This is a genomic window from Sanguibacter sp. Z1732, assembly GCF_051020515.1.
GTDB lineage: Bacteria > Actinomycetota > Actinomycetes > Actinomycetales > Beutenbergiaceae > CALKWS01.
In genome coordinates, this window is sequence record NZ_CP194857.1 from 3039012 (window position 1) to 3094851 (window position 55840).

General features: G+C 69.2%; 53 protein-coding genes and 3 pseudogenes (1 of these 56 running past the window's edge). 33 read left to right on the plus strand and 23 right to left on the minus strand.

Annotated elements, in window-relative coordinates:
• The 4 genes from ACRRRO_RS15965 to ACRRRO_RS15980 all read left to right on the plus strand — a co-directional run.
• Positions 1-123, plus strand: the final stretch of a protein-coding gene (locus tag ACRRRO_RS15965) for a LuxR family transcriptional regulator (protein ID WP_424795921.1). It extends 258 nt beyond the left edge of the window; 123 of the gene's 381 nt are visible here — the last part of the coding sequence; its start codon lies beyond the left edge, outside the window; its stop codon occupies positions 121-123.
• Positions 123-1016, plus strand: a complete 894-nt coding sequence (locus ACRRRO_RS15970; RefSeq protein WP_424795922.1) for an NAD-dependent epimerase/dehydratase family protein — start codon at positions 123-125, stop codon at positions 1014-1016. The genes ACRRRO_RS15965 and ACRRRO_RS15970 overlap by 1 nt, the downstream gene beginning before the upstream one ends.
• Positions 1017-1126: 110 nt before the next feature.
• Positions 1127-1813 (plus strand): universal stress protein, encoded by a 687-nt coding sequence (locus tag ACRRRO_RS15975; RefSeq protein WP_434080566.1) that lies wholly within the window; start codon positions 1127-1129, stop codon positions 1811-1813.
• Positions 1813-1974 (plus strand): universal stress protein, encoded by a 162-nt coding sequence (locus ACRRRO_RS15980; protein ID WP_434080567.1) that lies wholly within the window; start codon positions 1813-1815, stop codon positions 1972-1974. Before ACRRRO_RS15975 ends, ACRRRO_RS15980 begins: the two co-directional genes overlap by 1 nt.
• A gap of 291 nt (positions 1975-2265) precedes the next feature.
• Here ACRRRO_RS15980 and trxA read toward each other — a convergent pair whose 3' ends face one another.
• The 6 genes from trxA to ACRRRO_RS16010 all read right to left on the minus strand — a co-directional run bounded on the left by trxA (position 2266) and on the right by ACRRRO_RS16010 (position 7341).
• On the minus strand, positions 2266-2640 hold the full coding sequence (trxA, locus tag ACRRRO_RS15985) for a thioredoxin (protein WP_424795924.1): 375 nt from the start codon (positions 2638-2640) through the stop codon (positions 2266-2268).
• Between the two features lie 96 nt (positions 2641-2736).
• Positions 2737-3783 (minus strand): Rv2578c family radical SAM protein, encoded by a 1047-nt coding sequence (locus tag ACRRRO_RS15990; protein ID WP_424795925.1) that lies wholly within the window; start codon positions 3781-3783, stop codon positions 2737-2739.
• Positions 3784-3842: 59 nt separating this feature from the next.
• Entirely contained in the window at positions 3843-4628 is a 786-nt protein-coding gene (locus tag ACRRRO_RS15995) for a DUF5701 family protein (RefSeq protein ID WP_424795926.1), read from the minus strand.
• A gap of 100 nt (positions 4629-4728) precedes the next feature.
• On the minus strand, positions 4729-5520 hold the full coding sequence (locus ACRRRO_RS16000) for a GNAT family N-acetyltransferase (RefSeq protein WP_424795927.1): 792 nt from the start codon (positions 5518-5520) through the stop codon (positions 4729-4731).
• Positions 5521-5540: 20 nt separating this feature from the next.
• Positions 5541-6248 carry a TetR family transcriptional regulator gene (locus tag ACRRRO_RS16005; protein ID WP_424795928.1) on the minus strand — a complete coding sequence of 236 codons (708 nt, stop codon included), beginning with the start codon at positions 6246-6248 and terminating at the stop codon, positions 5541-5543.
• A gap of 85 nt (positions 6249-6333) precedes the next feature.
• A complete protein-coding gene (locus tag ACRRRO_RS16010) occupies positions 6334-7341 on the minus strand; it encodes a lysostaphin resistance A-like protein (RefSeq protein WP_424795929.1) in 1008 nt (335 codons plus the stop codon).
• A gap of 166 nt (positions 7342-7507) precedes the next feature.
• On the opposite strand from ACRRRO_RS16010, the gene ACRRRO_RS16015 reads away from it, so the two are divergent.
• The 9 genes from ACRRRO_RS16015 to ACRRRO_RS16055 all read left to right on the plus strand — a co-directional run bounded on the left by ACRRRO_RS16015 (position 7508) and on the right by ACRRRO_RS16055 (position 15268).
• Positions 7508-8479, plus strand: a complete 972-nt coding sequence (locus tag ACRRRO_RS16015) for a metal ABC transporter solute-binding protein, Zn/Mn family (protein ID WP_434080568.1) — start codon at positions 7508-7510, stop codon at positions 8477-8479.
• A 10-nt stretch (positions 8480-8489) separates the two neighbouring features.
• Positions 8490-9248: a metal ABC transporter ATP-binding protein gene (locus ACRRRO_RS16020; RefSeq protein ID WP_424795931.1), complete on the plus strand. Its 759-nt coding sequence runs from the start codon at positions 8490-8492 to the stop codon at positions 9246-9248.
• A 47-nt stretch (positions 9249-9295) separates the two neighbouring features.
• Positions 9296-10105, plus strand: a complete 810-nt coding sequence (locus ACRRRO_RS16025) for a metal ABC transporter permease (RefSeq protein WP_424796330.1) — start codon at positions 9296-9298, stop codon at positions 10103-10105.
• A 90-nt stretch (positions 10106-10195) separates the two neighbouring features.
• The gene (locus ACRRRO_RS16030) at positions 10196-10708 is read left to right on the plus strand and encodes a hypothetical protein (protein WP_424795932.1); all 513 of its coding nucleotides are present in this window, start codon (positions 10196-10198) and stop codon (positions 10706-10708) included.
• Positions 10709-10754: 46 nt separating this feature from the next.
• Complete coding sequence (locus tag ACRRRO_RS16035; RefSeq protein ID WP_434080569.1) at positions 10755-11348, plus strand: Gfo/Idh/MocA family protein; 594 nt, start codon at positions 10755-10757, stop codon at positions 11346-11348.
• Complete coding sequence (locus ACRRRO_RS16040; protein WP_434081595.1) at positions 11281-11988, plus strand: Gfo/Idh/MocA family protein; 708 nt, start codon at positions 11281-11283, stop codon at positions 11986-11988. Before ACRRRO_RS16035 ends, ACRRRO_RS16040 begins: the two co-directional genes overlap by 68 nt.
• A 35-nt stretch (positions 11989-12023) precedes the next feature.
• A complete protein-coding gene (locus ACRRRO_RS16045; RefSeq protein WP_424795934.1) occupies positions 12024-12434 on the plus strand; it encodes a ubiquinol-cytochrome c reductase iron-sulfur subunit in 411 nt (136 codons plus the stop codon).
• Between the two features lie 131 nt (positions 12435-12565).
• Positions 12566-13459 carry a DUF4282 domain-containing protein gene (locus ACRRRO_RS16050; RefSeq protein WP_424795935.1) on the plus strand — a complete coding sequence of 298 codons (894 nt, stop codon included), beginning with the start codon at positions 12566-12568 and terminating at the stop codon, positions 13457-13459.
• Positions 13460-13666: 207 nt separating this feature from the next.
• On the plus strand, positions 13667-15268 hold the full coding sequence (locus tag ACRRRO_RS16055) for a DUF222 domain-containing protein (protein ID WP_424795936.1): 1602 nt from the start codon (positions 13667-13669) through the stop codon (positions 15266-15268).
• Between the two features lie 4 nt (positions 15269-15272).
• On the opposite strand, the gene ACRRRO_RS16060 is transcribed toward ACRRRO_RS16055, so the two are convergent.
• The gene (locus tag ACRRRO_RS16060) at positions 15273-17945 is read right to left on the minus strand and encodes an ATP-dependent DNA ligase (protein ID WP_424795937.1); all 2673 of its coding nucleotides are present in this window, start codon (positions 17943-17945) and stop codon (positions 15273-15275) included.
• Positions 17946-18197: 252 nt separating this feature from the next.
• Here ACRRRO_RS16060 and ACRRRO_RS16065 point away from each other — a divergent pair.
• The 4 genes and pseudogenes from ACRRRO_RS16065 to ACRRRO_RS16080 all read left to right on the plus strand — a co-directional run bounded on the left by ACRRRO_RS16065 (position 18198) and on the right by ACRRRO_RS16080 (position 23663).
• Positions 18198-19005, plus strand: a pseudogene (locus ACRRRO_RS16065) (Ku protein).
• A gap of 93 nt (positions 19006-19098) precedes the next feature.
• Positions 19099-21107: pseudogene (locus ACRRRO_RS16070) on the plus strand (ABC transporter ATP-binding protein).
• Positions 21104-22968 (plus strand): annotated as a pseudogene (locus tag ACRRRO_RS16075) (ABC transporter ATP-binding protein). Before ACRRRO_RS16070 ends, ACRRRO_RS16075 begins: the two co-directional pseudogenes overlap by 4 nt.
• A 230-nt stretch (positions 22969-23198) precedes the next feature.
• Positions 23199-23663 carry a hypothetical protein gene (locus ACRRRO_RS16080; RefSeq protein ID WP_434080570.1) on the plus strand — a complete coding sequence of 155 codons (465 nt, stop codon included), beginning with the start codon at positions 23199-23201 and terminating at the stop codon, positions 23661-23663.
• A gap of 343 nt (positions 23664-24006) precedes the next feature.
• Here the strand turns inward: ACRRRO_RS16080 and ACRRRO_RS16085 are convergent, their stop codons facing one another.
• Positions 24007-24180 (minus strand): hypothetical protein, encoded by a 174-nt coding sequence (locus ACRRRO_RS16085; protein WP_434080571.1) that lies wholly within the window; start codon positions 24178-24180, stop codon positions 24007-24009.
• Between the two features lie 68 nt (positions 24181-24248).
• Between ACRRRO_RS16085 and ACRRRO_RS16090 the strand changes: the two genes are divergently transcribed.
• The 5 genes from ACRRRO_RS16090 to ACRRRO_RS16110 are packed head-to-tail and all read left to right on the plus strand — an operon-like array spanning position 24249 to position 28722.
• A complete protein-coding gene (locus ACRRRO_RS16090) occupies positions 24249-25307 on the plus strand; it encodes a hypothetical protein (RefSeq protein ID WP_434080572.1) in 1059 nt (352 codons plus the stop codon).
• Positions 25285-25878 carry a hypothetical protein gene (locus ACRRRO_RS16095; RefSeq protein ID WP_434080573.1) on the plus strand — a complete coding sequence of 198 codons (594 nt, stop codon included), beginning with the start codon at positions 25285-25287 and terminating at the stop codon, positions 25876-25878. Before ACRRRO_RS16090 ends, ACRRRO_RS16095 begins: the two co-directional genes overlap by 23 nt.
• 3 nt (positions 25879-25881) lie before the next feature.
• Positions 25882-26772: a hypothetical protein gene (locus ACRRRO_RS16100; RefSeq protein WP_434080574.1), complete on the plus strand. Its 891-nt coding sequence runs from the start codon at positions 25882-25884 to the stop codon at positions 26770-26772.
• Positions 26687-28009, plus strand: a complete 1323-nt coding sequence (locus tag ACRRRO_RS16105; RefSeq protein WP_434080575.1) for a metallophosphoesterase family protein — start codon at positions 26687-26689, stop codon at positions 28007-28009. The genes ACRRRO_RS16100 and ACRRRO_RS16105 overlap by 86 nt, the downstream gene beginning before the upstream one ends.
• Positions 28010-28068: 59 nt before the next feature.
• Positions 28069-28722 carry a vitamin K epoxide reductase family protein gene (locus ACRRRO_RS16110; RefSeq protein ID WP_424795943.1) on the plus strand — a complete coding sequence of 218 codons (654 nt, stop codon included), beginning with the start codon at positions 28069-28071 and terminating at the stop codon, positions 28720-28722.
• Positions 28723-28725: 3 nt separating this feature from the next.
• On the opposite strand, the gene ACRRRO_RS16115 is transcribed toward ACRRRO_RS16110, so the two are convergent.
• From ACRRRO_RS16115 to ACRRRO_RS16130, 4 genes are all read right to left on the minus strand, one after another.
• Positions 28726-29787 (minus strand): hemolysin family protein, encoded by a 1062-nt coding sequence (locus ACRRRO_RS16115; protein ID WP_424795944.1) that lies wholly within the window; start codon positions 29785-29787, stop codon positions 28726-28728.
• A complete protein-coding gene (locus ACRRRO_RS16120; protein ID WP_424795945.1) occupies positions 29784-31193 on the minus strand; it encodes a hemolysin family protein in 1410 nt (469 codons plus the stop codon). The genes ACRRRO_RS16115 and ACRRRO_RS16120 overlap by 4 nt, the downstream gene beginning before the upstream one ends.
• A gap of 455 nt (positions 31194-31648) precedes the next feature.
• Positions 31649-33091 carry an NADP-dependent phosphogluconate dehydrogenase gene (gndA, locus tag ACRRRO_RS16125; protein WP_424795946.1) on the minus strand — a complete coding sequence of 481 codons (1443 nt, stop codon included), beginning with the start codon at positions 33089-33091 and terminating at the stop codon, positions 31649-31651.
• Between the two features lie 36 nt (positions 33092-33127).
• A complete protein-coding gene (locus ACRRRO_RS16130) occupies positions 33128-33955 on the minus strand; it encodes a sugar phosphate isomerase/epimerase family protein (protein ID WP_424795947.1) in 828 nt (275 codons plus the stop codon).
• Positions 33956-34055: 100 nt separating this feature from the next.
• Between ACRRRO_RS16130 and ACRRRO_RS16135 the strand changes: the two genes are divergently transcribed.
• From ACRRRO_RS16135 to ACRRRO_RS16145, 3 genes are all read left to right on the plus strand, one after another.
• Positions 34056-35108: a LacI family DNA-binding transcriptional regulator gene (locus ACRRRO_RS16135; protein ID WP_424795948.1), complete on the plus strand. Its 1053-nt coding sequence runs from the start codon at positions 34056-34058 to the stop codon at positions 35106-35108.
• A gap of 241 nt (positions 35109-35349) precedes the next feature.
• Positions 35350-35955 carry a DUF6318 family protein gene (locus ACRRRO_RS16140; RefSeq protein WP_424795949.1) on the plus strand — a complete coding sequence of 202 codons (606 nt, stop codon included), beginning with the start codon at positions 35350-35352 and terminating at the stop codon, positions 35953-35955.
• A gap of 248 nt (positions 35956-36203) precedes the next feature.
• A complete protein-coding gene (locus ACRRRO_RS16145; RefSeq protein ID WP_424795950.1) occupies positions 36204-36824 on the plus strand; it encodes a PKD domain-containing protein in 621 nt (206 codons plus the stop codon).
• A gap of 144 nt (positions 36825-36968) precedes the next feature.
• On the opposite strand, the gene ACRRRO_RS16150 is transcribed toward ACRRRO_RS16145, so the two are convergent.
• From ACRRRO_RS16150 to ACRRRO_RS16165, 4 genes are read right to left on the minus strand one after another with little or no spacing between them, the layout of a single operon-like run.
• Positions 36969-37259 (minus strand): FIMAH domain-containing protein, encoded by a 291-nt coding sequence (locus tag ACRRRO_RS16150; RefSeq protein ID WP_434080576.1) that lies wholly within the window; start codon positions 37257-37259, stop codon positions 36969-36971.
• Positions 37148-38251: a right-handed parallel beta-helix repeat-containing protein gene (locus tag ACRRRO_RS16155; protein WP_434080577.1), complete on the minus strand. Its 1104-nt coding sequence runs from the start codon at positions 38249-38251 to the stop codon at positions 37148-37150. The genes ACRRRO_RS16150 and ACRRRO_RS16155 overlap by 112 nt, the downstream gene beginning before the upstream one ends.
• Complete coding sequence (locus ACRRRO_RS16160) at positions 38140-39759, minus strand: hypothetical protein (RefSeq protein WP_434080578.1); 1620 nt, start codon at positions 39757-39759, stop codon at positions 38140-38142. Before ACRRRO_RS16160 ends, ACRRRO_RS16155 begins: the two co-directional genes overlap by 112 nt.
• A complete protein-coding gene (locus ACRRRO_RS16165; protein WP_434080579.1) occupies positions 39713-40732 on the minus strand; it encodes a hypothetical protein in 1020 nt (339 codons plus the stop codon). The genes ACRRRO_RS16160 and ACRRRO_RS16165 overlap by 47 nt, the downstream gene beginning before the upstream one ends.
• A 309-nt stretch (positions 40733-41041) precedes the next feature.
• On the opposite strand from ACRRRO_RS16165, the gene uxaC reads away from it, so the two are divergent.
• Positions 41042-42457, plus strand: a complete 1416-nt coding sequence (uxaC, locus tag ACRRRO_RS16170; RefSeq protein WP_424795952.1) for a glucuronate isomerase — start codon at positions 41042-41044, stop codon at positions 42455-42457.
• Positions 42454-43839, plus strand: coding sequence for a mannitol dehydrogenase family protein (locus ACRRRO_RS16175; RefSeq protein WP_424795953.1), 1386 nt, complete (start codon positions 42454-42456; stop codon positions 43837-43839). Before uxaC ends, ACRRRO_RS16175 begins: the two co-directional genes overlap by 4 nt.
• Before the next feature lie 28 nt (positions 43840-43867).
• Here ACRRRO_RS16175 and ACRRRO_RS16180 read toward each other — a convergent pair whose 3' ends face one another.
• Positions 43868-44905, minus strand: a complete 1038-nt coding sequence (locus tag ACRRRO_RS16180) for a ketopantoate reductase family protein (protein WP_424795954.1) — start codon at positions 44903-44905, stop codon at positions 43868-43870.
• Between the two features lie 212 nt (positions 44906-45117).
• On the opposite strand from ACRRRO_RS16180, the gene ACRRRO_RS16185 reads away from it, so the two are divergent.
• The 3 genes from ACRRRO_RS16185 (at position 45118) to leuS (ending at position 48693) form a co-directional block, all read left to right on the plus strand.
• Positions 45118-45300 (plus strand): hypothetical protein, encoded by a 183-nt coding sequence (locus ACRRRO_RS16185; RefSeq protein WP_434080580.1) that lies wholly within the window; start codon positions 45118-45120, stop codon positions 45298-45300.
• Positions 45297-45575 (plus strand): MarR family winged helix-turn-helix transcriptional regulator, encoded by a 279-nt coding sequence (locus tag ACRRRO_RS16190; RefSeq protein ID WP_434080581.1) that lies wholly within the window; start codon positions 45297-45299, stop codon positions 45573-45575. Before ACRRRO_RS16185 ends, ACRRRO_RS16190 begins: the two co-directional genes overlap by 4 nt.
• Before the next feature lie 223 nt (positions 45576-45798).
• The gene (leuS, locus tag ACRRRO_RS16195; RefSeq protein ID WP_424795956.1) at positions 45799-48693 is read left to right on the plus strand and encodes a leucine--tRNA ligase; all 2895 of its coding nucleotides are present in this window, start codon (positions 45799-45801) and stop codon (positions 48691-48693) included.
• Here the strand turns inward: leuS and ACRRRO_RS16200 are convergent.
• Positions 48674-49009, minus strand: coding sequence for a hypothetical protein (locus tag ACRRRO_RS16200; protein ID WP_424795957.1), 336 nt, complete (start codon positions 49007-49009; stop codon positions 48674-48676). The two genes, leuS and ACRRRO_RS16200, sit on opposite strands and share 20 nt — an antisense overlap.
• Entirely contained in the window at positions 49006-49158 is a 153-nt protein-coding gene (locus ACRRRO_RS16205) for a CopG family transcriptional regulator (protein WP_424786221.1), read from the minus strand. The genes ACRRRO_RS16200 and ACRRRO_RS16205 overlap by 4 nt, the downstream gene beginning before the upstream one ends.
• A 218-nt stretch (positions 49159-49376) precedes the next feature.
• Here ACRRRO_RS16205 and ACRRRO_RS16210 point away from each other — a divergent pair, with 218 nt between their 5' ends.
• Positions 49377-50348, plus strand: a complete 972-nt coding sequence (locus ACRRRO_RS16210; protein ID WP_434080582.1) for a helix-hairpin-helix domain-containing protein — start codon at positions 49377-49379, stop codon at positions 50346-50348.
• Complete coding sequence (locus ACRRRO_RS16215) at positions 50345-51790, plus strand: ComEC/Rec2 family competence protein (RefSeq protein ID WP_434080583.1); 1446 nt, start codon at positions 50345-50347, stop codon at positions 51788-51790. Before ACRRRO_RS16210 ends, ACRRRO_RS16215 begins: the two co-directional genes overlap by 4 nt.
• Positions 51791-51895: 105 nt before the next feature.
• On the opposite strand, the gene holA is transcribed toward ACRRRO_RS16215, so the two are convergent.
• Positions 51896-52915: a DNA polymerase III subunit delta gene (gene holA / locus ACRRRO_RS16220; protein WP_424786218.1), complete on the minus strand. Its 1020-nt coding sequence runs from the start codon at positions 52913-52915 to the stop codon at positions 51896-51898.
• Between the two features lie 83 nt (positions 52916-52998).
• On the opposite strand from holA, the gene ACRRRO_RS16225 reads away from it, so the two are divergent.
• Positions 52999-53400 (plus strand): DUF952 domain-containing protein, encoded by a 402-nt coding sequence (locus ACRRRO_RS16225; protein WP_424795960.1) that lies wholly within the window; start codon positions 52999-53001, stop codon positions 53398-53400.
• Positions 53401-53471: 71 nt separating this feature from the next.
• On the opposite strand, the gene rpsT is transcribed toward ACRRRO_RS16225, so the two are convergent.
• From rpsT to ACRRRO_RS16240, 3 genes are all read right to left on the minus strand, one after another.
• Positions 53472-53732, minus strand: coding sequence for a 30S ribosomal protein S20 (rpsT, locus tag ACRRRO_RS16230; protein WP_424786216.1), 261 nt, complete (start codon positions 53730-53732; stop codon positions 53472-53474).
• A 265-nt stretch (positions 53733-53997) separates the two neighbouring features.
• Positions 53998-54624: a PepSY domain-containing protein gene (locus tag ACRRRO_RS16235; RefSeq protein WP_424795961.1), complete on the minus strand. Its 627-nt coding sequence runs from the start codon at positions 54622-54624 to the stop codon at positions 53998-54000.
• 105 nt (positions 54625-54729) lie between these two features.
• Positions 54730-55719 carry an ROK family protein gene (locus ACRRRO_RS16240; RefSeq protein WP_434080584.1) on the minus strand — a complete coding sequence of 330 codons (990 nt, stop codon included), beginning with the start codon at positions 55717-55719 and terminating at the stop codon, positions 54730-54732.
• Positions 55720-55840: the final 121 nt, after the last annotated feature.

The following is a 55840-nucleotide window of genomic DNA, read 5'->3' on the forward strand; positions in this document are numbered from 1 at the left end:
GTGATCCCGCCGGTGCGGCATGACCTGGGCGCGCTGGAGGAAGCGGTGGTGCTGCTGACTTCCACGGTCACCCCGCACCGGGCGACCTCCCAGGACCCTAGTGAGCAGGAAGGTGAATCTTGATGGGCACACGACACCCCGAACCGCGTCATGTCCTGGTGACCGGGTCCTCCGGGCTGATCGGCACCGGGGTACTGGCGGAACTGCGACGGCGGGGGATCGGCTCCACGTCCCTGAATCGACGCGAGCACCCGGATCTGGACACCGACCGAGCGGTGGTCGGCTCGGCGGCGGACCCGGAGGCTGTCGCCGAGGCGATCGAGGGCGCCGACGCGGTGATCCACCTGGCGGCCGCGCCCACTCCGGACGTGGACGAGGACCACGTGGTCTTCTCCGGCAACGTCTCGGGCACCTACGTGACCCTGGAGGCGGCAGCGGCGGCTGGCATCTCCCGGGTCGTGATCGCCTCCAGCATCAACGCCCTGGGGGTGCGGTTCAGCCCACACCCGGTGCAGCCGCCGTATGTTCCGGTGGACCACCTGGCGCCCACCCAGGCAGCCGACCCGTACTCGCTGTCGAAGTGGGTCGATGAGGAGACCGCACGGGCGGCTCACCGGCGTCACGGTCTGGACATCGTGGCACTGCGGTACCCGCTCACCGGGGGGTTCGGCGATCGACTGCCCGACGCCTTTGCCGGGCAGTGGGACGATCCGGCCGAGGGCGCAGCGGACCTGTGGGCCTACCTGACCACCGAGGACGGTGCTCGCGCCGCCGTCGATGCCCTGCAACCCCGCGAACCCGGGGTGCACGTGGCCTATGTGGCGGCACCGACCACGTGCATGCCGCAGGACACCATCGAACTGCTCGACGCGTATCTACCGGACGTGCCGCGCACGCGTGAGTTCACCGGTCGGCAGGTCCCGATGGATCTGGAGCCGGCCCGGCGAGTGTTCGGCTTCAGCGCCCCGGACCTGAGCGTGGCGGAGTTGAAGGAGCGCTGCCGGGCGGGGGAGTAACCGGGCTGCCCGATCACCGACCGGGACCTTCGACACTGGCGCCGCCGTTGCCGCCACGATGCAATGGAAGCATCTGAACTTCTCGAGGACCTTGGGAGAGGGAGGCCATCATGAGTGCTGGCAAACAGATCGTCGTCGGGACCGACGGATCACCCCACGCGGCGAGTGCGGTGACGTGGGCGGCAGGTGAGGCACACAGGCTGGGTATGCCGTTGCGGATCGTGACGGTGTTCGAGCAGTGGGCGGACGTGCGCCCGCACGACGCCGAGGTGCACACCGAGCAGGAGGAGCGCGCCATGGGTGTCCTGGCCGACGCCAAGAAGGCGGCGCAGGCACAGCATCCGGACCTGGAGGTGGAGGCGGTGCTCCGGGTGGGCGATGCGGTCGAGGAACTGACCCATCAGTCCATCGGCGCCCACCTGGTGGTCACCGGCTCGCGGGGCCGGGGCGGTTTCGCCGGTATGGTGCTCGGGTCGACGAGCCGGAGCCTGACCATCGCCTCCGGTGCGCCACTGGTGATCGTGCCCGAGCAGGGTGCGGGTTCGGGTCCGGTCGTCGTGGGAGTCGACGGCTCGGAGCAGTCGGATCGCGCGCTGGCTTTCGCGGCGGCGCAGGCCCACTCCCGGGGGGTCGCGCTCAAGCCGGTGCGGGTGGTGACCGAGCCGCCGTGGTTCGGACCGGTCGAGACCTACGGCTCCTGGTTGGAGGGGATTGTGGTCGAGGCCGAGAACGACCTGGAGAAGCAGGTGGGCCGATCCGTACCCAGTACCCCGACCTGCAGGTCCATCGCACGGTGATGCGGGGCCATCCGGCCGATGCGCTGCGCGAGGCCGGCAAGGACGCCTCGATGCTGGTGGTGGGCTCGCGGGGACGGTCGACCGCCCGATCGATGCTGCTCGGTTCCATCAGTCACGGGGTGTTGCACCACGCCCCGTGCCCGGTGGCAGTACTTGCCTGAACCAACCCAGCGGCCTTGATTGGTCGGGCCGGCGTACTGTGCCGGAGATCACGAATCTGTAACTCTACGTCGCTAAGGGTGGAATCCGGGGCCGAAACGTGGCTGCATGGGTATGCGCCCTCGGGCGCACCGGGGATTCACCCCCCGGGACGCGAGGCCGCAACCCGGCAATGGCGCCGAGTTGCGGCAACGCCCTGGGGGTCGGTCCGCGATCACGCCGCCTAAACTGCGGCTACTCGCATGGTGCTAGTGCGGCCACGCGGCACGGACCGCGCCCAGCACCACCCCGGATCAGGACTGCTGGCTGCCCTGCTGTTCGGCGACCTTGGCTTTGACCTCATCCATGTCCAGGTCCTTGACGGCGCCGACCAGTTCGGTCAGCGACTTCTCCGGTAGCGCGCCGGCCTGGTTGAACACCAGGATGCCCTCGCGGAAGGCCATCAGGGTGGGGATGGAGGTGATCTGCGCCTGTGCCGCCAGGGCTTGCTCAGCCTCGGTGTCGACCTTGGCGAACGTCACGTCCGGGTTCGCCTCGGACACCTTGTCGTAGATGGGAGCGAACTGTTTGCACGGTCCGCACCAGTCCGCCCAGAAGTCCACGAGCACGATGTCGTTGGATTCGATGGTCTCGCTGAAGTTCTCGGTGGTGATGTCGATGGTGGACAAGAAGTGCTCCTCGATCGGGATAACGGTCGCACGTTCTACAACAGTCGGACATCCCGTGTATTCCCCGGGCGGCGCCGGGCAGGGGTGATCGCCGGATCAGAACAGAGCCGGCTGGGCCGGCTCTGTCCCGGGCGGGGTGCCCGGGACTTGTCCCACCCGCTCGGGTGAGCGCTGCCACCGGTCCGGTGCGCCGTCGTCGTCGCCTGATCGCTGTGGTCTGATGAAGCCGAGCCGACGGCGTAACCGGTCCACCCGGGTGGAGAGCCAGCGCGCGTAGTCGTTGGGTACGTAGGAAGATCCGGAGTACAGGCGCCGGTAGCGGCCCACCAGGCCCGGTCGCTCGGTGGCGAGCCAGCGCATGAACCACTCCCGAGCACCCGGTCTGAGGTGCAACGGACCGGCGCTGATCCATTGCGCCCCCGAGGAGCGCACCGCGGTGAACAGTTCCTCCAGGTGCTCATCGCCGTCGGTCAGCCACGGCAGGATCGGCATGGCCAGCACGTGGCAATCCAGTCCGGCTTCGCGCACCGCCCGGATCAGGCCCAGGCGTGCTTTCGGCGGGGGAGTGCCCGGTTCGACGAGTTGCTGCAGGTGTGGATCGATGAACGCCAGCGAGACCCCGATCTGGGTCTCGGGAGCCGTCGTCGCCAGCAGTGGTAGATCGCGGCGCAGGAGCGGGCCCTTGGTCAGGATCGACATCGGGGTGCCTGACTGCGCCAGCGCTTCGATGATGCCGGGCATCAGTTCATAACGACCCTCGGCGCGCATGTACGGGTCGGAGTTCGTGCCCAGGGCCACGTGTTCGCGCTGCCAGGACGGCCGCGCCAGTTCGGCCCGCAGCACCTGCACGATGTTGGTCTTCACCACGATCTGGGTGTCGAAGTCCCGGCCGGCATCCAGGTCCAGGTACTCGTGGGTCTTGCGAGCGAAGCAGTAGGTGCAGCGGTGCAAGCAGCCCCGCGTGGGGTTGATTGTCCACCCGAACGGCATCTGGGAGTTGCCCGGCACCTTGTTCAGCGCCGACTTGCAGGCGACCTCGTGGAACGTGACACCGTCGAACTCGGGCGTGCGGACGCTGCGGATCAGGCCACGCAGCGGGAGGAGTGCCTGGGGGTCGTCGAGTTGCTGTGCTGACCATCGCATGACTCCAGTCGAACAGAAGTTCGAGGCGATGTCACGTCATGACACTCCGGTGGTGCGGCTCAATGCAGCGCCACCCGGCTCGCAACTGAGGCGATGCCGAGCCAGGTGTGCCGATTGCGCCACCAGCACCAGCCGACCTTCGGCGCGTTCTTGCGTTCCGTCCCGTCGCGCCCGGTGCCACCGGAAATCCACAGGGCGGGGGTGCGGGCGTCGAGGCGACCATGGGGTTTGCGCAACCGGGAGGCGATCGTCATGAAGCAGTAGTTCGGCTCCAGCGCCTCGGGCTGGGCGAGCACCCAGAAGATGCCCTCGGTCAGGGTCAGGGGAGTGCGCGCCTCGGCGGTCAGTCGCTCCAGAGCCTCCGCCGGGCTGGCGTTGCGCAGGTGGTCGCCGCGGTCGGGGTCGGTGAGCAGGTACGGGGTCTCGGGCACCTCGATACCGGTGGGGGTGAAGTCATCCACGTCGGTCATATCCTGTACCACGAAACCGGGTTTGGTGCCGCGACGCATCAGGGCTGCCAGATCCGCGACCGGCGCGCCGGGCAGAACCAGCAGCGGCGGGCCGGCCGCCGCCCCGGGAAGGGCATCGGCAGCAAATCCGCGCACCTGCTCGGCCTCGAGGTGGAGGAGTTCGGGGACCCCCAGCGCGATCAGGTTCTCGGCCTGCTGAATCGTGCTCGGCAGCGGCGGCAGGGCGCGGTCGTTCACAGCCCGGGCGGCGCCGCCATCGTGGCGGGCGGGGACGTCATCGTGGAGGTCGGGGACGGTCTCGGTGTCGGCGTGGCCGGGGGCGGTCCCGGCGGTGCTGTGGGGAACGGACTCAGTGGAGGCGCGGGAAGGCGTCATCGAACCTCACGGGGCATCGGGCCGGACAGCCGCTGGGCGGCCGCCGGAGGCAGAGGCGGATGGCATCGGGGTAACGCCCCCGATCGTGGGAATGTTCCGGTCAGACCGCGCCGGCAGCCAGCGAACGGGAGGCCCATGCCCACGCAGTGCGGTAGCCCAGGCGGTGGTAGGCGCGCCGTGCAACCGGGTTGTCGGAGTACATGCTCAGTGTGCACACGCCGGCATCAGTCAGACCAACCCGGGTCAACGCGGCCGTCACCGCGGCCCCCAGTCCTCGACCGCGATACGCGGTGTGCACCACGATCCCGGCCAGGTAGGGCACGCCGGAGGGCAGGCGCTGCATCGCGCCGGCGGCGATCAGGGCACCTTCCGGGGCCCGGGCGCCGATCCACACCTCGCTGAGGCCGGTACCCGGCTCGCCCTCGGCAGTCGGGGAGTGATCGGTGGAGAGTTGGAGGATCTCGGCCGCGTCGTCCGTGTCGTCCAGGTGCAGCAGGTCTGCCTCGGCGGCCAGCGGTGCGGGTGCGGTCAGGGTCCACATCCACTCCCAGTCCCCGCCGCCATCCACCCGAACCTGTCGCTCGAGCGCCCCGATGTAGGCCTGGGGCACGGAGATGCCCAGCACTCCGAGTTCGCCGACGAGGCCGGAGCGCACCGCCTGGGCGATGGCCGCCTCGACCGCGGCTTCCGGGTCCGGAGCGCCCGGGAGCGGGATCACGGTCAGACTGTGACGGCGCCCGCCCTCGCGCTCCACCGCGAGGGCGAACTCACTACGCCACATCCGTGGCGCCGGATCGGAGGGTAGCGACCAGCGAACCCACGGGTCGCCACCGGAGACCGCCAGTGCGTGGGCGTGGGAGCCGACCGGTTCAAGCACAGCGCTATCGAGCACGCCACCATTCTGCCCCGGGATCACGAGTGGGACTGGGCCGCCCGGGTCTGGGCCAGGTGGTCCAGATACGTCTGGAGCACCGAGTCGTCGGTGAAGAAGCCGTGGCTGTACAACTCCAGCGCGGGGACCATGAACTCGGCGCTCCAGCGCTGTAGCAGTGCCGCGTAATCGGCGTCCGGGCCGGGCTGATCCAGCCGCATCATCAGCAGCAGCGAACCTACTCCGGTGCTGACCAGGAACTTGGCGCGAGCAGCCGGATCCACGCTCTCCCGCACGGTCCCCAGGCGCACCGCCTCGGCGATGTACGCCTGGGCATCGGCGACCATGAGGTCGAACAGGTGGCTGGCGAGTGCGCCGCCGCCGGCGAAGGACTGCATGATGTAGCCCACCAGCCACGCGTAGGAGTCCATCGTCGCGAGCTGGTTGAGCAGGGTGCCGCTCGGGTCCGTGCCGACCGAGTCCTGCTTGGCCTCTGCCACCAGGGCGGCGACGTGCTCATCGCACACGGTGCGCAACTTCTCCTTGGACCCGAAGTGGTGGATCACCAGCGCCGCCGAGACCCCGGCGCGGGCGGCGATCGCACGCACCGAGGCGTCGAAGCCGACGTCGCCGAACACTTCGACCGCCGCGTCGCGCAGCCGTGCCCGGGCGGTCAGGTCGGCGGCGGCGCGCTCGGATCGGGAACCAGTGGACGCCGAGTGCAGGGACGAGGGCGGAACTGAACGCATGTTTACCAGGCTATGTGAGCGTTTAGCCAGGGACAAGGCGAACCGGGACCGTCAGGTGCGCGGAGCCTGCGGGTCGCCGTCACGGTCATGCGCCGTCGGAGCGTGTCCGGGTGGGCTGCCCGGCTGTCCGGGCCGCGCCGGCACGACGGTCCGTGCCTCGTCGGAGGAGCCCACCCGTCCCGATGGCGTCGGCTGCCACCACGGCCGGGTTGGCCCGCAGCCGGAACTTGCCGGTGGCCACGATCAGTGCCAGCAACAGCGCCGGCACGATCCACCCCGACCAGCCCAGGACGCTCGCGTGAACGGTGTCCACGGTCTCGCCGGCCATGGCGAAGATGACGAAGGAACCCGCGGCGGCATTGAAAGCGCCGTGGGCCAGCGCGGCCGGCCAGACCGAGTCGCTGCGCAATCGGAGCCAGCCGAACACCCCACCGATGAGGATGCACATGCCGGTCATCATCAGCAGACCGAGCCACCCCGGTGCGAGCGGGTAGTTGTAGCCGAGCAGAATGATCGGAGCGTGCCACACTCCCCAGATCACACCGGAGACCGCGATCGCTCCGAGCGGGCCGAGCGGCATCAACTTGGGAAGCAGCCAACCCCGCCAGCCGATCTCCTCGCCCAGGGCGGGGATCAGGTTGAGGAAGGCGGCGACGAAGACATTGATCAGTTGCAGGGCCGCCAGCACCTGGATCGGTACCCCCATATCCGGCACGCCCTGCTGCTCGAGAAGTTGCGCGAAGGCGGACAGGTTCGCGAAGTCGGCCGGGTACACGCCGAGCCAAGCGCCGACCGGCAGTGCCACCAGGCACAGCGCCGTCGGCACCACGATGGCGAGGGTGAGGTAGCCGATGAACCGGCCCGGTCTGCCCAACGGCCAGAGGCCCAGGGCGTACAGGATCCGGGTGGGTCGGCTGATCAGCAGCACGACCACCAGTGCGGCCACGGTGGGGGTGAACATCATGGCCGTCGCGAGCAGCCCGAACCGGCGATCTGCCAGACCGTCACCGAGCCACAGCGGCAGAGCCACCGCCCAGGCGAGCGCGATGGACACCACCACGAACAGGGCGATCTGAGCGCTGGGTCGACGCATGGATCTCCTCCGGGCCATCTCCGGGCCACGGCTGTGCCCCGTACGCCCAGCATCGTAGTGCGATGGCCCGGCGCCGACGTGGCGATACCGGCTACCGGCGTCGGCTGCACGGCCGGCTCCCATGGTAGTAAAGTTCGGCATCCCGAACTTTTATGTGAGCCCTCTCATGACACCTCTTCCTCGACGGCGACTCCGTGCCCGCATCGGCGCCGGCAGTGCTGTGGCACTGCTGACGGCGGGGTGCCTGGGCGGGCCGAACGCCGGTAGCGGGCAGGAGGACGACGACCGCCCGGTGGTCCTCACCACCTTCACGATCATCGCGGACATCGCCCAGAACGTGGCCGGGGAGCATCTACAGGTGCGCTCCCTGATACCGGTCGGCGCCGAGGTGCACTCCTATGAGCCCACGCCCGGTGACCTGCGTCAGGCCGCTGATGCCGACCTGATCCTGGACAACGGGTTGGGCCTGGAAGCGTGGTTCGACCAGTTCATCGCCGACGTGCAGGCCCCGCACGTCGTGGTCAGCGAGGGGGTGGAGCCCTTGGAGATCGGCGCCCAGGCCGGCGCCACTGAGGCCGGGAGCAGCGTAGCCGGCTCCCGCCCCAACCCGCACGCCTGGATGTCCCCCCGGCAGACCCAGGTGTACGTCGACAACATGGTGGCGGCCTTCGGCGAACTGGACCCGGACCGCGCGCAGGATTACCTCGCGAACGGCCGGGCGTATGCCGAGGAGCTCGAGGCGGTGCACACCGAACTCGTGGATGATCTCGCGGCGCTGCCACAGGACCAGAAGGCGCTGGTGACCTGCGAGGGCGCCTTCTCCTACCTGGCGCGCGATGCGGGCCTGAGCGAGCACTACCTGTGGCCGGTGAACGCCGAGGGCGAGGCAACGCCCCGCCGCATCGCCGAGACGATCGCGTTCGTTCGTGACGCTCAGCAGGTGCCGGCGGTGTTTTGTGAGTCCACGGTGTCCGACGCCGCGATGCAGCAGGTGGTCGAGGCCACCGACGCCACTTTCGGCGGGGTGCTGTACGTGGACTCCTTGTCCGAGCCGGACGGACCGGTACCGACCTACCTGGACCTGATCCGGCACGACGTGAATCTCATCCGCGCCGGCCTCACCGGTGCGGAAGGGTAGGCGGCTCCTGATGGCGGGCACCGATCGCGACGAAGCCGGCGGCACCGGAGACCCGGTCATCGAGGTGCGCGACGCCTCGGTACGTTACGGACAGGTACGCGCGCTGACGGCGGCTACGCTCAGCGTGGGGCAGGGGAGGATCTGCGCCCTGGTGGGGATGAACGGGTCGGGCAAGTCCACGTTGATGAAGGTGATGCTCGGCCTGGTGCGCACCCACCCGGGTCGGGTGCTGATCAACGGCGCTCCGCCGTCGTCGGCCCGTCGTCGCGGACTGATCGCCTACGTGCCCCAGCGCGAGGACGTCGACTGGTCCTTCCCCACCACGGTGCGTGAGGTGGTGATGACCGGCCGGTACGCCCACCTGGGCCCCACCCGCAGGGCGCGAGCACGCGATCACCGGATCGTCGATGAGGCCCTGGGCCGAGTGGACCTGACCGAACTGGCCGGCCGGCAGATCGGGCGCCTGTCCGGGGGACAACGGAAACGGGCGTTCGTGGCCCGGGCGATCGCGCAGCAGGCCGAGGTGCTGCTGCTCGATGAGCCCTTCGCCGGGGTGGACGACCTCTCCCAGCGCACGGTGAGCGGGCTGCTGCGCAGCCTCGCCGATGACGGCGCCACGATCGTCATCGCCACCCATGACCTGCCGGCCCTGCCCAGTCTGGCCGATGAGGCCGCACTGCTGGCCGGCACCGTGGTGATGCACGACTCGGTGCACCAGGTGATCCGCCCGGAGAACCTGGCCCGGGCCTTCGGGCTGGGGGAGTCGTGACCGAGGCGCTCACGGAGTTGCTCATCGAACCGCTGCGGTACCCGTTCATGGTCAGGGCGATGCTGACCGCCCTGATCGCTGGGGTGGTGTGCGCCATGTTGTCCTGCTGGTTGGTGCTGGTGGGATGGTCGCTGATGGGCGATGCCGTCTCCCACGCGGTGCTGCCGGGCGTGGTGCTGGCCTACATCGCCGGCGCACCCTTCGCCCTGGGTGCCCTGATCTTCGGCTTCACCGCCGTGGCCCTGATCGGGTTCATCCGCGATACCTCCCAGATCAAGGAGGACGCCGCGATCGGGATCGTCTTCACCACCCTGTTCGCCTTCGGTCTGGTGCTCATCTCGGTCACACCGAGCCAGGTGGATCTGCACCACATCGTCTTCGGCAATCTACTGGGAGTCTCGTGGGTGGACCTGGTTCAGATCGCGGGTCTGGGGCTGATGGTGTTCGCGGTGCTGCTGTTCAAGCGCCGGGACCTGACCCTGTACGCCTTCGATGCCACCCACGCCTTCGCCATCGGTTTGAACCCGCGCCTCCTGGGCGCGCTGCTATTGGGGATGATGGCGGTCACCACCGTGGTGGCGCTGCAGGCGGTGGGGGTCATCCTGGTGGTGGCGATGCTGATCATTCCCGGCGCCACCGCCTACCTGCTCACCGACAGGATGGGCGTGATGCTGCTGATCGCCCCGGCCCTGGCGGTGGCGTGCGCGGTGGGTGGGGTCTACGCGAGTTTCCACGCGGACGTAGCCACCGGTGGGGCGATCGTGCTCGCCCAGGGTGGGATGTTCGTGCTGGCCTACCTGTTCGGGCCGCGGCAGGGTCTGCTTCTCGCCCGGGCCCGGCGACGCGTGGCTGCGTAGGCGGGCCGTGCGCCCGCGCCAATGGTCGCCGGTAGGTTACGACCGAGACGTGGCCAGAACGTGACGAGTGAGCCAGGAGTAGCGACGCTGATGACGACGGCACTGCCCATCCCGATCGAGTTCGAGTTGCCCACGGGCTGGTCCGCGGTATCGCCGGAGGATGTCGGTGCCACACCGCTGGCGTACGTCGCCCTGCACGACCGCACGCACGGCCGGTTCCGGGCAAACATCACCATCGCCGGGGCCCTCCGGGCTGATAGCCAGACGAGACCGGCAAGGCCGGCGGGACCGGCCGAGTTGGAGGAGTTGGGCGAGGCGGTCTTCGCCCGCCTCGCCCAGGGAGCCGGCGTCACCATGGTCCAGCGCCGGGCGATCAGTTCCCACGGTGCGCCGGGCCTGGCGCAGGTGGTGCAGGTCTCGACGTCGATCGAGGACGGACCGATCGACCTGACCCAGGGCCAGGCCTACCTGCATCTCACCGATCCACAGGAGCCGGGGAGGCAGATGATGGTCGAGATCGTCCTGACCTGCCTCGCGGAGGACTCCGGGCAACTGGTGCCTCAGTTCGAGGAGTTCGTGGCATCGGTGCGTCCCACCCGGTAGCTCCACGAGTAGGGTCGTGGGGACGGTGACGACCAGGACAGGAGCGATGGTGGGCGACGAGGCGAGGACGACCGTGGATTCGATGGCGCAGGGGCGCTTCGGGGCCGTGCCGGGCAAGGTGCGGTTGGGCATCATCGGGCTGGGGGTGCAGGGCACCGCCTACGCGCGGATGATCGCCGAGGGGATGGCCGGGGATCTGGTTGTCGGCGCGGTCGCCGACATCGACGAGGCCGTGCGGACTCACGCGCAGGAGGTGTGCCCGGGGGCCCCCTTCTACACCGACTACCGCGAGATGATCGCCGGCGGAGACGTGGACGCGGTGGTCACCACGGTGCCGCACTACCTGCACCCGCAGATGGGTATCGACGCGATCAAGGCAGGGGTGCACGTGCTGGTGGACAAACCCGCCGGGGTCTACACCGCCCAGGTTCGCGAACTCAACGAGGTGGCCGCGGCCCACCCGGACGTGACCTTCGCGATCATGTTCAACCAGCGCAACAACCCGCTGTACCAGCGGATCAAGGAGATCGTCGACGGGGGCGAGATCGGCGCGCGGCGGGTCCAACTGGATCATCACCACCTGGTGGCGTCCCGACGCCTACTACGGCGCCAGCGAGTGGCGGGCGACCTGGGGCGGTGAGGGCGGGGGAGTCCTGGTGAACCAGGCCCCGCACCAACTCGACCTATGGCAGTGGATCTGCGGGATGCCCACCTCCCTGGTAGCCAAGGCTGCGTTCGGGTTCCGGCGTGACATCGTGGTGGAGGACGAGGTGACGGTGCTGGCCGATTACGGCGACGGCGTCACCGGGGTGTTCGTGACCGCGACCCATGACCCGGCCGGCACCGACCGGCTGGAGCTCCTGGGGGATCGGGGCAAGATCGTGGTGGAGGGGTCCAAGACGGCGACCCTGACCCGGTTCGCGGCCGACGAGCGGGAGTTGTCGGCCCGTCTCAGCGTCGCCGAAGGGTTCAAACTCGCCGGCGGGGGCGATACCGAGGGCTTCTACACCACCGAGCAGATCGAGACCGAGTCGGCCTGGGGATCCCAGCACGCCGGCGTCCTGGCCAACTTCGCCTCCGCCGTCCTGCACGGCACCGAACTGCTCGCCCCGGGCGCCGATGGTATCAACGGTGTGCGGCTGGCCAACGCCGTGCACCTGTCGGCCTGGCTCGGCCAGGAGGTAGCCCTGGACTTCGACGAAGCCGCCTACCTGCGCGAACTCAACGCCCGGATCCGCGAGGAGGGGCTGTTCCCGGAACGGCCCGATCCCGGCGCATGAGGCCGCTCGGTGCGTCCGGCGGGGGGGGTGGAGAGATGAGCCTGTGTCCGAGCCGACGCCAGGTACTCGCAACAGTTGGCCTGGGTGCCGGTGGCGCGATGTTGTTGAGCGCGTGCGGTGCCGAGGAGCAGGACGAAAGCACGGTGTCGGTGGGGGAGACCCTGATCGGACTGGAGGAGATCGGGGTCGGCGATTCGGTCTCGGTGCAGACTCCCGCCGGCGCCACGGTGCTCCTGACTCGCACGGATGAGGCCGACGTCGTCGCCCTCTCCGCGGTCTGTACTCACCAGGGCTGCACCGTCGACGTCGAGGAGGAGGAGGGGCGCTGCCCCTGCCACGGCTCCCGGTTCGACCTGCGTTCGGGAGAGGTCACTGCGGGCCCGGCGAAGGAGCCGCTGGAACGAATCGCCGTCGAGGTCATCGACGGGCGGATCGTCACGGCCTGACCTGACCGGGCGTCCCGGGTTGCCCATGTCCCTCCATGATGCGCCGTTCCTCCAGGGTTCTAAGGTGGTGCTGACGTGATTGACACACCGGTCACCGACATCAGCGTGACTGCACCAGGAGGGGGCAGACCATGAATCCACCCGAACCGCAGGAACCATCCGGCGCCGGTAGCGACGACGACGGCCGCAGCCAGGCCCCGGCGCACCCCGGCGACACCCCTCAGTACACTGAAGGTGGGACTGCCCCGCAGGGGGCAGAGGCCGGCGGGGAGGGGGTTGCGTACGCACAAGGCCCCTCCGGCCCGGTGCCCCAGGCAGGGCCGCCGACCGAGCCGCCCTCCCAGTCCGGGAGCGCCGCAGCGCCGGACGTTCCAGGTCGCGCCGACGTTCAGGACGCCCGGGCCCAAAGCAGCCAGGGGGGTTATGCCGCCCCGCCGGGTGGCTACGCCCAGGGTGGTGACGCCACGCTTCACGGTGGCCAGGGCGGGTACGGCCAGCCACAGGGCGGTTATGGCGCGCCCCAGGGTGGCTATGCCGGACAGCAGGGTGGTCACGAGCACGGTGGCTACGGTGCACCGCAGGGTGGCGACGGAACACCTCAGCGTGGATACGGCGCACCCCAGGGTGGTCCGCCGCAACCCGGATCAGGCGCCCCCCACGGGGCCCCGGGCTACCCGCAGCCCGGCACCCCGCTGACGGGTTCAGCATCCGGTCCGGGCCTGTTCGATCTCACTTTCGCAACCCCGCTCGCACCGCGCATCGCCCGACTCGGATTCATCTCGTTGTGCATCCTCGGCGGCCTGATCGCCCTGTCGGGTCTGGTCGAGTTCATCCAGGTAGCGGTGGCCACGAGCATGTACGGAGGCGGCTGGACCGTGGCCGTCTACTTCGTGAACCTGCTGGTCACGATCGCCATCGCGCTGGCGCTGGTCGTGCTCGGCCGGATGGGTATCGAACTGGTCCTCGCGGTGGTCGCAGGCCGTGAACGGGACAAGGGGTCGCAGGGCGGTCCGTCCCCGTCCTAGCCGTACTCGGCCGCGCCTGACCCACTGACCCGACGGGTCTCGTTGCGCGTACCTGTCTGAGTGATGGTCTCGACCGAGTCCGGGCTCCACAGGTACCCATCGAACGGGCCCGTATCCACAGCGCCGAAGCGAACCGTCTGCCCTGTCAGTGGTCGGCCCTACTATGGGAACAGATGTACGAACTGCGGATTCCCATGGAGGTGCCCGATGGCGACGGACGGGTCCCACACGCCGCGCCGTGGGTCCGGCGAATCCCTGATACGGGACCTCGCCGAACTGGAGGCGATCGTGGACCGGATCGCCACCGCCGACATCGCCGCTGAACGACTTGCCCATGCCGGACCGGTGCTGGGCTCGGCGGCGCTGCGCGTTCACGGCGCCGTCCAGCGCCTGGCGGGAAAGCGGCTGCAATGGTTGATGGCTGAGGAGGCTGACGGTCGATGGGCCCTGACCGGGGCACGAACCTACGCCACCCACGTGGCCCAGACGCACCGGATCACGCAGTCGGCGGCGAAAGCGGACGTGCGTCTGGCCAGGCAGTTTCGAGATGAGATCCAGCACTTCGATCGCGCGCTGCGTGCGGGTGAGGTCGGCTTGGAGCAGGCTCGCATCGTGGCCGCTGGTGCCCTGACGTCGCAGGAGAGGATCGCTGCGCTGGGCGAGCGCGTCTCCCTCGGGTCGGATCCCGAGGCCAGCGACAGCCGTGAGCACGAGCCAGCCAAGGATGGTGCTCACGATCCTGATGGCTCCGACGACGGCGGTGACCCCGGGCAGGATGATCAGCGCAACGTGCAGGACGATGCCGGAACCGCCACGGTCGAGGAGTTCCTGCTGGCTGAGGCGATGGTGCTGCGGCCCGCGCAACTACGGCACCTGGTCCATCACTTCGCGCGGGTAGCGGACCCGGAGGCGGACGAGCGTGGCTATCGAAAGTCCCAGGAACGCGAATACGTCGACATCGCGCGCACGCTCGGTGGCTTCCATCTCGCGGGCTTCCTGACCGAGGAGCACGGGCAGCAGGTGCGGCTGGCACTCGATGCGGTGATGGGCAAACCCGTGCGGGGCGACGCCCGCAATTCCGGTCAGCGCCGCGCACAGGGTTTGGCCGACATGGCGAGGGTGGTGCTCGATCAAGGGTTGGGCGGCACCTCGGCATCGGTGCGCCCGCACGTGGGTGTCCACATCGGCGCAGCAGAGTTCGCTCGGTTGTTCCGTGAGGCAGTCAGCGAGCAGGAATCACCGAAAGCACCCCCACCGGGCGCTGACCCACCAGTGGATAAGCCATCGGCCGGTCTGGCCTCATCACGGATCGCCACCGACAAACCGGCCCCGGATGAACAGCCCCGCTGGGACTGGAATGCGATCCTGCGCAGCGAGCCGGGCATGTGGACCGACGCCACCGGTCCGGTCCCAACGCCGGTGTTACGTCGGATGGCCAGGTGCGGGGACGTGTACCGGGTGCTGTTCTCCGCCAAGAACGAGGTGCTCAACCAGGGGCGGGCGCATCGGACCTTCACCGCAGCCCAGCGCCGGGCGATCGTCGCTCGAGACCGGCACTGTGTCTATCCGGGCTGTACGGCGCCGCCGGTCCTGTGCGAGACCCACCATGCCCTCGTGAAATGGTCCCGGGGCGGGACCACCGATGTGGCGAACGGGGCGCTGCTCTGCTTCCACCACCACGACCTGGTCGAGGCCCGACGACTCACCATGGCCCGACCCGATGGTGCCTGGCGGTTCTACCGACCCGATGGCACCGGGCTGAATGACCGCGCTGGCGGACGACTCACGCCGTGGAAAAAGCGCGAATAGGTCGTCAACTGGAGGGTTCCTCGAAATCGCTCTGCGCAGGATCGATGTCGCTCGGATCCTTGTCGACCCGCCAGCCGCGCCAGACCGGATGACGCAGCCTGCCCTCCGTGGTCCAGTTCGAAAAGGACACCTCAGCCACGCGTACCGGTTCGACCCAGTGTGCATCCCGGGCATCGATGGCAGGAATGCCGATGAGTGCCGGCGTCGGCCTGGCATCCTCGCGCAGGTGCGCAACCCATGCGCGCGCCTCCCGCTCCGTGAAGCCGGTGCCGACCCGGCCGACGTAACGCCAGCGACCCTCTCGCGTCGGGAGCCCCAGCAGCAGTGATCCCACCGCCCCCGAGCGCCCGCCCCGACCGGGCCGCCATCCGCCGACCACAACCTCCTGGGTGCGGCTGTGCCGGATCTTGATCCACGCCGAGCTCCGTTGGCCGGCCCGGTAGATGCTGTCCACCCGTTTGGCCACGATCCCCTCCAAGCCCTGATCGGCACTGGTGGACAGGGCCCCGGGGATGTCGCCCTCGAACGCGGGAGGGACCTGCACGGTGCGGGAAGGGGAGATGACCTCCTCCAGCAGGCTGCGGCGCTGGTGGTAGGTGAAGCCGGTGAGTTCGTGCCCGTCCATGGCCAGCAGATCGAAGAGCATCAGGTGCACACCCTGGCGCCGTGCCGCCGCTGCCACCTGATGACCCGTGGCCTGCATCCGCGGCTGCAACAACCCGAAGTTCGGCCGTCCTTGCCCATCCAGGGCCACCACCTCCCCATCGAGTACCACCGAGCTCGCATGCACCGCGTCCAGTACCTCAGCGACCTCGGGATACTGCGCGGTGGTCTCCAGACCCGAACGACCGAACACCCGGACCCCTCCGGGGCCCACATGCACCAGCGCACGGACGCCGTCCCACTTCATCTCCGCGGCCCAGCCCTCGGCGCCGATGTCCGCGAGGGTGCCCGCGGTGGCCAACATCGGCGGGATCGGGGTCACTGGCGCAGGATCGGTGGCTGGTGCGCCGGCGTTCGCTGGTGCGTCCGGCGCTGCTTGCGCGACTGCGGTGAGCGGGGCGTCCGGTGGGCTCGGCGCGGCCGGCGGGTTCGGGACGTCTGCGGGTTCCCGAGCCGCGAGTTCCTGCCCTCCTGCCTCGGTTGATCGGTCAGGTGCGCTACGGGAATCCGATGGCTCACCGGCGCTGGACGAGTCGTGGACCTCGGGCTGCTTCTTCATCAGGTGGATCAGCCACTGCTCGCGCTCCCCGCCGGTGCGGATCAATGCGAAACTACTGATCCGTCCGGGCCCGGACTGCTCCAGGCCGCCGCCTTCGGCGCCGGTGAGCGTGGCAATGACCTCGGCACCCTCGCGCCACTTCTGGATCTCGTACGTACCGTGATCCCAGATCGTGACCTCACCGGCGCCGTACTCGCCCTTGGGGATGGTACCGGCGAACGTGGCGTACTCCAGTGGGTGGTCCTCGGTCGGGACAGCCAGGTGATTGCGGTCCGGTGAGGTGGGAACGCCGCGCGGCAGCGCCCAACTGACCAGCACGCCGTCGCGCTCCAGCCGGAAGTCCCAGTGCAACCGGGAGGCATGATGCTCCTGGATCACGAAGCGGGGCAGCGCAAGGCCTTCGCCGTCGGCACCTCCATCACCCGGGTCGTCTCCGGGCACCGCCGGGGCGGGGGGCGAGAACGGTGGTGATGACGGCACCGGCGCCGGAACAGGCTCGGGTGTGCGTGCCCCATCGCGCTTGGCGCGATAGCGCGCGAGCCGGTCCGGCACCGGCGTCGTGCCGGGGGAGGCCCCCAGCGGCGCCATCGGATCCCCGCGCGCGGCCAGCAGGTCCAGCACCTCCTCGGGTGAGAGCTGACGCAGGTCCGGATCGGCCAGTTCCTCCCACGTGCGCGGCGCGGCGACGCGGGGCAGAGCGGTGCCGCGCAGGGAGTAGGGCGCCACAGTGGTCTTCTTGGCGTTGTTCTGCGACCAGTCCAGGAACACCTTGCCCGCTCGGGCCGCCCGGGCCATCCGGGACAGCACCAGATCCGGATGATCGGCCTCCAGGCTCCGGGCCAGTTCCCGCGCGAGCGCACTGGCCTGTTCCGAGGTCACCGTGCCCGGTAGCGGGGCGTACAGGTGGATGCCCTTGGAGCCGCTCGTGACCGGGTACGACTCCATGCCCATCCCGGCCAGGATCTCCCGCACCAGTCCGGCCACGTGGGCCACGGTGGTCAACTCCACCCCCGGACCGGGATCCAGGTCCAGGACCAGCCGGTCCGGGTTGGCGGCGGCGCCATCGGCATCGAGTCGCCACTGCGGCACATGCACCTCCAGGGCCGCGATCTGGGCGAACCAGGTCAGCGTGGCGCGGGAGTCCACCACTGGATAGGTCGAGACGTGATCAGAGTGCTGCACATCGGCTCGGACCACCCACGAGGGGGTCCCGGCGTCCAGGTCCTTGCTGAAGAAGGAGTCCAGTGGGCGGCGTGCCGTGCCGACCCCCTCCACCCAGCGTTTGCGAGTGGCCGGGCGGCCCAGGCAGTGCGGCACCATGACGTCGGCGACCTGGGCGTAGTAGTGCGCCACCTCGGCCTTGGTGGTGCCGGTCTGGGGATAGAGCACCTTGTCCAGGTTGGTCATGCGCAGCCGGCGTCCATCGACGTTCACGATCGTCTCCGCGCGAGCCATGCTGCCTATCGTGCTGGCTGCGCGCCCTCGTCGCTAGCCGTGCCGACCTGCGGCGCGCCCCCGGACCACGGCGCCGACCCGGGCCCCCGGTCCGCAGGCGTGCGCTGGTGACCCTCCGCCGGCGGACGCCACGCGCTCGGGTGCCTCCCGGCGTCGTCCATCCCGGGCCCGCGCTGCCCTTGGCGCGTGGTGAACCCTCGCCTGCGGGCACCGAGTGGTGTTGACTGGCTGGCGGGAGAAGGGAGCAGCATCATGCGGTCCATCTGGAAAGGGTCCCTGACGTTCGGGCTGGTGAACGTACCGGTCTCGGTCTACAGCGCTACGGAGTCCCACGATGTTCGTCTGCGCCAGGTGCATGACGCCGACGGCGGGCGCATCCGGTATCAGCGCAAGTGCGAGGTATGCGAGCAGGTGGTCCCGTTCGAGAACATCGATAAGGCCTACACCGACGGTGAGAGCATGGTGGTCCTCACCGACGAGGACTTCGCCTCGCTCCCGGCGGAACGCTCGAAGGAGATCACCATCCTGGAGTTCGTGCCCAGTGATCAGGTCGACCCGATCATGTTCTCCAGTGCCTACTACCTGGCCCCGCCGGGGGAGATGAGTAAGGCGTACGCGCTGCTGCGGCGCACGCTCGCCGAGACCGACCGCACCGCAATCGTGTCCTTCACGTTGAGGCAGAAGACCCGGCTCGCCGCCCTGCGGGTGCGCGACAACGTGCTGATGCTGCAGACCCTGCTGTGGGCCGACGAGATCCGCCAGGCCGACTTCGCCGCCACCACCGAGGAGGTCAAGATCACGAAGAAGGAACTCGACATGGCCGCCAAATTTGGTGGGGTCCTATGAGTCCGACTTCGATCCGGAGTCCTTCACCGACGATTATCAGAAGGAATTGCGCACCCTGATCGAGGCGAAACTTGAACGCGGCGAGGGCTTCGAAACCACTGAAATTGCACAGGAAGAGGGTGCTGAGGTGGTCGACCTGATGGAGGCCTTGCGCCGGAGCGTGGCCCAGTCCAAGGAGCGCAAGGGCAAGGCTGAACGCGGCAAGTCCGCTTGAAACGGCTAGACTGCTGCGGCAGCCCAACCAGTCCGCCCTGGAGGTCGACTCCTTTCCCATGCTGTCCGTGCCAACGCATGTGCGCGTTAACAAATGAGTGGTAAACCCGCCCTGAGCCCAGCTTCCACCACTCGCGATCCCGGATCACGCAGTAATCCCGCGAACACCGATTCCCCGGTGTTGGCCACGCTTGCGCGCCTGTTCCCCTACCTCAAGCCTGCCCTCCCGCGCCTGATCGCCGGGATGGTCTGTGCCCTCGGTGCCATCTCGCCGCCCTCGCGGTGCCGCAGGTGCTGGAGTGGGCGGTGAACGAGCCGCTGCTCGGTTCGGTCTCCAGCGGGGAGACCTCCGGCCTGTGGATCGCGGTCGCGATGGTGGCCGGCCTGGGTCTGCTGGAGGCGGTGCTGATCGCGTTGCGACGCTGGTTCATCCTGGTGCCCGGCACCCGGGTCGAGGCGAATCTGCGGATGTCGATGTTCACCCACCTGCAAGACCTCCAGGTCGCCTTCCACGACCAGTGGCCCGGGGGGCAGTTGCTGTCCCGGTCCATGTCCGACCTGAGCACGCTGCGCCGGTTCCTGAGTTTCGGGATCGTGATGCTGGTGGTCAACGCCTCCACGATCGCGGTGGGCACCTACCTGATGATCCAGCTCGGTGGCGTGCTCGGTGTGGTGTTCCTGGTGGGTGCGCTCCCGGTGATCTACCTGTCCTTCCGGTTCTCCTCCCGGTTCCGCCACATCGCCCGGCTCTCCCAGGACCAGGCCGGGGACCTGGCCACCACGGTGGAGGAGTCGGTACACGGCATCCGGGTGCTCAAGGCGTTCGGTCGGGGCCGGGAGGCTTACTACTCCTTCTCCGCCCAGGCCGATGAACTGCGTGGCACCGAGATCCGCAAGGCGCGGGCGATGTCGGCGTTCTCCTTCGCGATCACGACGATTCCGGAGGTGGTGCTGGGCATTACTGTGCTGGCCGGGATCTACCTGTACACCCAGGGGGATGTCACCGTGGGTGCGCTGGTGGCCTTCTTCGCCACCGCCGCGGTGATGGCCGGGCCGGTGGAGCAGATTGGTGAGCTGATGGCGATGAGCCTGACCGCCAAGACCGCCGTGGATCGCTACTTCGAGGTGCTGGACAGCCCGAACCTGGTGACCGATCCGGCTGACCCCAAGGAGGTCACCGACCCGCGGGGGGAGATCACCTTCGACGGCGTCCGCTTCCACTTCGCCGACGCCCCCTTGGTGGAACCGGTACCGCAGGGCCGGCCGGACCAGCCGGTGGAGCCGGCCCGGGCCGAGGTGCTCGCCGGGGTGGACCTGGCGGTCCGCCCGGGCGAGACGATGGCCCTGGTGGGCCTGACCGGCTCGGGCAAGACCACGATGGCCTCCCTGGTCCCGCGCTTGTACGACGTGACCGGGGGCTCGGTACGCATCGACGGGTTGGACGTGCGGGAGATGGCGCGGCGCCACCTGCGCACCATGGTTTCGATCGCCTTCGAGGACGCGACGCTGTTCTCGGCCTCGGTGCGCGAGAACGTGCTGCTCGGCGCCCCGGCCGGACAGGACGGCGAGGAGGACCTGCAGCGTGCGCTGACCATCGCCCAGGCCCACTTCGTGCACGAGCTGCCCGAGGGTGTGGACACCGTGATCGGGGAGGAGGGGTTGAGTCTGTCCGGTGGGCAGCGCCAGCGCCTCGCGCTCGCCCGGGCGGTGGCCGCACGGCCCACCGTGCTGGTGCTTGACGATCCGCTCTCCGCACTGGACGTGACAACGGAGGAAGCGGTCACCGACCACCTGCGCAAGGAACTGGCGCAGACCACCACCTTGATCGTGGCGCACCGCCCCTCCACGGTGGCGCTCGCCGACCGGGTCGCGGTGCTGCAGGAAGGCAGGATCGTCGGCATCGGAACCCACTCCGAGTTGCTGGCCGGCAACGATCACTACCGGTTCGTCATCTCCTCCCTGGTCGCCGACGAGCAGTACCAGCGCGAGCAGGAGGAGTACGACAGCCAGCAGTTGAGGTTCGACCGCAGAGCCGATGACGAGGTCGACGACGGTTTCGAGGACGAGGGCGCCTACCGCGCCACCCAGGAGCACAACCGATGAGCCGCGCGACGCCGGCGCCCGCCCGTGAGAACAACGCCCCCCGTGGCCCCGAGGAACCGCCCCAGGGCACCGCGGGGGAAGAGGACTACAACCTCGACAGACGCCGGTCCAAGGCGGTTCGGTCCCGGTCCCTACGCCTCCTCGCCGACCTCCTCCGCCCGATGTGGGGACTGTTTGCGCTCACCGTCGTCGTGGTCGTGATCTCTCAGGCCGCACGGGTGGCCGGCCCGGCGCTGGTGGCGATGGCGATCGACTACGGGCTCCCGGCTGCGGCCGAGGGGGACTGGCTGATCCCCTCGGTGATCGGAGCGACCTACATCCTCACCGCGATCGTGGCAGGAGTGTGTACGGCAGCCTTCATCAGGTTGGCGGCGAAGGTCTCCCAGGCGGTGCTGCTGGACCTGCGTCAGCGGGTCTTCCGCCACACACAGCGGCTCAGCCTGGAGTTCCACGAGAACTACACCTCCGGCCGGATCATCGCCCGGCAGACCTCGGACCTGGATGCGTTGAAACAACTGCTGGACTCCGGGATCGTCTCCCTGGCCCAGTCCATCCTGTTCATGACCTTCACCGCCCTGTCGCTGTTCCTGCTGGACTGGCGCTCGGGGCTGGTGCTGGCTGTGGCGATCCTGCCGGTGTGGGCGGTGACCCGTTGGTTCCAGTTGCGCTCCCAGGTGCTCTACCGCCATCAACGGGTGGCCTCGGCGCGCCTCATCATCAGCTTCGTGGAGAACATGACCGGTATCCGGGCGGTCCAGGCCTTTCGCCGGGAACGCACGAACAACGACGCCTACGGCGACCTGACCGAGGTCTACCGGGACAACACCGCCCGCACGATGGGCTTGAACGGGATCTACGACCCGGCGCTGAAACTCATCGGGAACCTCACCGTCGCCACCGCCCTGGCCGTCGGTGGCTTCCGCGTGCTGGACGGCTCGATGGAGGTGGGAGTGCTGGTGGCCACGCTGCTGTACACCAACCGCTTCTTCCAGCCGATCACCCGGATGGCGATGTTCTACAACTCCTTCCAGTCCGCGGCAGCGGCCCTGGAGAAGATCTCCGGGCTGTTGGAGGAGGTCCCCACCGTGCGTCAGGCGGCACACCCCGTGCCGCTTCCGCGAGCCCGTGGTGAACTGCGGTTCAACAAGGTCACCTTCGGCTACGGCGACGGACCGATGGTGTTGCCGGAGTTCGATCTGCACTTCCCACCGGGGCAGACGGTGGCCCTGGTCGGGGCCACCGGTGCGGGCAAGTCCACCGTGGCCAAACTCATCGCTCGCTTCTACGACGTGACCTCCGGTTCGCTCACCCTTGACGGCGTCGACCTCCGCGAGATCTCCACCCGGGACCTGCGCCGCGCGGTGGTGATGGTGACGCAGGAGGCCTACCTCTTCTCCGGGTCGGTCCGTGACAACATCGCCCTGGCCCGCCCGGACGCCACCGACGAGGAGGTGGAGGCCGCGGCCCGGGCTGTGGGGGCACACGAGTTCATCACCGCGATGCCCGACGGCTACGACACCGACGTGAACAAGCGCGGTGGGCGGGTCAGCGCCGGGCAGCGCCAACTGATCTCCTTCGCCCGGGCCTTCCTGGCCGACCCGGCGGTGCTCATCCTCGATGAGGCCACCAGTTCCCTCGATATCCCGGGGGAGCGGCAGGTGCAGCGCGCGGACTGCAGACGCTGCTGGCCGACCGCACCTCGCTGATCATCGCCCACCGTCTCTCCACCGTGGAGATCGCCGACCGGGTCCTGGTCATGGAGGGCGGGCGCGTGATCGAGGACGGGTCCCCGGCGGACCTGACGTCCGGGACCGGGCAGTTCGCGGCGCTGCACACGGCGTGGCGTGATTCGCTGGTGTGAGTGACGCGCGAGGCGGGTGCTGCCAGGATGGGCACATGACATCGCACACCGGCCCTGACAACGGCGACCGGGACGCTGGCGGGCCGGCAAGCCCGGACGCGCAGGCCCCGGGAGCGCACGATCGGGGCCCGGGGGGTGCCGGTCGAGCGGGTTCCGAACGCCACAGAGACCCTGCCGCGCGCAAGGACCGTTCCGATGTTCCGCCGGCCTGGTTGCGCACGTCGGCGCTGGTGACCGGCAGTGCCGTGCTCATCATCCTGCTGGTGCTGGTGGCTGCTGCCACCCTGCCGTCCTGGTGGGCCTCGACGGTAGGTCGCCAGGTCGATGGTGTCTCCGCAGCCGGCATCCTGTGGGGCCTGTTCTACGGCGTGGTGTTCACCTTGGTGCCGATGGTGCTGATCCTGGTGGCGATCCGGGTGCACTGGCACTGGAAGGTTCGCCTCGGGGTGGGTGCGGGCGCGCTGCTGCTCCTGCTGCCGAACCTGCTCACCCTGGCCGTTGCGCTCGCACTCTCCGAGAGCACCCGGGAGGCACGGACCGTGCTGACCGTACAGGCCCCCAACTTCGGTGTCGCCACACTGATCGGGGTGCTGACGACGCTGCTGCTGGGCGGTGGGGCGGCACTGCTGATCTACCGCATGGGAGCCTCCCGGCGGGAGTTGCGCGACCTGCGCGGGCAGGCCGGCCAGAACTGACCTCGCGTACGCATCCTGCGCCGATCCCGTGCAGGTGAGGACAATCCCGTCCGTGCCGACGGTGCCGCTGCCCGAGGGTGCGTACAGTGGACCCCGGTACGACTCGGTGGCAGATCGGCGATCCAAGGAGTAGGTGCGTGCATAGGGCTGTCCGGAGTCTCTCGGTAGCGATGGCCGCCGCCCTGGTGCTGGCCGGCTGTACCGGTGGGCGGGAACTCGAACCCGAGCCCACCGGTCCGGTACCGCCGCCACCCCCGATCGCCGCGACTCACGCTCCGGACGAGGTTCCGGCGTTGCTCGCCTCGCACGAACCCGAGGAGATGGCCCTGGCCGTGAGCGAGCGCTACTTCGCCTCCGCGCACGTGGTGGTGATGGCCCCTGCGGACGACGAGGCCGCAATCGCGCGGGCCGCGTCGATCTCGATGGCGGCGGGAACTCCGTTGCTGCTCACCGGAGGCCCTGGTAACGGCTTGGCGGTGGAGTCCGAACTGGTTCGGTTGAGCACCCACTCAGTCATCACCGTCGGGGCTGTGGACGTGGCGGATATCGATGTGACTGCCCTGGACATCGTGCCCGCGCCGGCCGATGCCGGTGACCTGGGTGCTCGGCCTGGACCTGACCGCCGTGGACGGGTCGCACCTGGGGCCCGAGCGCGCCGAGGCGCCGGAGGGGCCTGCTCAGGACCCGGAGGACACCGACGGCGACGGCGCGGGCGAGGACGGGGCGGAAACAGAGGGCTCCGTATCCGGAGACGACGCCGCGGGCTCTGCCAGCACCGACGGCACCGACGGCACCGACGGCACCGACGGCACCGACGGCACCGACGGCACCGACGGCACCGACGGCACCGACGGCACTGCCGACGACGACAGCGACGCCGGTGGCGAAGGTTCCGGCACGGGCGACTCCTCGGCCACGGACGAGGATTCGGCCACCGGTGCTGACGAGGCGTCCGGGGATCAGACCTCCGGGGACGAAGCACGTGAGGGGCAGGACGGCGAGGACGAGGACGCCGACGGCGAGGACGGTCAGGACGGCGACGGTGCGGAGGGTGCCGATGCGAACGGTGGTGCCGCCGGTGCGGACAGTTACGTCGAGGCGCTGACCAACATGGATGTGGGTGAGGTGCTCGACGTCGAACTGGCCGATGACACCACGCCGGAGCCGGTCGGCGAACTCAGCCCCACCGAACCGACCGAGCGCCTGGACGGGCCGATGGTGCTGGCCGATGGTGAACCCGGACAGGCTGCCGCGATCGGGATCGCCCGCGCCGCCGGTGCCACGGTCATCCTCACCGAGCAGATCAACTCCGAGCCCGAGGTGATGGGGCAGATCTCCGGCGCTGACTCCATCCTGGGCCTGGGCACCAGTTTCGGGGACGATGCCGAGTTCAACTGGCGGGTCCTGACGGCCGCCACCGGGACCGAACTGCCTGGCGGAGGTCAGGAGGTCTTCGGCGGCAAGCGGTACATCGCGTTGTACGGCCACCCCGTGACGCCGCTCCTGGGCATCCTGGGGGAGCAGGGCACCGAGGAGACGATCGACCTGGCCGCCGAGTACGCCGAGCGCTACACCGGACTGACCGAGGATCAGGTGATCCCGGCTGGAGATCATCGTGACCGTGGCCAGCACGGGCGCCGGTGAGGACGGCATGTACTCCAACGCCTGGCCATCGGAGACGTTCATCCCCTTGATCGAGGCTGCTGAGGAAGCCGACCAGTACGTGGTGCTGGACTTCCAGCCCGGGCGCAACCACTTCGTGGACCAGATCGAGAGGTATGAGGACCTGCTGGCCTACCCGCACGTGGGCGTGGCGCTGGACCCGGAGTGGCGCCTGCTCCCGGACCAGGTGCATCTATCGCAGATCGGGCACGTAGAGGCCGAGGAGGTCAACGAGGTGGTCGACTACCTCGCCGAGTTCGTCATCGAACACGACCTACCGCCGAAGATGCTCATCCTGCACCAGTTCCAGATCCAGATGATCCGGGACCGGGACCAGGTGGACACTTCGCGCCCCCAGGTGGCGGTGCTCATCCACGCCGATGGTCAGGGCCCGGTGCCCAGTAAGTTCGATACGTGGAACGCGCTGCACCGGGACGCGCCGGAAGGAATCGCCTGGGGATGGAAGAATTTCATCGATGAGGACTCTCCGATGATGACCCCGGAGGAGACCTACGACGTCGAGCCCGTCCCGGAGTTCGTGAGTTACCAGTAGCCGATGACCGATCAGACCAACGAGCCGCGACACGACGGCGATCGCACTGCGGATCGCCCCGGCACCGAGGCGCAGGCGGGGGAGCGCCGGTTCGCGTGGTGGCACGGGCTGCGGCCACTGACCCGACGCGCGATCCGGGTGGGCACAGCGGTCCTGATGGCGCTGCTCGTCTCGATCGGATTCGCGGTCTCCACCGCCTCCTACACGGGGTCGCTCGGACCGCACGTCGCCGAGTACAGCACCCGCCTGAACGGGGAGATCCGCGTAGACATGGGCCCGCTCGGATCGCTGGTGATCGCCTCGCCCCTGCCGGCCAACCTGGGCGTGAACGTGCTGGTGCGGGAGATCCCCGACCAACTCACCAGTGACGACGCCGACCCGATCGCCGGGTTGATGGCGGACCTGAACTCCTACAACCAGTTCCTGGCCAATCCCCAGGCAACGATCGACGACGCGGCTCGTGGCCTCATCGGTGACGTCGTGGGCCGGGCCGTGGTCACGCTGTCGGTGCTCCTGATGGCGATCGCCCTGAGCAGACTCGTGGCCCACGGCGTGCTACGGGAGGCACTCAAGAGTGCGTGGCGCCAACCAGGAGTGCCGTTCGTGGCGCCGACCCTGGCGGTGGTCCTGGTGATCCTGCCGCTGACCGACCTGACCCGCAGTTTCGGTCTGGAGGGGCGCAGTTCCCCGGTGCTGGCCGGGACAGCGCTGGAGGACGCCCGGATCACCGGACGGTTGGCCACGATCGTCGACTACTACGGCGGCATGGTGGTACGTGCGGTGGAGGACAACACGAGCTTCTACGCCGATGTGGAGTCAAACCTCATCGCGGCCTACGAGGCCAACCCCGCGGCGCTGGCTCCACCGGTCCGGCCGGCCCCTGCTGGAGGATGAGGATGGCGATGTCGAAGACACCGACAGTGGTCAGGATGCCGGTGGTGCTGGAGACACGAACGGCGCCGAAGGCACCGACGGTGGGGAGGCCACTGACGATGGCGAAGCCACGGACGGTGGGGCCACTGACGATGGCGACGCCCCGGAGGCTGAGGGCATCCAGGGCGCGGACGGGACCGACGACGGGGGGACCGGGGGCGCTGACACCACCGATCCGGGCGACCTGGGCGATGCCGTCAGGCTGGACGAGGACGAGGTAGGGGCTCCCGGAGATGGCGATGCGGAGTCGGCCCAGCCCGATCGCGCCCAGTCCCTGGCCTTCACCGACCCCGACGCCGAGTACGCCACCTTCCTGATGGTCGCGGACCTGCACTGCAACGTCGGGATGGCCCCGGTGATCGGCACCGCCGCCACCCTCGGCGAGGTCGATGCCATCCTGAACGCCGGCGACACGGTGATGAGCGGCACGTCGGTGGAGTCGTTCTGCGTGAATGCCTTCGCCGACGAGATCCCGTCCGGACTTCCGGTGATCGTCGCGGACGGCAACCATGACTCGGTGCTCACCGCCGAGCAGGAGCGCGCTCGGGGATGGACGGTCCTGGACGGCGACGTGGTCGAGGTGGCCGCGGTGCGAATCCTGGGTGACACCGACCCCACCCTGACCGAGATCGGCACGGGCACCCGACCGGAGCGCGACGAGACAGTGGTGGAGATGGGCGAGCGGTTGCGCGCGCAGGCGTGTGAGTTGCAGGAGGAGGAGTCCGGTGCGGACATCCTCCTGGTGCACTCCCCGCACGCGGGCCGGCAAGCCCTCGACGCCGGCTGTGTGCCGATGAACCTGTCGGGCCACATGCACACCCAGCGCGGGCCACTGCAGTTGGGCTGGGGCGTGCAGTACGTCTCCGGGTCCACCGCGGGCGCCACACTGGGCCGGCCCACTGTCGGGCCACTGCAGGGCACCGCGGCGATGACCATGATCCGCTGGAACCTCACCGAGGGGATCCCCGACCACTACCGACTGATCCACGCCGAGCCCGATGCTTCGGTGAGCCTGGGCCCCTGGTTGAACTTCCCGGCCCTGCCGACCGAGCACGTCGACCCCACCGCCCCGGAGCCGGAACCGGAGCCGGAGATTCCCGACGGCGTCGAGGAGCCGGAGGATGTTGAGGAGGGCGACCCCAGCGCACCCGACCAGAACCTGCCCGAGGACGATGAGGCGATCCGCGAGGAGAGCTGAGGTCAACAGCCGCGCTGATCATTCATACTTGGCTGCAGGTCGCACCGAGAGGATCCCAGGTGAGCGCGAGCGGAATCGACGAAGAGCAGGTGGACGTTGCCGGGGCGCACGTCGCCACGGCGCACCAGCGTGCCGGCGGGGCGACCCCAGGCTTCGGCCTGCTCCTGGTGATCACCGGGGTCGTCGGTGCCCTCGCCGCCGTCGCGCTGACCCTCGATTACATCAACGTGCTGCGCGACCCCACCTACGTCCCCACCTGTGACCTCAATCCGCTGGTGGGTTGCGGGGACTTCCTCGGCAGCCCGCAGGCCTCTGCGTTCGGGTTCCCCAACGTGGTGATCGGGATGCTTACCTTCCCGGTGGTGGTCACGATCGGGGTGATGCTGCTCGCCGGTGGACGGGCACCGCGCTGGTTCTGGCGCGCCATGGTGGTGGGCACTGCCTTCGGCGTGGCCTTCGTCAGTTGGCTGCAGTATGTGTCGTTCAACGTGATCGGGGCCCTGTGCCCGTACTGCATGGTGGTCTGGGTGGTGATGATCCCACTGTTCGTGCACACGGTGGCCAGGGCCGCCCAGAACGGTGCCATCCCGGCCAGTACCGCGACAGCGATGTTCCTGGTGCGCTACCGCTGGGCCCTGACGGGCCTGTGGTACCTGCTCGTCGTCGCCGGGGCCATGTTCGGACTGGGGGACCGGCTGCTACTGATCTTCTGACGATCAGCCGTGGTGCTGACGACGGGAATCGTCCCGGATCACCCCGACCAGTTCCTCGATCACGTCCTCCAGGGTGACCAGGCCGAGCACCGGGGCGCGGTGGGCAGGCCCCTCGCTGTCGTGCACCAGCGCCAGGTGTGCGGAGGAGGCCTGCATCACCCCCAGCACGTGCTGCAGGGAGTCGGTGACGGTGACTGAGGGCAGCTCCCGCACGATGGCCGGGTCGATCGGCTGCTTGCGCTTCTCGGCATCGTTCTGCAGCAGGTCCTTCAGGTGTACGTATCCGCGCATGGTGCCATCGGGCATCCGGATCGGGAAGCGGGAGAAACTCTCGGCGCTGACCTCCTCCGCCTGGGCCGGGGTGACGTCCGGTGGGAGCGTGCGGACCGTGTCGATGGGTAGCAGCACCGAGCGGGTGGAGCGTTCCCCGAACCGCAGCGCGCCCTGGAGCAGGCGTTCGTCGCTGAGTTCGATCATCCCGCCGCTGCGTGATTCGGCCACCAGTTCCGAGACCTCGTTCCGGGTGAAGGCGGAGGTGACCTCCTCCTTCGGCTGGACCCGGAGCGCGCGCAGCACCAGGTTGGCCAGTTCGTTCAGGGTCCACAGCACCGGGTAGGCGAGCCAGACGATCCCGGCCAGGATCGGCGCCAGGATCAGCGCTGACTTCTCCGGGCCGGCCAGCGCGATGTTCTTGGGCACCATCTCCCCGAGCACCACGTGCAGGAACGTGATGAGGACCAGGGCGATCACGAAGGCGATCGGGTGCGTCAGCCCGGCTGGTACCCCGATCTGCTCCAGTGGTCCGGCGATCGCACGCTCGATGGCCGGCTCGGAGATCACCAGCAGCAGCAGTGAGCACACCGTGATGCCCATCTGCGCGCCGGCCATCATCAGCGAGACCCGCTCCATCGCCCGCAGGGTGATCTTGGCGCGCCGGTTACCGGCCTCCACCATGGGTTCGACCTTGGTGCGCCGGGCGGCCACCAGCGCAAACTCGGCGCCGACGAAGAACGCGTTGAACAACAACAGGAACCCCGTGATGGCGATGGCCCAGCCTCCACTCATGACCGTGCCCCCTCGTCCTCGTCTGCGTGGCTCGGCTCCCCGTCGCCTTCGGGCTCGGGCGGCTCGTAGGGGCCCAGGGTGCGCAGGCGCAGCCGGTCCACCCGGTGGCCGTCCATCTCCAGCACGGTCATCGCGATCAGCACACGCGGCTCACCGGGTGTCTCGGCACTGGCGAAGGTGACCTCGTCCCCGGCCTCGGCGAGCCGGTCGAGCAGGTCGGCGATCAGGCCGCCGAGGGTGTCGTAGGCCTCGTCCTCGGGTAGTTCGATGCCGATCACCTCGCTGGCCTCGTCCACCCGCAGCAACCCGGACAGGTCCCACGAACCGTCCGGGCTGTGCACCGGGTCGGACTCGGCGTCGTGCTCGTCGCGGACCTCACCGATGATCTCCTCGACCAGGTCCTCCAGGGTCACGAGCCCATCCAGGTCGCCGAACTCATCAATCACCAGGGCCATCTGCAGACCACCGGAGCGCAGATCGTCCATCAGTTGATCGAGTTCGAGGGATTCCGGCACCAGGGTTGCCTCGGTGAGGATGGCGCTGACCGGGGTGGTGGCGCGCTCCTCGAACGGCACCTTCAGGGTGCCGCGTACGTGGACCAGCCCGTCCACCCGGGTCTGGGTGTGGCCGTTGTCCTGGATGGTCTGCAGCACCGGGAAGCGGGAGTAGCCACTGGTCTTGGCGGCGTTGACGAGGTCCGCCAGGGTGTCGTCGGGGCTGAGGCTGACGATCTGGGACCGGGGCTTCATCGCCTCACTTGCGCGAAGGTCGCCGAACTCCAGGGATCGTGCCACCAGTTCCGCGGTGTCCTCGGCCAGCGTGCCCGAGCGGGCGGAGTGGCGTACCAGCGCGGAAAGTTCCTCGGCGCTGCGTGCGGAGGCGAGTTCCTCCTGGGGCTGGATGCCCAACAGGCGCACGATCCTGTTCGCGGTGCCGTTGAAGAACCGGATCGGCCAGGCGTTGATCGTGGTCCACACCCGCTGGAAGCCCGCGATGAACCGGGCGGTCTGCAGCGGGCGGGCGATGGCCAGGTTCTTCGGTACCAGTTCACCGAAGATCATCGTGGTCCCGGTGGCCATGATGAGCGCCAGGGTCAGGGAGAGGGGGCGGGCGCGGGAGGGGTCGATGCCCACGTTCTCCAGTACCGGCTGGAGCAACCGGCCGATCGCCGGTTCGGAAACCCAACCGATCAGCAGGTTGGTCACGGTGATGCCCAGTTGAGCGCCGGAGAGTTGGGTGGACAGGGTCCGCAGGGTAGCGAGCACACCCTTGGCGCGGCGATCGCCGGTAGCTGCTTGCTTCTCCACGGCCGAGCGGGGGACGGTGATGAGCGCGAACTCCGCGGCCACGAACCCGGCGCCGCAGGCGATCAGGACCAGCGTCAGGAGAATGAGGAGGACGTCCATCTATGGCACGTCCGGGGAGGTCAGGGAGGGGCTATGCCCCTCGGTACTGTCAGGGTCCGCGTCGGAATCTGCGGTCTCGCTCGGTGCAGATGTGACGTCGGTACTGTCAGAGTCGCCGGTGGCGCCCATGATCTCCATTCCTCGAAACGGCGGCGGACCGGTGCGGCCCGACTGAGCAGCATGCTACACAAACGTCCGCGCGAACCGCACGCATGGTGGAGATTGTGTGCACGCACACTCATTTGCCCGTGCCCGTGCCCGTGCCCGTGCCCGTGCCCGTGCCCGTGCCCGTGCCCGTGCCGGGACCGGGCCCGGACGGCGGGCCGGGGCGGGCGGTCGGGATCCGGTGCGGACCTCGTCGCCCCACCTGGCGTCTACACGACGCAGCGCACCAGAACCCGGGCGTGCTGCGTCGTCGTCGGCTGTCTGCGGGGCCCGCGGGCCCCGGGGGGTGCTCAGGACATCCGCTGCTCGGCGCGGTCCCCGGACCAGTCGGTGTGGAAGGTGCCCTCATCGTCGATGCGCTCGTAGGTGTGGGCGCCGAAGTAGTCGCGCAACCCCTGTACCAGCGATGCGGGCAGGCGGGAGGCGCGGGCGGAGTCGTAGTAGGCCAGCGCCGAGGCGAACCCGGGGATCGGCACCCCCGCGCTCCCGGCCTTGGCCACCACGGAGCGCCAGCCGTCCTGGGCCTCGGCCAGACCGGCGTTGATGCTCGGTGCGGACAGCAGCGTGGGCAGGTTCTGGCCGGCGTACTCCGACCGGATCCGCTCCAGCAGCCGGGCCCGGATGATGCACCCGGCGCGCCAGATCTTGGCCACCCCGGCCACGTCCACGTTCCAGTCGTACTGCAATGACGCCGAACGGATCAGGTCCAGGCCCTGGGCGTAGGCGATCACCTTGGCCGACCACAGCGCCTGCCGCACCGACTCCACGAACGCGGCGCGGTCGCTCACCTCGATCCCCCCGGTGGGCCCGGCCAGGGACTCCCCGGCGGCGGCACGCAGGTCGGAGTGCCCGGAGACGGAGCGGGCGAAGACCGACTCCGCGATCGTATTCACCGGTACACCGAGTTCGAGGGCGATCTGGACCGTCCAGCGTCCGGTTCCCTTTTGGCCGGCGGAGTCGGCGATCACGTCCACCAGGCCCTGTCCGGTGCGGGCATCCATCTGGTCGAGCACCTCGGCGGTGATCTCCACCAGGTAGGAGTCCAGGTCGCCGGAGTTCCAGGTGCGGAACACGTCGGCGATCTCGGTGTTGCTCATGCCGGCGACGCGCAGGATGTCATAGGCCTCGGAGATGAACTGCATGTCCGCGTACTCGATGCCGTTGTGCACCATCTTGACGAAGTGCCCCGCCCCGTCCGGGCCGATGTAGGTGCAGCACGGTTCGCCCTCGTAGACCGCGGCGATGTCCTCCAGGATCGGACCCAGGGCCTCGTAGGCCTCCGGGGATCCGCCGGGCATGATCGAGGGGCCCTCCAGGGCTCCCTCCTCACCGCCGGAGATCCCGGCCCCGACGAAGTGCAACTTGTGCTCGCGCAGTGCCGCTTCCCGGCGCCGGGTGTCCTCGTAGTGGGCGTTGCCGCCGTCGACCACGATGTCGCCCTCTTCGAGCAGCGGGATGAGGGAGTCGATGGTGGCATCGGTCGGGCCGCCGGCCATCACCATGAGGATGATCCGGCGCGGGCGCTCCAGGCTGGCGACGAAGTCAGCCAGTTCCGTGGCGGGCACGAAGGTGCCCTCGTGGCCGTGGTTCTCGATCAGGTCGTGGGTGCGGCCGGGGCTGCGGTTGAACACCGCGACGACGTGGCCGCGGCGGGCGATGTTGCGCGCGAGGTTGCTGCCCATCACAGCCATCCCGATGACGCCGATGCGGGCGGAGGCCTCAGTGCTGGTCATAGTGCTCTCTCCTGGTTGTGGCCTGGGGCCCGAAGGTCAGGCGTAGGGGATGGACTCTTGGTCGAGGATGTCGGTGAACGCCTTCCACGCGGTCCGGAACAGATCCGCACCGGAGACGTCCCCCGAGGTGGTGTGTGACTCCAGGTGGGGCTCGAGGGAGAAGAATCCCTCGAAGTCATCGGCCCGCAGGGATCGGATGGTCTCCAGGACCTCACCGTCGCCCTCGCCGGCGGGGACCACGACGCCGTCGGAGGCTCTGGCGTCCTTGATCTGCACGTACTCCAGATGCGGGCGGAGTTGTTCGTAGGCGTCGGTGTGCGGACGGATGCCCGCCTGGACGAAGTTGGCGGGGTCCCAGGCGAGCTTGAAGCGATGGGAATCAACGGCGGTAACCAGGTCCAGGCAACGCTCGGGGACGTCGCCGTAGATCTCCATCTCGTTCTCGTGCAGCAGGGTCACGCCGGCGGGCTCGGCGAGTTCGACCAGGGCGCGCAGGCGGCGGATGACCTCGTCGCGGGCTTCGTCTGGGTCGATCTCGGGGCGCTGGAAGAAGGAGAAGATGCGGATGTAGGGGGCCCGGAAGTGGTGGGCCACCTCGATCGCCCGGTGCATCCGGTCCAGGTGCGCCGGGAAGTCGTCGTCGATGAAGATCTTGCCGATGGGCGAGCCGATCGCGGAGACCCCGAGGCTGTGGTCGGTGAGGATGTCGCGGGCCTGGCGCAGTTGATCGTCGGTCAGGTCCAGGACGCCGGTGTCCCAGGCACTGCGGATCTCGATGAAGTTCAAGCCGAGTTCCCGGGCGACCGTGCATTGCCGGGTGAAGTCGGCATCGATCTCGTCGGCGAATCCAGACAAGGTCCACATAAGGCGATGGGCTCCCGCGATGGGGTTGGTCAAGTATTCCTATCGTGCCGTTGGCAGCCTACCGGCTGCCAACGGGTGCACGTGGCAAACGGTTGCCATCATGGTCGTCGGGATCGTAGGCTCGGTGATCGTGCACAGGACCGGCGGACGACGGTCGACGACGATCTACGACGTGGCCGAGGCCGCGGGCGTGGCGCCGTCGACGGTGTCGCGGGCGTTCTCCCGACCGGGCCGGGTCAATGCCGAGACCGCGGAGCGCATCCGCACGATCGCCGCCGAGTTGGGGTACCGGGCGAACCCGCAGGCACGGGCGCTGTCCACCACCCGCACGATGATGCTCGCGGTGGTGCTGGCGGACGTGACCAACCCAGGGTTCTTCGACCTGGTGCGCGGGGCCGGCTCGGCGGCGCGGGAGGCGGGTTACACGATGATGCTCGCCGAGTCCCAGGAATCGCCCGAGCGTGAACGCGAGATCCTCGAGGCGATGGCCGCGAGCGCGGACGGGATCGTACTGGCCGGGGCGCGGATGTCCGACGCCGGGATCCGCCAGATCGCGAAGGTCACCCCGATCGTGATGGTGAACCGTGACGTGACCGGGGTGCCGAGTGTGGTGGTGGACCTGGCCCGCGGGGCACACGCCTCGGCCGAGTACCTGCACCGCCTGGGTCATACGGAGGTGACCTATCTGTCCGGTCCGGAGGCGTCCTGGCCGGATGGGATGCGCTGGCACGCGCTGCGCGAGGCCGGCGTGCAGTTGGGGATGCGGATCCGCCGGTCCGGGCCCTACCGGCCCACCGTGGCCGGGGGAGTGCGCGCGGGGATGAGTTGGTGGGAGGCGTCGCGGGCGGGATCGGCAGGCACCGCGGTGGTGGCCTACAACGATCTGCTGGCGATCGGGTTCATCCGAGCGGTGAGCAAATCCGGTGGGAGGATTCCCGACGACGTCAGCGTGGTGGGGTTCGACAACACCTCCTCCGCCGAACTCATCACGCCCGAACTCACCACCGTGGCGGCACCGATGCATGAGGTGGGCGTGACCGCGGCCACCAATGTGATCGCACTGGCGCGGGGGGCGACCTCGACGCGGTCCGAGCCGGTGGTGGTACCGACCAGGCTGGTGCAACGCGACTCCTGCGCGGCGCCGGGGCGGTGAGACTGGCTCTTCGGGCGTCGCAACCGTGGTTGTGCTGGTTGTCCACAGATTGCGCTCGAGGGCTGGTCGAGCAGGCGTGGTTGTGGAACTGTGTCCGGTATGGCCAGGGGGCACACGCACAGTAGCGGGGTGGAATCAGGGCTGCCCGGCGATGGCGAAGCGAAGCCACGGGTGGGGTCGCGGATGGGGCCGCGGGTCGGGCCCGCAAAGGGGCCGACGACGGTGGTGGCGCGCCGTAGCGGTGGTGGCAGGTGCGGTTCTTGCCGGCGCGGGATTGGTCGGGTGTGACGGTGCGAACGCCGAGCCAGAGCCGGACCGGGAGCCGACGACCACGCAACCCGAGGAGCTGGCGACGCCGGATCCGGAGGAGACCGACTCCGAGCCCGGTGATGACGAGCCGGGACCCCAGGATTATCCCCACCCCGAGCCCGGTCCGGACATCGACGATGAGGGTCAGGCCGGTGCGGAAGCCGCGGCGGTGTATTTCGTGGAGTTGTTCTCCTATATCCACGCCACCGGTGACTTCGAAGCCTGGGATGAACTCACCACGGAGGACTGCAATTTCTGTGATGGTGTCCGCTTATCCGTCGCTGAACTCTATGCATCGGGTGGATATGAGATCACAAACCCACCAGTTATTCGCGAGGTCAACTCTAGGGTGTGGGAGTCAACGCCCGGCGACTACCTTGTGGATTCAGTGATCGAGGTAGCGGCATCCGAGACTTACGATGCGCGTGGCGATTCGATGGATGCTTTTCCAGCGGAGACGGTGCGGGTACTCACGGTGGTCAAGTATGACGGCGCGCGTTGGTTCGTTGTTGGGGCGGACGCCGAGGACTTGGTATGAGGAGAGTTTTGGCGGCCCTGCTGCTTGCGCCACTGGCTGGTACGCCGAGCGGTTCTCTCGGTGGGGACGCGGACGCTTCGCGGTGGGGCGGCTATGCCGGCGATCAGTCCGACGAATTATTCGTGGGGGGCTGGATTCCCGAACGGCCGACTCAGCCTAGGTCGGCCGGAAACGGTCAGAACTATCTCCCTGGAACGTCCCCATCTGGTGGTGTTTCTCGTTGGGATGTTCCGGTCGGCTCGGGGCCGATGGTGGAGCAGGTGGCGTGGCCGGAGTTCGGTGATGTGCCCGATTGTGGGGTGACGGAGGTGCGCACGTGTTACGACCCCAGCACGGGGGAGGTCACGATCGTGTGGCCCGTGGTCGACGGGGTCGACGAGGCTGACGGGGCTGAGGACGGTGAGGGTGAACCGGACTTCGTGGTGACCGCGACGCAGTTGGTCACGGCGGTGCGGGAGTATGCGCGGGTGCGAATCGCCCCGGCGCCGTTGATCCTGGAACCCGATCAGGACTGGCACCTGGTGAATCTGCCGGTGATTGCCCGTACCGAGCCGGTGGTGCAGGAGTTCTCGGTGGTGCTGCTGGGGCTACCGGTGCAGATCCGGGCGGAGCCGGTGTCGTATTCGTGGGACTTCGGGGACGGCTCGGCGGTGTTGAACACGACTGATCCCGGGGCGGGGTACCCGGATCAGACTATCGAGCATGCCTATGAGGCCGCGGGAGAGTACCAGATCACGTTGATCACATACTGGTCCGGCTCATTCCGGGTGGGTGATGGGGCCTGGATCGACATCGACGGTCTTGGCGTCACGGCCTCGACCTCCCCGGTATTGGATCTGCAGACCCGCACCACCCGCCTGGTCGGCTGACCCCGCGGGTTGACCTCGGATCGGTCCAACCCGGCCGGAGTTGCCTGCATGATCGGGTCGGCGAAGCCGGATGGACCAGCCCGGTCGGACCAGCCCGGCCAGACCGAGCCCGGCCAGACCGACCCGGCCGGGGCGACCTGCTCGCTACTCGAGTTCCGCCAGCACCGCGCCGACCCGTTCCAGCAGATCAGACTGCGCCTGCTCGGTCAGGGTGTCAGGCCGCTTGGGGTTCTCCAGATGCCGCACGAACCGGTCCAGGGCGGAGGTGGCCGGGTTGGTCCGGTCCGCCTCCAGGTGGCGCAGCGCCTGGTCGAGCGCATTCGTCAACTGGTGAGCGATCGGCCCGGCGATCTGGCCCTCATCCACGTAGGACTGGGTGCGCGACCGCAACTCGCGCACCTGCTCCACCGGGATCCCGCCGTCGTCCTCACCCACCGGGGGAGCAGTTCGATCACCGTCGGGTCCAGGTTCGGGCCCAGACGCGCGCCGGTGTCGGCCGGTGCGGCGTCGGTCAACTCCAGCAGCCCGCCCATGTCGATACTGCCATCCGCGGCGATCTGCGGGCGGACAGCATCGAAGTCAAGGCTCACGAACCAACTTTCGTCCACCGCCGTACCGTCGACGTTGCGACCGTCGAAGTAGTTGCTCGGATCCGGCCGCAGTGTGTCCTCCTGGTTCACCAGCACGATGTCATCGACCTGCTGACCCCGGTAGGACAGCACCCCGGTGGCCTCGAAGTCGGTCTGCGATGCCGTGTTGGTGGTGAGTTGGACATTCATCCGGCCCAGGGAGTCCACCACGTGCCCGTTGTAGTAACTCGTCACATCGGCCACCCGTGGATCCGGCCCGGAGTTGGACGTGATGCCCTTGGCCAGGTTGTTGTAGGAGATCGAGTTGCGCAGCACGTGCGCGCCGGGCATGGACTCTCCGCCCAGTTTGAACCCGTTCCCTTCGCCCACCAGGGCGATCTCGTCGTCGTTCTCCAGCCACCCGTTGTTGAAAGTGACCGAGTCCTCGATGGTCACCACCCCGATCGAGCCAGTGGTGGAACGGGCATACAGATCCCAGCCGTCATCGATGTTGTGATAGGCGATGTTGTACCGGAACACGTTGCCCTCACCCACGGTCAGTTTCGCGGCGAACCCGTCGGCATCGTTGGCCAGCGGGTCGACGTTGTTGTGCGAGACGCTCGAGAGCACCAGGTTGTGCGAGGGCCACAGTTGCGGCGACTCCACCGAACTCCCCGAGATCTGGACCCCGGTATCTCCGTTGTGATGTGACTCGATCCGCTCGATGACGTTGTGGTGACCCGAGATCAGCAGCGGCTTCTGGTACCCCTGCGAACCGGTGATCTCCAGGTTGTACAGGTGCCAATGGTCCCCGCGCAGGTTGATCCCTCCCGAGGGTGACTCGGACAGGTCCAGCACCGCCCGGGCCCCGGCTGGGACATCAGGGTGATCGGAGCGCCGGCCGTGCCGTTGTTTCCCCGGTCGATCACGATTGCACGGTCCGGGGTGTAGGTGCCCTCGGCCAGCACGATCTGCTGACCGGGCTGGGCGAAGCCGACCGCGGTGTGGATGTCCAGCGGGTCAGCGGGGCTCCCGGTGCCCTGTGCGGAACCGTTCGGGGCCACGTGGATCGCCTGACCGGGCTCGCCGTAGGAGGCCACGGTGAACCGCAGGTCCACATCGAGACGGTCGTAGGAACTCAACTCCTCGTACTCGGCCAACTGTGGCTGCTCGGCGGCCGGGGTGAGGTGTGCGACGAAGTCGTTCACACCGGCGGCCAGGTCCAGTTCCAGTATCTCGCGCTGCCCCGGTGCCACCTCGGTCACCTCGGTCACCGGCGCGCCCGCGGCATCGGTGATGACCACCTCGCCAGCCACGTTCGCCGTCACGGGCACCGCCACCTGGTGGTGCGGAGTGGTGCGGGTGCCATCGACGTTCAGCGACGGCGTGATGTACTCGATCGGCCGCTCCAGCGGGTCCTCATCGTCGTCGGGGTGGATCGTGGTGAGTTCGATGTCGCTGGCCCTCACCTGGATCCCACGGGTGCCGAACACCCCCACGTAGAAGGAGTCCTCGGACTGGGTCAGGACCAGGTCACGGTCGTAGTAGATGATCTCCTCGTACTCCTGCGCGGGTTCGTCGGTCTCGGGGTTGCCCACGAACGTGGCGCTGGCATGGAAGCCGGTGTTGGAGTAGCGCAGGGTGTACTCGAAGGTGTCCCCGGTGATGAACTTCGGCGGATTGACGTTGCTGCCCTCGGTCATGGCCTCCCGGAAGTCCCAGTCGAAGGGCTCCGAGGCGGTCATGTCCCGGTCCGCCGAGGCCACGGAGGGACCGTCGGTGTAGCCGGTCACGAACTTCCCGCCGGAGAGGCCGTAGCGGGACTGCACCGAGCCGCCGACGATGTCGTTGTACTTCGCCGCCATGGTCCCGGCGGAGTTGAAATACCGGGCCGAGGGGTTGTTCGGGACGAAGTCGTCGATGGCGATGATGCCGAATCCGGACTGGTTGTCCTTGCCCTCGGCGGCCTCGACGGTGAAGGTGGCGCTCAGGGTGAAGTTCTCCGTCGCCGGGTCGACCTCGGTGTAGTGGTACCAGAACCCGTCCTCGGAGTCGGCGATCTTGCCGTTGTTGCCGATGGCGTCGAAGAACACCGAGCCGTCCTCGGCCACGATCGCCTCACCACCGGAGCCGACCCCGGCGTGCGCGGTCAACCAGCGCTCGACGACGTCAGCCACCGTCACCTCGTAGGGGTCGGAGACGGTGGAGTCATCGCCGCGGACGGTCCTCACCTGCACCTCGTAGGCTGCCCCGGGTGTCAGGCCGGGGATCTCGGCCTCCGGTTCGGTGAGGCCGGCGGACGTCTCGGTGAAGTCGGTCTCACCACTGGCCCGGTAGGCCACGTCGTAATGCTCGGCCTCCGCCACCGGAGCCCCACTCCACGGTCACCGTGGCAAGGCCATCGGTGATGTCGGTAGTCAGCGCCGAGTGGACCTGCGCGGTACCCAGCGGCAGCACGAACTCCGGTGCCGTGACCGGCTCCGAAACCTTGTCCTCCTCTCCGTCCCGGGACAGCACCACCTCTGCGGTGAAGGTGCCCGACGCCGGCGGGGTCAGCGCGATCTGCCCGCTCGCCCCCTCGGTGGCGCTCATCTCCTGCGCCACCACCGTTCCGCCGGCCTCGCTCAGCCTCGCAGTGGCAACGTCAGCGCCGTCCATGCCCACCTCGCCGTCGAAGGAGATCACCAAGTGCGTCGGGTCGTCGGTATCCGGGCCGACGTCGGTGATCACCGGGTCGGCCACCTCGGCCCAGGGGAGGCGTTCGGGCAGTTCGCCCTCGAGCACCTGCATCCGGTAGATATTGATGCCCGATCCGGTGGAGGCCAGGTAGTAGGAGCCCGCGTCCGGGACGACGACGGCGGCCGCCGGGATCTGCGCCCCCGGGTCTCCGTAGGCGGTCACGTGGGCAACCACTGCGTCCCCCGCGCCGTCGGAGCGGTGCAGGGCCAAGGTGCGGTCGGCGCTGGAGGAACCGGATAGGGCGTGCACGATCAAGGTGGACTCCTCCGCCACCTCGAAGTGCACCGAGCGGGTCTGTGCGCTACCCCCGCCGCGCAGTTCGAGCCGCTGGGTGAACTCGTGCCCGCCGGCTCCGGTGCGCGCGTGCGCGGTGACCTGCACGTTGGATCCCGGGCCGGCGGTCACGGTGAAGTTACCGACGGTGAGGTTCTCCTCGAAGGAGCCGGGTTCCATGTCGGAGGCGTTCAGCACGAAGTCATCGGATTGGCTGGGTGTAGGGCCGGTGTCGGCGTCGGTGGCCGATGCGCTGAGGGTCAGGCCGGTCACCGCCAGTGCGGTGGCAGCCACCGCGGCGATGGCCGAGCGGATCGGGGTTTTCATCGGTCTCCTCATTGAGTTCGGTGGGGCCGCCGGGCGGGGCGGACGACGACGGCGCCGTCCGCTCGAAGGCGTGGTGGTACGTGGCTGCGACGCGACGCGAGCCGAGCGGGTTCCAGCCGTCCGCATCGGTGCGGAAACGTTTACATCACGATGCTCACACAGTAACCAGCACCACGTTGGGCTGTCAATGCGTCGTTTTCCGGCCGGCTTCGGGCATTGCAGTGGCGTGATCGCCGACGGCGGAACCAGGTGGTGGCAATAGGTGGCAACGGGTTGCCATCCATCGCTCGGCTCAGCAGCATGGCACGCATGAGTGCCCCTGCCATGGAACTGCATCCAGATCGGCTCCTTCCCGCTGACGCCGGAGTCCGCCAGATCGCCCGGGAACTGTACGAGTCGGTCGCGGAGGCACCGATCATCTCCCCCCACGGTCATGTGCCTCCGCAGTGGTTGAGTGAGGACATCCCCTTCTCCGACCCCACCTCGCTGCTGATCACCCCGGACCACTACATCAACCGGCTGCTGCACGCCCGTGGTGTGTCGCTGGCCGATCTCGGTGTGGGCCGCGGGCCGTTGTCGGAGCAGGATGCCCGGGCGGCTTTCCGCGCCTTCTGCTCACACTGGCCGGCCTACCGCGGCACCCCGGTGCGGTACTGGCTCGAAGAGGAACTGATCGGGATCTTCGGCATCACCCAGCGCCCCAGCGCCGAGACCGCCGATGCGATCTATGACCAGATCGCGGCCAAACTCGCCACCGACGCCTTCCGTCCCCGTGCACTCTTCGATGCGTTCAACATCTCGATACTGGCCACTACCGACGATCCTTGCGATGACCTCGGTGCGCACCGCGCGCTCGCCGACGATCCCGGGTTCAGCGGCCGGGTGATCCCCACCTTCCGCCCGGACAAGTATCTGGACCCCTCGCTGGCGACCTGGAACGAGAGCATCGACGCGCTGGCCCGGGCAAGCGGGATCGATACCGGCGACTATGCGGGCTACATCGAGGCTCTGGAGAACCGCCGAGCCCACTTCAAGGACCACGGAGCGGTCTCCTCCGACCACGGGCACCTGGACGCCGGCACCGCGATCCTGCCCGATTCCGAGGTGAACCGGATCTACGCCGGCGCCCGCTCCGGGCAGGTCAGCAATGAGGACGCGCGCGCCTTCCGGTGGCACATGACGTCGGAGATGGCGCGGATGGCCTGCGACGACGGCCTGGTGATGACGCTGCACCCCGGTGTCCGCCGCAACCATCACACCCCGACCTTCGAGACCTACGGGCCCGACGTCGGCTGTGACATCCCCATCGCGATGGAGTTCACCGACTCTCTGCGTCCGCTGCTGGACGCCTACGGCACCCATCCGAACCTGAACCTGGTGCTGTTCACCATCGATGAGACCGTCTTTTCGCGCGAACTTGCCCCGCTGGCCGGGTTCTACCCCTCGGTCTACGTGGGCGTGCCCTGGTGGTTCATCGACGCCCCGGAGGCGATCCAGCGTTTCCGCAGCGCCGTCACCGAGACCGCCGGGTTCTCCCGGGTATCCGGCTTCATCGACGACACGCGCGCATTCTGCTCCATCCCGGCCCGGCACGACATGTCCCGCCGCCTGGACGCGGGGTACCTGGCCGGACTGGTAGCCCAACACCGCCTGGCATTGGACGAGGCCCACGAGACGATCACCGAGATGGTCGTCGACAACCCGACGAGGATCTTCAAACTGTGAACGAGGCAACCCCGCGGCTCACCCGCGCCCTGCTGGACGCACCCAGTGCGCCGGTCCGGATTGTGCACCTGGGGCTGGGCAACTTCCACCGCGCCCACCAGGCCTGGCACACCCACAAGGCGCCCGACGCGCATGACTGGGGAATCGCGGCCTTCACCGGCCGGCGCCCCGACATGGCGCGTGCCCTGGCCCCCCAGGACGGGCTGTACACCCTGATCACCCGGGACTCCGGTGGCGACACCTTCGACGTGGTCCGCTCCATCGTGGCGGTCCACGCCTCCGATGAGCACGAGGCGTTCCTGGGCTACCTGCGCCGGGCCGAGGTGGCGATCGTGACCATGACGCTCACCGAGCACGCCTACCTGCGCAACGGGGACGGTGGCCTGGACACCGGCCGCGCGGAGGTCACCGCCGACGTGGAGGCCCTTGAGAACGGCCGGCCCGTGCAGACCCTGCCCGGGCGGTTGCTCGCCGGCCTGCTGGCCCGCCGCTCGGCCGAAGCCGGCCCGATCGCGCTGCTGTCCTGTGACAACCTGCCCGACAACGGTGACGTGACCCGCCGCATCGTCACCGACCTGGCCCGCATCGCCGCGCCCGAAGCGCTGGACTGGATCGAGCGGAACGTGGACTTCGCCACCTCGATGGTGGACCGGATCACCCCGGCCACCACCGATGAGGACATCGCGCTGGTCGCGCGGGAACAAGGGTACGACGACGTCAGCCCGGTTCCGACCGAGCCGTTCAGTGAGTGGGTGGTCTCCGGGACGTTCCCGGCCGGGCGTCCCACCTGGGAGGCCGCCGGAGTGCAGTTGGCCTCGGACGTGGCACCGCACGAGCGCCGCAAACTGTGGTTGCTGAACGGCTCGCACTCACTGCTGGCCTACACCGCCCCGCTGCTGGGGCATCGCACCATCGATGAGGCGATCGCCGACGCACGTTGCCTGGAGTGGGTGAACACGTTCTGGGACGAGGCGCAGCGCAACCTCGGGCTCTCCGATGACCTGGTGGGCCAATACCGCCAGGATCTGCTGGATCGCTACGGCAACACCGGCGTGCGTCACCACCTGGCCCAGATCGCCTACGACGGCTCACAGAAACTGCCCGTGCGTACCCTGCCCACCGCGCTGGCCGAGCGTGAAGCGGGACGGCTGCCCGCCGGAGCGGCGACGACGTTGGCCGGGTGGGTGCTGCACCTGCGAGGTCAAGGCGCACCGGTGCAGGACGCCGGCGCCGGCCCGGCCCAGGAGGCCGCCGGGGCCGAGGACCTGACCGAGGCCGCGACCGGGGTGCTGAACACCCTGCGGGCCGGTCTCGGCCAGGACGCCGAACTGGTGAACGTGGTGGCCGAGCGGGTGCAGTATCTGCAGGGGCTGGTGGCCTAGCGCCTCGGTGGCCCCATGCCTGCGTGGCTCAACTCGCCAGCGGGTCCAGTCCCAGTTCGGCTGCCAGGTCGGAGGCGCTGATCGCTCCCGGCCGGGTGCCCGTCCGTGCTGCCTGGCGAGCCAGCGCCGCGATGGTGGTGTTCACGGGCGCGGCGAGGCCGTGCTCACGGGCGATCAGCGCGATCTGACCGTTGAGGTAGTCGGTCTCGATCGAGCCGGTGCCACGGGCCAGTGACTGCCAGGAGGACCCGCCCAGTTGATCGGGGTCGGTGCCGGGCACCTCACCCACGCCGAAGGAGGCCTGCCGCACGGCCGCCTCGTCGTCGTCGGACGCCACCTCGATGCCCGCGCCCGCGAGGACGGCCCGGGCCTCGGCCCGGGCCGCGTCGATGAGGTCGCCAGCATCGGCCGCCGGGCCCAGCACGGCCTGGAAGGCGTTGCCGATGTTGGACAGGAGTTTGTGGTACTTCCACGGCATCACGTCCGTGGGCAGTTCCACCCCCAGGCCCGATTCGCTCCAGTGCGTGCGGACCTGCTCCAGCAGGACGCGGTCGGCGGGCTCGGACCTGCTTGCCGGGTATCGGGAGATGTGCAGGATCCCCGACTGCGGGGTGCCGCGGGCGATGACCTCGCCCGGATGCAGGTGCACCGCGGGCAGCCAGACGCACACGCCGAAGACCCGGTCGAAGTACCGCAGCGCCATCCGCTCGCTGCTCACCCCGTTCAGGGCGGTCAGGATCGGCAGTCGTGCACCCGCCGGGGCGGTGTGCCCGCCGTCAGGGACCGGGGCATCGGCCCATTGGGACAGTGCGGCCACCGCCTGGTGCGTCTTGGTGGACAGCACCAGCACGTCATCGGGACGCAACTCGATGTCATCGGGCCCACCGATCGCGGTGACCGGTAGGCGGGTATCCAGGTCCGGGGTGCGCAGGCGCAACCCGTCCCGGCGCAGGGCCGCCAGATGCTCACCCCGGGCCACCAGCACCACCTGGTGCCCGCGATGTGCCAGCCGTCCTGCGATCGTCCCACCAACGGCTCCGGCGCCGATCACGACGTAACGCGTCATAGCCGCCGAGCCTACCGGGGCGCCGCGCCGGGGTGCGCGCGGAAGGGGACGGCGCGATGAGCATGACGTTCGATCGGGCCGAGCGTGCGTTGGGTACATCAATACATACGCATATACTTTGTCCAGCGCGCGGCACTCACGTTCGGCGGGGGCCGGGCCTACATCCGGGCGGTGTGGCAGTGACGGCCGCATCCTGAGGGGAGGTGGTGGCGATGAGCATCCGCACTGCTGCGGCGGCGTGGGAGGCGCTCTTTCGCGCCCAGGTGAGCATGATGCTGCGATTCGAGGAGTCCAAGGACTTCCAGCCACTGCGCTCCCGGGAGTACGACGTGCTGTTCAACCTGGCCAAACTGGGTGGGGGGCCCGGCAGTGGGAACTCAACGCGAACCTGTTGATCTCCCAACCCAGTCTGTCCCGGATGGTGGGCCGGCTGCAGTCCGCCGGGTACGTGCGGCGCGAGGAGTCGCCGTCGGACGGCCGTGAGGTGCTCGTCGTGCTCACCGAGGCCGGTGCCGCGGTGCAGGCCGACATCGGCCGGCGGCACGTGCGCCATATCGCCGAGATCATCGACTCGGTCCTGACCGAGGCGGACCAGGCCGAACTCGCCCGTCTCGCCGGCGCGATCCAGGAGGCCGCTGCCAGCGGCTCCTACTTGGAGGCCGAGGAGTAGTGGCACACGCGCCCGCCGCGGCGCACTGACCGGCATATCGGTGCGGGTGCGCGCTGCGCTAGACTGAGCGCCATGTTCGGTACGGAGTTGCTTACCCAGCCGCGCTGACTTCAGCGGGCGCCTGCTGGCGCCGCATCAGCGCGGCCGACCTCCCCTGCTCGGGAGGTCGTTTCATGTCAGCCCCCCGATGCCGCCCACGGCGGCCCCCGACAAGGAATCACCGATGTCGCAGACGCAAGCCCAACCCGCACCCGGCGCCGAGGTGCCCCCGCACCGGTACACCGCCGCGCTGGCCGATGCCATCGAGAACCGCTGGCAGGACTACTGGGATCGAGAGGGCACCTTCCAGGCGGCCAATCCCACGGGCAACCTGGCCACCGGCGAGCCGGTCCCGGCCCAGAAGTTCTACGTGCTGGACATGTTCCCCTACCCCTCGGGCAAGGGCCTGCACGTGGGTCATCCGTTGGGGTATATCGCCACCGATGTACTGGCGCGCTACCGGCGGATGAACGGTGACAACGTCTTGCACGCCCTGGCCTACGACGCCTTCGGCCTGCCTGCGGAGCAGTTCGCGGTCCAGACCGGCCAGCATCCCCGGATCACCACCGAGGAGAACATCGCCACCATGCGCCGCCAGTTGCGGCGCCTGGGCCTGGGGCACGACCCACGCCGCACCTTCGCCACCACCGACCCGGGCTACGTGCGTTGGACCCAGTGGATCTTCCTGCAGATCTTCAACTCCTGGTTCGACGCCGAGGCCACCAACCCCGACGGCACCGAGGGTGCGGCGCGCCCGATCGAGGAGTTGCGCGCGCAGTTCGCCGACGGGACCCGGGCCACCCCGGAGGGTGGGGACTGGAACCGGATGAGCCCGGCCGAGCAGGAGCAGGTGCTGGCCGGCTTCCGTCTGGCTTACGTCGATGATGTTCCGGTGAACTGGTGCCCGGGGCTGGGCACCGTGCTGGCGAACGAGGAGGTCACCGCCGAGGGTCGCTCCGAGCGCGGCAACTTCCCGGTCTTCACTCGCAACCTGCGCCAGTGGATGATGCGGATCAGCGCCTACTCCGACCGGTTGATCGATGATCTGGACCGGCTGGACTGGCCCGAGAAGATCAAGGCGATGCAACGCAACTGGATCGGGCGCTCCACCGGGGCGAACGTGCGGTTCGCGCTGCCGTCGGGGCACGTGGAGGTCTTCACCACCCGGCCCGACACCCTGTTCGGGGCGACCTTCATGGTGCTGGCCCCGGAGCACCCGGCGCTGACGGACCTGATCCCGGCGCAGTGGCCGGAGGGAACCCGGAACTCCTGGACGGGCCGGGCGCCCACCCCGGCAGCCGCCGTCGAGCAGTACCGCGCCGCTGCCGCGGCCAAGACCGACGCCGAACGACAGGACGAGGGCCGGGTCAAGACCGGGGTGTTCACCGGTGTGTACGCCACGAACCCGGTGAACGGTGCCCAGATCCCGGTCTTCATCGCCGACTACGTGCTGATGGGGTACGGCACCGGGGCGATCATGGCGGTCCCCGGGGGGGACCAGCGCGACTACGAGTTCGCCGAGGCTTACGACCTGCCCGTGATTCCCACGGTGACCGCGCCGGAGGGCTTCGAGGGCGGTGCCTGGTCGGGGGAGGGGACAGTGATCAACTCCGCTGCCGAGGGCATCGACCTGAACGGCATGGACGTGGCCACCGCCAAGGAGACCATTATCGCCTGGCTGCAGAACCAGGGGATGGGCGCGGCGGCCACGACCTACCGGCTGCGGGACTGGCTGTTCTCCCGGCAGCGCTACTGGGGCGAGCCGTTCCCGGTGGTCTACGACGCCGACGGGCGGGTGATCGATCTGCCCGAATCGGCCCTGCCGGTGGAGTTGCCGGAGGTGCCGGACTTCTCCCCGCGCACCTATGCCGACGACGACGCCGACTCCGAGCCGGAGGCCCCGCTGAGCCGGGCCACCGACTGGGTCGAGGTGGAGTTGGACCTGGGCGATGGGCCGCGCACCTACCGGCGCGATACGAACACGATGCCGAACTGGGCGGGTTCGTGCTGGTACGAGTTGCGCTACCTGGATCCGGACAACACCGAGGCCTTCGCGGACCCGGCCAACGAGGCCTACTGGATGGGCCCGCGCACCGGCGCCGACGGCGGCCGCACCACCGGAGGGGCCGACCTGTACGTCGGGGGCGTGGAGCACGCCGTCCTGCACCTGCTGTACGCCCGGTTCTGGCACAAGGTGCTGTACGACCTGGGCCATGTGTCCTCGGCCGAGCCGTTCCACAAACTGTTCAACCAGGGCTACATCCAGGCCTACGCCTACACCGATGCACGCGGGGTGTACGTCCCGGCCGAGGACGTCACCGAACACGTCGACGCCCAGGGGGAGACGTACTGGACCTACCAGGGCGAGACGGTGCGGCGCGAGTACGGCAAGATGGGCAAGTCCCTGAAGAACATGGTCAGTCCCGATGAGATGTACGCCGAGTACGGCGCGGACACCTTCCGGGTGTATGAGATGTCGATGGGGCCGCTGGACCTCTCCCGCCCCTGGGAGACCCGCGCCGTGGTGGGCGCCCAGCGGTTCCTGCAGCGGCTGTGGCGCAACATCGTGGATGAGCGCACCGGGGAGGTCACCGTCTCCGATGCCGAGCCCGATGAGGCCACGCGCCGACTGGTGGCCCGCACCATCGCCGATGTCCGCACCGAGATGGACGCGATGCGCCCCAACACCGCGATCGCGCGGATGATCGTGCTGAACAACCACCTGACCGCCCTGGACCCGGTGCCGCGTGCCGCGGTGGAACCGTTGGTGCTGATGGTGGCCCCGGTGGCACCGCACCTGGCCGAGGAGCTGTGGCGGCGCATGGGGCACACCGGATCGGTGGCCCACCACCCCTTCCCGGTGGCCGATGAGGCGCTGCTGGTGGAGGAGCAGGTGACCTGTGTGGTGCAGGTGGCCGGTAAGGTGCGTGATCGGTTGCAGGTCTCACCCGAGATCAGCGAGGAGGACCTGAAGGCTGCAGCGCTGGCCTCCGAGGCGGTGCAGCAGCACTTGGACGGGCGCGGGGTCCGCAAGGTGATCGTGCGCGCGCCCAAACTGGTCAACGTCGTCCCGGGCTGACCGGCTCCGGCTGGGAGGGCTCCCGGTCCTGCTGACGTTGCATGGCGGCTTCACCCCGGTTGCGAGGCCACCACCGGTGGGTCAACGCGGACTGGCTGCGGTGTGAGCGGATCGATGGTGAACGTGATGCCATCGGGGGAGCGGTCAGCCCGGCGGGGTAGGTCTCATCGGCGGTATGGAGGGCGATGCGGCCGTGGTCGAAACCGTAGACCGCCCGGTCTCCGTGATCGGACAGGCACTGTGCCCCGAGCGCCTCGAACAGGCGTCGGTGGGCAGCCATCGAACCGGTGAATCGCACCGGTCGGGTGACGATCATCCGTCCTCCTCCCTCTGCTCGGTGCGCACGTAGGCGGTCAGTACCTGCTCCACCAGGGCGGACAGGCTCAACCCCTCGTCGATAGCCCGGTGCTTGACCGCCCGGACCAGGTCCGGCGGCAGGTAGACGTTGAACTGAGTCTTGGTCATATCAATAGGATGCTAGCAACGCCTGCGGAAGACGGTCAAGCGGTGGCTGTTCACGGGATGGTGATGTGTCGGTGGGTGGCCGAGCGCTGTTGGCCGCGGAGTTCGGTGTCAGGACCAGAGCAATGGGCAGGTCCACAGGAACGCGGCCTGATCGGTGATGTCCACAGGGTCGCTGGGCTCGTGGATGGTGCGCCGGCCGGTCGTCCTAGCCTCGGTCCATGACCGATGCCAGCCGGCGGCTGCGTCTGGTGACGGAGGCCGCGCACGCCACCGGTGGTGCCATGGCGCCGCACGAGCCCGGGGCGGTGGCCCCTCCGGAGGCGGCGCCGGCCGGCGCGGGTGCCGGCCAGATCGGCGCTGAAATGCCGGACGAGCAACCAGGCCGCACGGCCTGGTCCACCCGCACCGATGGCGCCCGCGGGAACAGATGGGGTACCCCGGTGTTGTTGTCGGTGCGGATCGGAGTGGTGGTTCTGCTGCTCGCCGTGGCCGCCACCGTCACTATCGTCCTCACCCGGCCGAGCGCGCCCGCGCATCAACCGGAGTGGGCCCGGCCGGAGCCGCCGGCGGACTGGACGGGAGCAGGGGCGCCGGGCGATGACGTCGGCGCCGGAGGGCCCGCGTCCGACGGGGCAGACTCCGCCGGCCCGGCTCCCGGGGAACCCGAGCCGAGCGGGACCGACGCGACGAGCCCGGATGCCGGAGACCCGGGGTTGGCTGTGGTCATCGTGCACGTGGCCGGCGCCGTGCGCGAGCCCGGCATCGTCGAGCTGCCCGACACGGCCCGTGTCCACGATGCGCTCACCGCGGCCGGTGGTTCCACAGCGGAGGCGGACCTGGCTGCGTTGAACCTGGCCGCGGCCGTGGTGGATGGCCAACAGGTGTACGTGCCGGTGGTCGGGGAGGAGGTCAGGGCGGGTGCCGGGGGTCGTGATGCGCCACCTGCTCCAGCCGGAAGCGGTGAGCACGGTGGTGGCGAGGCGGCTGCGGTGGTGAACCTGAACTCGGCCGGCTCGGCCGAGTTGCAGACGCTCCCGGGCATCGGGCCGGCGATGGCCGAACGCATCCTGGCCCACCGTGACGAGCACGGCCCGTTCGGCAGCGTGGGGAGAGTTGCGGGCGGTGTCCGGGATCGGCCCGGCCACCATGGAGCGCCTGCGGGACCTGGTCATCGTGTGAGCGAGCGATGAGCAGTGCGTCCTCGGCGTGGATGGACCGGGCGCCGGTCGACCTGCGGCTGCTGCCCGGTGCCCTGGTGACCTGGGTCGGCTGCTGGTGGGTGCTCGGCCAACAGCCCCTTGCTGGTGCCGTCCTGTCCGGCCTCCTGCTGCTCATGTCCCTGCTGTGCGGCGTGCGGCTGTCGCGGTCGCGACCGGGTCGACACCGCCGGGAACGACGTGACCGGGTGACCGCCACGGTCCTGCTCACCGGCGTCGTGGCCGGGTCGGTGCTGGGGGTGGCGACGGTCCGGGCCACCGAGCGCAGCGCCGTCATCACCGGCCATCCCGCGGAGGTCACGGCGATCGTGCAACCGACCGCCGAGCCACAACGCATGGCCTCGGAGCGGTCCGAGCGGTACCGGGTGCCCGCACGCCTGTTCGGCGTGCTCCACGATGCCGAACGTGCACGTGACCTGCCGGTGCTGCTGCTCACCGACGCCGGGTGGCGCGACGTCCCGGTGGGCACCACCTGGTGGGTACGGGCGAGGGTGGTTCCGACCGGCGCGGGCGACTCGGCTGCGGCACTGCTCGTCGTGACCTCCGGCGCCCATCAGCACGGTCCCGCGGCCTGGCATCACCGTGCCGTGAACCGGCTGCGCAGCGGTCTGGTCTCGGTCAGCGCCGGCCTGGCCCCGCAGGCCCGCGGCCTGGTGCCGGGGATCGCTCTGGGGGATACCAGGGCGATGCCGCCGGTGCTGGGGGAGGACCTGCGCACGGTGTCCCTCACCCACATCACCGCGGTCTCCGGCATGCACGTGGCGATCGTGCTCGGGTCGGTGCTGTTGTGCCTGTGGTGGGCGCCGGTCTGGGTGCGCGTGGGCGTGGGCGGGGTCGTCCTGCTCGGCTTCGTCGCCCTGGTCTACCCCTCCGGCAGTGTGCTGCGCGCCGGCACGATGGGAGCGGTGCTGCTGCTCGGACTCGCCACCGGACGACCACGTGCGAGCATCCCGGCACTGCTGGCCACCGTGATCGTGCTCCTCGGCCTGGATCCCTGGCTGTCCCGGGACTTCGGATTCACCCTGTCCGTGGTGGCCACCTCCGGGCTGCTCGCCCTGGCAGCCCCGATCGCCCGCAGGCTGGGCGGGGTGTGCCCGCCCCAGGTCGCCATGGCCGCCGCGGTGCCGGCCGCTGCGCAATTGGTGTGCGCCCCGGTGATCCTGTTCCTCGCACCCGGACTGCCCACCCACGGGGTGCTGGCGAACGTGCTGGCCACCCCGGCGGTGCCACCGGCCACCTTGCTGGGGGTGCTGGCTACGCTCTGTCAGCCGTTCTGGCCCGCCGGGGCGCAATCCCTGGCCCAGGCGGCGGCGTGGTTCACCGCATGGATCGCGACCGTGGCGACCACCACGGCGGGTCTTCCGTTGGCCACCCTGCCCTGGCCGGAGGGCCCGGCGGCGGTGCGGTGCTGGTGAGCGCCGGACTCCTGGCCGCGACGCTGTGGTGGCGTACCCGGGGCCGGTAGTCAGCAGTCGCGCACCGTGAGCCTGCGACAAGTCGTGGCTGAGCCGGACCGGTGCTCAGCCGTGGCGCGCCTGCGCCACGGTCAGGACGGCCCGCTCGACGGCGAACTCGGGATCCCGGCCGGCCCCCTTGACCTGCGCGTCGGCGTCGGCGACAGCCGCGATCGCCGTCGCCAGGCCCTCCGGGGTCCAGCCGCGCAACTCCCGGCGGGCCCGGTCCAGTTGCCAGGGCGCCAGCCCCAGTTCCGCCGCGGTGGCGCCCCGGCTCCGGCCGGCGGCCACCTTGGCCAGCGTGCGGACCTTCATCGCCAACGCGGCCACCAGCAGCACCGGGTCCACCCCCGTGGACAGGGCGTGGCGCAACAGGGTCACCGCAGCGGTGCCATCGCCGGCGATCGCGGTATCGGCCACCCGGAAGCCGGTCGCCTCCACCCGCCCCCCGTAGTAACGGTCCACGACATCCGGCGTGATCGAACCGGCGGTGTCCGCGATCAGTTGACGTGCCGCCGCAGCAAGCTCCCGAAGATCGGACCCGACCGCCTCCACCAACGTCTGTACGGCCGCAGAGGTCGCCCGGCGGCCAGCATCACGGAACTCCTCGGCCACGAAGGCGGCCTTGTCCGCATCGCGCTTGATCGGATCACACTGCACCACCGGGTAGCGCGCGGCGACGGCGTCCAGCAGTTTCTTGCCACGGTTCCCCTTGGCGTGCCGCAGCACCAGGGTGACGTCTTCGACCTGGTCACCGGCTCGGTCCAGATAGGCCAGCCCATCGGTGATGAAGGCGTCGCTGGCCGATTCCACAGCGGTGACGACGATGTGGCGCGGTTCGGCGAACAAGGAGGGTGAGGCCACCATGTCCAGTTGCCCGGACTCGTAGGTGTCCGCCTCCAGCACAGTCTGCTCCACCTGCGGGCTGCCACCGGCGGCGGCGTGCTCACGGACCAGACCGGCGATGCGCTCCAGGGCCCGGTCGGCCAGAACCGACTCCGCGCCACGCACCAGCACCACCGGGGCCAACGGCGCCTGCTTCCAGGTGAGTGCTTCGGATGCGGATCGACGACGGGGAGGGGCCACGGCACAAGCCTGCCATGAAGCGCTGACACCGCCGAACCGGGCGGTCACCGACCCGAGACCGACGCGACCGATACGGTCGGACGATGACGACGATCTGGCACCTGGCCGAGCCCGAGTACTGGCAAGCCGCGCAGGAGTCGGGCTGGTACGACCGATCGACCCGCGGCGCCACGCTGGACCAGGTCGGCTTCGTGCACTGCTCGTCGCCGGACCAACTCGCCCGCGTGGTCGAGGCCGGGTACGCCGACGTCAGCGGGGACTTCCTGGTGCTGGAAGTGGACCGGGCAGGGCTGGACCGGGCCGGTTCACCGGTGCGCTATGAGCCCGGGGACCCCGACGATCCGGCGTCGGAGTTGTTTCCGCACGTCTACGGCCCGATCCCGGTCACGGCGGTGGTCCGCATGATTCCGGCGCGCATCGATCGCGGCCGGCTGCACCTGGCCCCGGCCGGGTCGGGGGAGTCAGCCGGGCCCGTTGCCGGGTGAGGGCATGCCAACGGCGCCGCCGGCGAAGAGCCGGGCGGCGCCGTGGTTCGTTGGTGCTTGGTGGCGCCGCGTCAGAGCGCGGCGACCTGCTTGGCCAGCGCCGACTTGCGGTTCGCGGCCTGGTTGGCGTGAATGACGCCCTTGCTGGCGGCCTTGTCCAACTTCCGGCTCGCGGACTTCAGCGCGTCACCGGCAGCGTTCTTGTCGCCGTCGCTGATGGCCTGACGAACCCGACGCACGTGCGTCTTCAGTTCGGACTTGACGGCCTTGTTGCGCAGCCGCGCCTTCTCGTTGGTGCGGTTGCGCTTGATCTGGGACTTGATGTTTGCCACGTGTTGACTCTCTTGTGCGTTCGCTCGCGCGATCTCAATCTGGTCTGTGAGGGCTTTTCATGTGCCGGCACGTCGGCGTAGGGATGCCGTGCCGTACCTGCCTGGAGTGGCGCTGCGCTGCGAGGTGTGACCACGCCACCGCTGAACCTCAGCGATCGACCGCGCCGAACTCAAGGAACCAGGTTACCGCATCGGGAGCCGATCGCACGATCCGCCCGCCTGTGCGGTGCCTCACCGCTCGGGCCGGTGCCGGTCAGGTCCTCGCTCAGTCGTCCTCCACGCGCAGGATCTCGCCATCAGCGACGTTGATGTACACCTCCACGTCGTCGGTGAAGGTCACCTCCCACGCGAAGATGCCGCCGTCCTCATCATCGAGTTTCACGTCGTCGATCGATCCGGTGCCGTGCTCGGCTGCGATCTCGATGGCCTCGGAGATCGTGATGGTCGCCGCGTCCAGACCTGCGCGGTCCTTGTCGTCCAGGCTGCCCTCGCGCTCGCTCTCCAGCACCTCGGTGCCGTCGGGGCTGACCAGGACCTCGATCTCATCCGACTCCGAGGCGACGTAGATCTCCCAGTTGCCACCGTCGGCGTCGTCGACTTCGAAGGCGGTGCCGCCCGTCTCGGACTCGGCCAGGTCGATCGCGGCCAGCACCCCGGCGTGGTCACCGCCGGCGCCTCCGGTGGGCTCCTCGGTCGCGGTCTCCGTGGACTCCTCGTCGGTGCCTTCGGCGTCGTCGGTGGGCTCGTCGGTCGGCTCGTCGTCGGCCGGTGGAGCCTCAGTGGTGTCCACCGGCTCCAGGGACTCGTCCTCGGCGTCGCCGCAACCGGCCAGGAGCAGGAGTGCCGCCGTGCCGAGGGCGAGGCCGCGGGTGATCGGTCGTCGTGGAGTCATGACGCCAGGATGCGACAGTCACGCACGATTTGCCCGTTGAAGGAGAAGTCCCTCACCTGCGTCTCATCGTGGTCTCATCGACCAGAAACGCCACTGGCCCCGCCTTCACCCGCGATGATCACCCAAGGGGTCGCGCAGCAACGGTTCGAAGACGGCTTCGGCGGCACCGATGTGAATCCGCTCGGAGCCGAGGGTGCCGCGGCGTATCTGCACCGCAGCCAGTGGCGGCATGAGTTGATCGCGCACCATCGAGGTCAACTGGCGCGGCGCCACGTCGAACAGGGTGGCCAGGAAGCCGCCCAGGAGCACCAGATCCGGGGCGAAGGCGTTCACACTGTTGCGGATGCCGGTGGCCAGGAAGCCGATCTGCCGCGCCACCTCGGGCAGCTCGATCCCGCCGGCCGCGTTGAGCACCTCTGCCAACTCGGAGGCCCGCGAACCCTCCGGGAGGTCCTGGTCGGGCAGAGCGCCGCGAAGGCGGGCCAGGTTCACCTCCGTCTCGAGGCACCCGACGGCTCCGCAATGGCACCGGACCCCCTCGGAGTTGACCATCAGGTGGCCGAGTTCGGGTAAGTAGGCGCCGCTGTCGGCCCGGGCGGATTCCGGGGCGCCCAGTTCCACGGGTGCGCCCGGCTCGCCCGGGAGGTCAGCACCGCCCCGCGCACCGGCCCTGCCCAGCCGGACTCCCGAACCGATGCCGCCGGAGCCGCCGTGCAGGTACACCAGTGTGCCAGCGCCGCGCCCGGCGCCGAATATCGCCTCGGCGTCGGTGCCCAGGGTCGCGTCGTTGCCGGCCCAGGTGGGCAGGCCGGTGCCCGCGCGCATCAGTTCCGCGATCGGCACGTCCCGCCACGGCAGGTGCGGGGCCATGTGCACGAACCCGTCCCGGGCGCGCACCAGCCCGGGAACCGCCATTCCGATGCCGAGCGGGCTCACCCGGCCCGGGTCCAGCGCGAACTCATCGATGATCTGCGCGGTCAGGGCCACCGTCTGTTCCGGGGTGGGCGGCGCCGCGACCGCGCGCCGGATGCGCTGGGTCACCTTGCCGGTCAGGCTCACCACGGCCACATCGAGTGCGTCGGCGTCGGGGTACACCGTGATCGCCGCGATGCCCGGCGCGGCGTGGATGAGGGGGCTGGGGCCCCGACCGCTCTGCCCGGGGCGGGTTTGCCGGCCACCACCCGGCCGTGGTCGGACAACTCGGCCAGCAGCACCC

Excerpts from the sequence above, each read along its gene's own strand:
- ACRRRO_RS15970 (WP_424795922.1), top strand. The coding sequence starts at position 123 with ATGGGCACACGACACCCCGAACCGCGTCATGTCCTGGTGACCGGGTCC.
- ACRRRO_RS15975 (WP_434080566.1), top strand. The coding sequence starts at position 1,127 with ATGAGTGCTGGCAAACAGATCGTCGTCGGGACCGACGGATCACCCCAC.
- ACRRRO_RS15980 (WP_434080567.1), top strand. The coding sequence starts at position 1,813 with ATGCGGGGCCATCCGGCCGATGCGCTGCGCGAGGCCGGCAAGGACGCC.
- ACRRRO_RS15990 (WP_424795925.1), bottom strand. The coding sequence starts at position 3,783 with ATGCGATGGTCAGCACAGCAACTCGACGACCCCCAGGCACTCCTCCCG.
- ACRRRO_RS15995 (WP_424795926.1), bottom strand. The coding sequence starts at position 4,628 with ATGACGCCTTCCCGCGCCTCCACTGAGTCCGTTCCCCACAGCACCGCC.
- ACRRRO_RS16005 (WP_424795928.1), bottom strand. The coding sequence starts at position 6,248 with ATGCGTTCAGTTCCGCCCTCGTCCCTGCACTCGGCGTCCACTGGTTCC.
- ACRRRO_RS16010 (WP_424795929.1), bottom strand. The coding sequence starts at position 7,341 with ATGCGTCGACCCAGCGCTCAGATCGCCCTGTTCGTGGTGGTGTCCATC.
- ACRRRO_RS16015 (WP_434080568.1), top strand. The coding sequence starts at position 7,508 with ATGACACCTCTTCCTCGACGGCGACTCCGTGCCCGCATCGGCGCCGGC.
- ACRRRO_RS16020 (WP_424795931.1), top strand. The coding sequence starts at position 8,490 with ATGGCGGGCACCGATCGCGACGAAGCCGGCGGCACCGGAGACCCGGTC.
- ACRRRO_RS16025 (WP_424796330.1), top strand. The coding sequence starts at position 9,296 with ATGGTCAGGGCGATGCTGACCGCCCTGATCGCTGGGGTGGTGTGCGCC.
- ACRRRO_RS16030 (WP_424795932.1), top strand. The coding sequence starts at position 10,196 with ATGACGACGGCACTGCCCATCCCGATCGAGTTCGAGTTGCCCACGGGC.
- ACRRRO_RS16035 (WP_434080569.1), top strand. The coding sequence starts at position 10,755 with ATGGTGGGCGACGAGGCGAGGACGACCGTGGATTCGATGGCGCAGGGG.
- ACRRRO_RS16045 (WP_424795934.1), top strand. The coding sequence starts at position 12,024 with ATGAGCCTGTGTCCGAGCCGACGCCAGGTACTCGCAACAGTTGGCCTG.
- ACRRRO_RS16050 (WP_424795935.1), top strand. The coding sequence starts at position 12,566 with ATGAATCCACCCGAACCGCAGGAACCATCCGGCGCCGGTAGCGACGAC.
- ACRRRO_RS16055 (WP_424795936.1), top strand. The coding sequence starts at position 13,667 with ATGGCGACGGACGGGTCCCACACGCCGCGCCGTGGGTCCGGCGAATCC.
- ACRRRO_RS16060 (WP_424795937.1), bottom strand. The coding sequence starts at position 17,945 with ATGGCTCGCGCGGAGACGATCGTGAACGTCGATGGACGCCGGCTGCGC.
- ACRRRO_RS16085 (WP_434080571.1), bottom strand. The coding sequence starts at position 24,180 with ATGACTGAGTGGGTGCTCAACCGAACCAGTTCGGACTCCACCGCCAAG.
- ACRRRO_RS16090 (WP_434080572.1), top strand. The coding sequence starts at position 24,249 with ATGCCGGTGACCTGGGTGCTCGGCCTGGACCTGACCGCCGTGGACGGG.
- ACRRRO_RS16100 (WP_434080574.1), top strand. The coding sequence starts at position 25,882 with ATGACCGATCAGACCAACGAGCCGCGACACGACGGCGATCGCACTGCG.
- ACRRRO_RS16105 (WP_434080575.1), top strand. The coding sequence starts at position 26,687 with ATGTGGAGTCAAACCTCATCGCGGCCTACGAGGCCAACCCCGCGGCGC.
- ACRRRO_RS16115 (WP_424795944.1), bottom strand. The coding sequence starts at position 29,787 with ATGAGTGGAGGCTGGGCCATCGCCATCACGGGGTTCCTGTTGTTGTTC.
- ACRRRO_RS16120 (WP_424795945.1), bottom strand. The coding sequence starts at position 31,193 with ATGGACGTCCTCCTCATTCTCCTGACGCTGGTCCTGATCGCCTGCGGC.
- gndA (WP_424795946.1), bottom strand. The coding sequence starts at position 33,091 with ATGACCAGCACTGAGGCCTCCGCCCGCATCGGCGTCATCGGGATGGCT.
- ACRRRO_RS16130 (WP_424795947.1), bottom strand. The coding sequence starts at position 33,955 with ATGTGGACCTTGTCTGGATTCGCCGACGAGATCGATGCCGACTTCACC.
- ACRRRO_RS16135 (WP_424795948.1), top strand. The coding sequence starts at position 34,056 with ATGGTCGTCGGGATCGTAGGCTCGGTGATCGTGCACAGGACCGGCGGA.
- ACRRRO_RS16145 (WP_424795950.1), top strand. The coding sequence starts at position 36,204 with ATGGTGGAGCAGGTGGCGTGGCCGGAGTTCGGTGATGTGCCCGATTGT.
- ACRRRO_RS16165 (WP_434080579.1), bottom strand. The coding sequence starts at position 40,732 with ATGAAAACCCCGATCCGCTCGGCCATCGCCGCGGTGGCTGCCACCGCA.
- uxaC (WP_424795952.1), top strand. The coding sequence starts at position 41,042 with ATGAGTGCCCCTGCCATGGAACTGCATCCAGATCGGCTCCTTCCCGCT.
- ACRRRO_RS16180 (WP_424795954.1), bottom strand. The coding sequence starts at position 44,905 with ATGACGCGTTACGTCGTGATCGGCGCCGGAGCCGTTGGTGGGACGATC.
- ACRRRO_RS16185 (WP_434080580.1), top strand. The coding sequence starts at position 45,118 with ATGAGCATCCGCACTGCTGCGGCGGCGTGGGAGGCGCTCTTTCGCGCC.
- leuS (WP_424795956.1), top strand. The coding sequence starts at position 45,799 with ATGTCGCAGACGCAAGCCCAACCCGCACCCGGCGCCGAGGTGCCCCCG.
- ACRRRO_RS16200 (WP_424795957.1), bottom strand. The coding sequence starts at position 49,009 with ATGATCGTCACCCGACCGGTGCGATTCACCGGTTCGATGGCTGCCCAC.
- ACRRRO_RS16205 (WP_424786221.1), bottom strand. The coding sequence starts at position 49,158 with ATGACCAAGACTCAGTTCAACGTCTACCTGCCGCCGGACCTGGTCCGG.
- ACRRRO_RS16210 (WP_434080582.1), top strand. The coding sequence starts at position 49,377 with ATGACCGATGCCAGCCGGCGGCTGCGTCTGGTGACGGAGGCCGCGCAC.
- ACRRRO_RS16215 (WP_434080583.1), top strand. The coding sequence starts at position 50,345 with ATGAGCAGTGCGTCCTCGGCGTGGATGGACCGGGCGCCGGTCGACCTG.
- ACRRRO_RS16225 (WP_424795960.1), top strand. The coding sequence starts at position 52,999 with ATGACGACGATCTGGCACCTGGCCGAGCCCGAGTACTGGCAAGCCGCG.
- ACRRRO_RS16235 (WP_424795961.1), bottom strand. The coding sequence starts at position 54,624 with ATGACTCCACGACGACCGATCACCCGCGGCCTCGCCCTCGGCACGGCG.